Here is a 56,455-nt window from a genome sequence, read left to right on the forward strand (position 1 = left end):
CGCGTTCAGCTTCATGGTGCACGAACCGAGCGGGATCATGCCGCGGTCGAGCGCGTAATCGCGGTCGCCGAGGAGCTTCAGGTACCGCATCATCGCCGTCTCGGAGTGGTGCGTGTTGAACACCGGGTGCTCGAGGTAGGCGGTGGTGCGCTCGAGTGCAGCCGGGATCGCGGTGCCCTCCAGCGCGATCGAACCGCGCTCCTCGGGCCCGCCGAAGGCGCGCGTCACGAGGTGCAGCTCGTCGAACGTGGTGGTCTCGTCGACCGAGACCTGCACGGTCGCCTCGTCGGCGGCCCACAGGTGCACGCCCAGCTCGCGGGCGCGCTCGACCACTCGGTCGGCGGTGCCCGGCACGACCACGCGGATCGTGTCGAAGTAGGCGTCGTGCACGACCGTCTGGCCGAGGTCGGCGAGCAAGTCGGCGAGCAGGTGCCCCATTCCCGCGGTGCGGGCCGCGATCGCTCGCAGGCCGCGCGGGCCGTGGTACACCGCGTACATCGACGCCATCACGGCCAGCAGCACCTGCGCAGTGCAGATGTTCGACGTCGCCTTCTCGCGACGGATGTGCTGCTCGCGCGCCTGGAGGCTGAGCCGGTAGGCCGGATGCCCCGCGGCATCCTGCGACACCCCCACGAGTCGCCCGGGCAGCTGGCGCTCGAGCCCCTTCCGCACGGCCATGTAGCCCGCGTGCGGACCGCCGAAGCCCATCGGAACGCCGAAGCGCTGCGAGGTGCCGACCGCGACATCGGCGCCGAGCTCGCCGGGCGGGGTGACGAGCGTCATCGCGAGCAGGTCGGCTGCGGCGACGGCGATGCCGCCGCCCGCGTGCACGGCCTCGAACACGGCCGTCGGGTCCCAGATGCGGCCGGACGCACCGGGGTACTGCACGAACGCGCCGAAGCACTCCCCCAGCTCGGACGGGTCGGTGTCGGCAAGCGGCAGCTCGGCGAGCTCGATGCCCACGGCCTCGGCGCGCGAGCGCAGCAGCGCGAGCGTCTGCGGCAGCGCGTCGGCGTCGACCACGAAGCGGCTCGTCTTCGCCTTCGATGCGCGGCGGGCCAGCAGCATCCCCTCGACCACCGCCGTGCCCTCGTCGAGCATCGACGCGTTGGCCGTGTCGAGCCCGGTGAGGTCGGCGACCATGGTCTGGAAGTTCAGCATCGCCTCGAGGCGGCCCTGCGAGATCTCCGGCTGGTACGGCGTGTACGCGGTGTACCAGGACGGGTTCTCGAGCACGTTGCGCTGGATCACGGCCGGGGTGATCGTGCCGAAGTAGCCGAGGCCGATCATCGACGTGCGCACGGTGTTCTCGTCGGCGAGCGCCCGCAGCTCGGCGAGCGCCCGCAGCTCGGTCGCCGCCTCGGGGATCGACGAGGAGATGACCTCGCGCATCTGGATCGCACTCGGAACGGCCGCGTCGACGAGCGCGTCGAGCGAGTCGTAGCCGAGGGTCGCCAGCATGAGGCGCTGGTCGTCGCGGGTGGTGCCGATGTGCCGGCGCCCGAAGGCGTCGAGGTCGTACGTGTCGCTCACTCGCCCGTGACCTCGCGGTACTGCTCGAGGCTCAGCAGGTCGCCGGGGATCTCCGCGACCGTGACCTTGATCAGCCATCCGTCGCCGAACGGGTCGCTGTTGAGCAGCTCGGGCTCGGAGACCGCACGCTCGTTGACCTCGGTGACCGTGCCGTCGACCGGCGAGATCAGCTCGCCCACCGACTTGGTCGACTCGATCTCGCCCACGACCTCGCCCGCGGCGACGGCCGTGCCGACCTCGGGCAGCTCGAGGAAGACCACGTCGCCGAGCTTGTCGGCCGCGTAGGCGGTGATGCCCACCACCACACCGCCGGCGTCGACGCCCTCGGCGGGGTCCTCGTCGATCAGCACCCACTCGTGGTCGCTGGTGTACTTCAGGTCGTTCAGGTCGGTCATGGGGTTCCCCTCGGGTGATGGTTCGCGGTGCTCGTGCGGTGCGGTGCGGTGCGGTTCGTGGTGGCTGGCGATGGCGGATGCCGGTGGGCGACGCCTTACTTCTCGCGGCGGTAGAACGGCAGGTCGACGACGGATGCGGCGATGCGCGTGCCGCGCACGTCGACGTACAGGGTGGTGCCCGTCGCCGCGTGGCGCGGGGCCACGTAGGCCATGGCGATCGGGTGGCCGAGCGTGGGCGACAGCGCGCCGCTCGTGATCACGCCGACCTCGGAGGCATCCGCCCCATCGCCGTCGAAGAGCGCGTACCCCGCGCGGCCCGCGCGGCGGCCCTCGCTCGCGAGTCCGACCAGCACCGGGGCATCCGCCGCCGGCCCCTCCTCGCTCGCGGCGCGGCCGACGAAGTCGACCTCCTTGCCGAGCGCGACGACGCGGCCGAGCCCCGCCTGGGCCGGGAAGGTGTCGCGCGTGAGCTCGTGGCCGTACAGCGGCATGCCCGCCTCGAGGCGCAGCGTGTCGCGGCTCGCGAGGCCCGCGGGCACGAGGCCGTGCGGTTCGCCCGTCTCTGCGAGCGCCTCCCAGAGGGCGGGCGCCTGGTCGGGCGAGACGTAGAGCTCGAAGCCGTCCTCGCCCGTGTAGCCGGTGCGGGCGACGAGCACGGGCTGCTCGGCGTACTCGGCCGCGACCGCGCGGTAGTACTTCATGCCCGTGACGGCATGCACGAAGTCGTCGTGGTCGTTGCCGTCGCCCTGGATGCCGAAGCCGGGCGTGTTCGTGAGGATCTCGAGGGCCTTCGGCCCCTGCACGGCGATGAGCGCCATGTCGTCGGACTCGTCGAACACCTCGCAGTCGAACGGCGCGGTGCGGGCGCGCAGTTCGTCGGCGACGTGCTCGGCGTTGGCCGCATTGGCGACGACGAGGTAGCGGTCGGCACCCGTGCGGTAGACGACGAGGTCGTCGATCACGCCGCCGTGGCGGGCGAGCAGCAGGGTGTACTTCGCCTGGCCCTCGACGCTGGCCGAGAGCTTCCCGGCGAGCGCGTAGTCGAGCGCGCGGTCGGCCTCGGGGCCGACGACCACGATCTCGCCCATATGCGAGAGGTCGAACAGGCCGGCTGCGGTGCGCACCGCCCTGTGCTCGGCGAGGTCCGACGAGTAGCGCACGGGCATCTGCCAGCCCGCGAAGTCGGTGAAGGTCGCGCCGGCGGCGCGGTGGATCGCATCGAGGGGGCTCAGGCGTTCGGTCATGGAGTTCTCCTGTCGTCGCACGGCGCGCGCGGCATGCTGCCGCGGTCGAGAACTCCCCTCTGTCATGTGCCTGAGAGTTTCACGGCCCCGTGGGGTCGCTTTCACCGTGGGCGGGATGCTCATGGCATCCGCTTTTCAGAGCGGCCTGCTCGCTGCGGTCTGTGACCTGAGAGATTGGCGGGGAGGCTTGCTCCTTCGGTGCCGGCCCAGCCGGCTCTCCCGCAACGCGTCGATGGCCCGATATGCGATTGTGCGCACAGCCTACCAACCGAACCCGCGAATCCCCCGCACGCATCTCGCGTGGTCGCGGGCGCGGGCGGTTTGGTGTTCGGGTCAGGGTGACACTAAGATGGCTGGAGCTTCGAGTCAGAGTGACACTTAGGGGTGGGGCGGATGCCGCTGGAGCCTGCGCGCACGCACGACGCACGCCTCGCCGTGTCGACGGTGATCTTCGCGCTGCGCCGCGACGAGGCATCCGGCCTGCCCTCGCTCTGGATCCCCCTCGTGCGCCGCACGCGCGATCCGTACCTCGACGACTGGGCACTGCCCGGCGGCTGGCTGCCCGACGACGAGGAGCTGTCGGATGCCGCGGCCAGGACGCTCGGCGAGACCACCGGCCTCTCCCCCAAGTACCTCGAACAGCTCTACACGTTCGGCGCGCTCGGGCGCTCGCCCGGCGGCCGTGTCGTGTCGGTCGTGTACTGGGCGCTCGTGCAGTCGGACGAGGCCGAGCGCGCCACGACCGACGAGAACGTGCGCTGGTGCGCCGCCGACTCGCTCGGTCGCCTCGCCTTCGACCACAACCGCATCGTCGAGTACGCGCTCTGGCGCCTCCGCACGAAGATGGAGTACGCGCGCATCGCGCACGCGTTCCTCGGCGACACCTTCACCCTCGCGCAGCTGCGCGAGGTGCACGAGGCCGTGCTGCAGCGTCGGCTCGACCCCGCCAACTTCCGTCGCACGATGGAAGCGTCCGGCACGCTCGTCGACACCGGCGAGCGCCTGTCGGGCACCCCGCACCGGCCGCCGAAGCTCTACCGCTACGACGCCTCGATCGACCTGGCCGACGCCGGGCCGCTCGCCAGAACCCGCGCGCTCGGCAACGGCGCGCACCCCGATCGGGACGCAACCGACCCGATCCTGCCCCACCCGAGGATGAGAGCATGACCATCGCAACGCCCCCCGCCCGCGACGAGGCACAGGTCCGTCGCGCGGCATCCGTCGACCGCAGCATCCGGCTCATCCAGACCGGCGCGACGACCGGCGAGACCTGCACGCCCGAGCTCGCGAAGGGCCCCTGGGAGTTCGACCGCGGGCCGATCGGCTACGGCCCCGGGTCCTCGATGGGCGACGTGATCCCGACCGGCTCGCCCCGCCAGGGCGACCTGCCGGAGTCGTACCGCACCGCGTCGCAGGACGAGCTGCACGAGCGCATCGAAGCCGCGAAGGCCACGCTCGGCGACCGCGTCGTCGTGCTCGGCCACTTCTACCAGCGCGACGAGGTCGTGCGGCACGCCGACTTCGTGGGCGACTCGTTCCAGCTCGCGAACGCCGCCAAGGCGAAGCCCGAGGCCGAGGCGATCGTGTTCTGCGGCGTGCACTTCATGGCCGAGACCGCCGACATGCTCTCGGGCGCCCACCAGGACGTCATTCTGCCGAACCTCGCCGCCGGCTGCTCGATGGCCGACATGGCCGACCTCGACTCCGTCATGGAGTGCTGGGAGGAGCTCGAAGAGGTCTACGGCACCGAGCCCGACGCCGACGGCCGCGTGCCGGTCATCCCGGTCACGTACATGAACTCGTCGGCGGCGCTCAAGGGCTTCTGCGGCGAGCGCGGCGGCATCGTCTGCACCTCGTCGAACGCCGAGACGGTGCTCGAGTGGGCGTTCGAGCGCGGGCAGCGCGTGCTGTTCTTCCCCGACCAGCACCTCGGCCGCAACACGGCGAAGGCGATGGGCGTGCCGCTCGAGCAGATGCCGATGTGGAACCCGCGCAAGCCGCTCGGCGGCTCGACCGAGGACGAGCTGCAGGATGCCCGGGTCATCCTCTGGCACGGCTTCTGCTCGGTGCACAAGCGCTTCACCGTCGACCAGATCGAGACCGCGCGCGCGGAGCACCCGGGCGTGCAGGTGATCGTGCACCCCGAGTGCCCGATGCCGGTCGTCGACTCGGCCGACGGCTACGGCTCGACCGACTTCATCGTGAAGGCGATCCAGGCGGCGCCGGCCGGCTCGAGCTTCGCCATCGGCACCGAGATCAACCTCGTGCAGCGCCTCGCCGCCGAGCACCCCGAGCACGAGATCTTCTGCCTCGACCCCGTGGTGTGCCCGTGCTCGACGATGTACCGCATCCACCCGGGCTACCTGGCGTGGGTGCTCGAGGAGCTCGTCGAGGGGCGCACGGTGAACCCCATCACGGTGCCCGACGAGGTGGCGGGCCACGCGCGGGTGGCACTCGAGCGGATGCTGGCGGCCAAGCCGCCCGCCGGCGCCGTCGCGAAGGCGGGCACGCGCGTCTCCGACGCCATCGCGGCGCCCACCCCCGGCGCACGGGGCTGACATGGCCGCCGTCGTGGTCGTCGGCAGCGGGCTCGCGGGCCTGCTCGCGGCCGTGCGCGCCGCCGACGCGGGGCACCGCGTGACCGTGGTCACCAAGGGCCCGCTCGACGAGGGCAGCACGCGCTACGCGCAGGGCGGCATCGCCGCCGCGCTGTTCGCCGACGACTCGGTCGACGCGCACGTGCTCGACACGCTGCGCGCGGGCGCCGGGCACTGCGACCCCGCCGCCGTGCGCGTGCTGTGCGAGGAGGGGCCGGCGCGCGTGCGCGACCTGATCCGGTTCGGCGCCCGGTTCGACCGCGACGAGTCCGGGCTGGCACGCGGGCTCGAGGCGGCGCACTCGCGTGCGCGCGTGGTGCACGCGGGCGGCGACGCGACCGGCGCGGAGCTCATGCGGGCGCTCGTGGCGACCGTGCGATCGCGCGCCGTCGAGCTGGTCGAGCACGCGATGCTCGCCGACGTGCTCACCTGCCGGGGCCGCGCCTGCGGCGTACGCCTCCTGATCGACGGCCAGCTCGTCGACCGCCCGGCCGACGCCGTGGTGCTCGCCACGGGCGGCACCGGGCAGCTCTTCGGCCGCACCACGAACCCCGCGGTCGCGACCGGCGACGGCGTGGCCGCGGCGTGGCGGGCGGGCGCCCGGGTCGCCGACCTCGAGTTCACGCAGTTCCATCCGACCGCGCTCGCGACCCCTGGCGCCCCGCTGATCTCCGAGGCCGTGCGCGGCGAGGGGGCGGTGCTGCGGGATGCCTCCGGCGAGCGCTTCATGCCGTCGCGGCATCCGCTCGCCGAGCTCGCGCCGCGCGACGTCGTGGCCCGCGAGGTCGCCGCGGCCATGCGACGCCATGACGCCGCACCCGCGTACCTGGACGCGACCGCGCTCGGCGGCGCGTTCCTCGCCCGGCGCTTCCCCGGCATCTATGCGGCAACGCGCGCAGCCGGGTTCGACTGGTCGCGCGAGCCCGTGCCGGTCACGCCCGCCGCGCACTACGCGATGGGCGGCATCGCGACCGACCTCTGGGGGCGCACGAGCGTGCCCGGCCTCTTCGCGGTCGGCGAGTGCGCGCGCACCGGCGTGCACGGCGCCAACCGCCTCGCATCGAACTCGCTGCTCGAGGCGGCCGTGTTCGCCGATCGCGCCGCGCGGGTGCTCGACGCGCCGTTCCCGGCCGCGCACGGGGTCGTGCGCGCGCGGCAGGACGCCCCGGGCCCAGCCCTCGCCACCCGCGCTGCCGGCGAGCCGTTCTCTCGCGCTGCGCTCCAGGACCTGATGTGGACCCGTGCGGGCCTCGAGCGCTCGGGCGACGGCCTGGCCGAGGCATCCGCCCGGCTCGACGAGTGGACCGCCGACCCGGCGCCCACCGTCTCAGCCATCGAGGATGCGAACCTGCTGCTGCTCGCCCGCCTCACGGTCGACGCCGCGCTCGCCCGCCGCGAGTCGCGCGGCGCGCACCACCGACTCGACCACCCCGACCGCGATCCCGCGCTCGGCGCGCTCCCGGAGGCCGCATGACCGCCCTCACGCCCGCACAGCTCGACCGCATCGTGCAGGCCGCGCTCGACGAGGACGCCCCGTGGGGCGACCTCACCTCCGAGACGCTCATCCCCGCCACGGCGCAGGCGCGCGCCGACCTCGTCGCCCGCGAGCCCGGCGTGATGAGCGGCGCCGCGGTCTTCGCGGCCGCGTTCCGCCTCGTCGACCCGCGCATCGCGGTCGAGCAGGTCGTGCCCGACGGCGACCGCTTCGCCGCGGGCGACCGGCTCGCGAGCGTCGCCGGCCCGGCGCGGGCGGTGCTGCGCGCCGAGCGCATCGGCCTGAACTTCACCCAGCGCATGTCGGGCATCGCGACCCTCACCGCGAGCTACGTCGACGCCGTCGCCGGCACCCGGGCGCGCATCGTCGACACCCGCAAGACCACGCCGGGCCTGCGCGTGCTCGAGCGGCAGGCGGTGCGCGACGGCGGAGGCCGCAACCACCGGTTCTCGCTGTCGGACGCGGTCATGGCGAAGGACAACCACCTCGCCGTGCTCACGGCCGACGGCACGAGCGTGACCGATGCCCTGCTGGCGGTACGCGAGCGGATGCCCCACACGGCGCACCTCGAGGTCGAGGTCGACCGCCTCGACCAGGTCGAGGACGTGCTCGCGGCGGGCGTCGACACGATCATGCTCGACAACTTCTCGCTCGACGACCTGCGCGCGGGCGTCGCGCTCGTGGACGGGCGCGCGGTCGTCGAGGCGAGCGGCGGAGTGAACCTCGACACGGTGAGCGCGATCGCGGCGACGGGTGTCGACGTCATCTCGGTCGGCGCGCTCACGCACAGCGTGCGCTCGCTCGACCTCGGTCTCGACGTGGTGGTCGGCGGGCCGTGATCTACCTCGACCACGCCGCCACGACCCCGGTGCGCCGCGAGGCGCTCGAGGCGATGTGGCCGTACCTGACCGGCGAGTTCGGCAATCCATCGAGCCACCACCGCGTGGGCGAGGCCGCGGCGGCGGCCCTGGCCGACGCACGCGCCGCGGTCGCGCGGGTGCTCGGCTGCCGCCCCGGCGAGGTCACCTTCACGTCGGGCGGCACCGAGGCCGACAACCTCGCGGTCAAGGGCATCGCGCTCGGCGCTCCGCGCGGACGGCACGTGGTCACCACTCCCATCGAGCACGAGGCCGTGCTCGAGTCGGTCGACTTCCTCGCGCGCGTGCACGGCTTCGAGGTCACCATGCTGGCGGTCGACGCGGGCGGCCGGGTCTCCCCGACCAGCTCGCCGAGGTGCTGCGCGATGACACGACGCTCGTGAGCGTGCAGCTGGCGAACAACGAGATCGGCACGGTGCAGCCCGTCGCCGAACTCGCGGCCGTCGCGCACGCGCGCGGCGTGCCGATGCACACCGACGCCGTGCAGGCGGCCGGCTGGCTGCCGCTCGACCTCGGCGCGCTCGGCGTCGACGCGCTCTCGCTCTCGGGCCACAAGGTCGGCGCGCCGAAGGGCTCCGGCGTGCTCGCGGCGAGGGGGCGGATGCCACTGGAGCCCGTGCTCCACGGCGGCGGCCAGGAGCGGGGCCGGCGCTCGGGCACCGAGAACGTGGCCGGCGCCGTCGCGCTCGCGACCGCGTTGCGTCTCGCGGAGGACGAGCGGGAGGAGGCTGCGGCACGCGTCGCCGCCGCCCGCGACGCGCTCGTCGCGCGCGTGCTCGCTGACGTGCCGTCCGCACGCCTCACGGGCGACGCCGAGCACCGGCTGCCCGGCACGGCATCGTTCGTGTTCCCCGGAACGAGCGGCGAGGCGGTGCTGCTCGAGCTCGAGCAGCGCGGTGTCGTGGGCTCGAGCGGGTCGGCCTGCGCGGCCGGCAGCGACGAGCCGTCGCACGTGCTGACCGCGATCGGGCTGCCGGCCGAGATCGCGCAGACCGCCGTGCGGTTCACGCTCGGGCGGGACGCGGACGCCGAGGACGTTGCCGCTGCGGCGGCATCCGTCGCTTCGGCCGTGTCGGCGGTGGGCGGTATCGTGTCGGCATGAGCGATTCGACTCCGACCACCGGCGACGACCAGCGCGACGCCGAGGCCCGCGCCGCACACGAGCGCGAGGTCGAGGAGCGCCTCACCGACGAGCTCGCCCCCGAGGAGCAGCTCCTCAAGGGCTGGCTGCCCGAGGCGTCGCCGACCGACGGGCCCGCGCCGGCCCCGTAGCCCCTTCCCGCGGCCGCTCGGCCGTACGCACGCTGCGCGACGACGCGCGCCGTTCGTCCCATTCCGGGAATAGCCGTCCGCTCTCGACGGTTGCCCGGCTGTATTCGCTTCGCCGACCCCGGACCCGGCCGTGCCCGGTCCGCAGTGAGGAACCACCCCGTGACCGACCGCTCCACCCGACTCGACCCTGCCGCAGGGACCGGCTCCACGCCGACGGCGGACGCGGTTCGGGCCGCGCGCGACTCGCGCGTCATCTGGCTGCTGCTCGCGGCCTCGTTCGTCGTGATCCTCAACGAGACGATCATGGGCGTCGCGATCCCGCACCTGCAGACCGACCTCGGCATCACGGTGCAGGCGGCGCAGTGGCTGACCACGGCGTTCATGCTGACCATGGCCGTGGTGATCCCGATCACCGGGTTCCTGCTGCAGCGCTTCCACACCCGGCCGGTGTTCATCGCCGCGATGAGCCTGTTCTCGACCGGCACGCTGATCGCGGCCCTGGCCCCCGGCTACGAGGTGCTGCTCGGCGCCCGCGTGGTGCAGGCGACCGGCACCGCGATCATGATGCCGCTGCTCATGACCACGCTCATGACCCTCGTCGCTCCGAAGGACCGCGGTCGCATCATGGGCCGCGTCTCGACCGTCATCTCGGTCGCGCCGGCGATCGGCCCGACCATCTCGGGCCTCATCCTCAGCTACCTCTCGTGGCGGTGGATGTTCTGGATCGTGCTGCCGATCGCGGTGGCGATGCTGCTCATCGGCATCCGCCGGGTCGAGAACGTGACCGAGCCGCGCGTCGTGCCGATCGACGTGTTCTCGGTCGTGCTCTCGGCGTTCGGGTTCGGCGGCATCGTGTTCGGCCTCAGCCAGATCGGCGGCGCGGCCGAGTCCGGCGGCGAGGCCGGCGGCAACGCGACCACCATGTGGATCTCGCTCGCGGTCGGCGCGGTGGGCCTCGCGGCCTTCATCCTGCGCCAGGTGATCCTGCAGCGGAGCGACCGGGCCCTGCTCGACCTGCGCACGTTCCGCTCGCGCAACTTCTCGATCTCGATCGGCCTGATGGCGATCATGATGCTGACCCTGTTCGGCACGATCATCCTGCTCCCGATCTACATGCAGAGCGTGATCGGCTTCGATGCGCTGCTCGCCGGGCTCCTGCTGCTGCCGGGCGGGCTCGTCATGGGCCTCGCGGCGCCGACCGTCGGGCGCCTGTTCGACCGGTACGGCCCGACCGTGCTGCTCGTGCCGGGCAGCGTGATCGTGAGCGCCGTGCTCTGGTTCCTGGCGCTCTTCGCGACCGAGACGACCCCCGCCTGGGTGGTGCTCGCCGCGCACGTGACGCTGAGCCTCGGCCTCGCGTTCATGTTCACGCCGTTGTTCACTGCGGCGCTCGCGTCGGTCGAGCCGAAGCTCTACTCGCACGGCAGCGCGATCGTCGGCACGGTGCAGCAGGTCGCCGGGGCCGCCGGCACCGCCTTGTTCGTGACGGTGATGGCGGCGCAGAACGCTGCCCTGCAGGCGCCTGCGGTGACGGATGCCGCCGCGGCGGCCGGCGGCGTGCGCGCCGCGTTCCTCGTGGGCGCCGTGCTCTCGCTGTTCGCGATCGTCGGTTCAGCGCTGGTGCGTCGCCCGGCGGACATGCCGGCGGGCGTCGTCGGGCACTGAGCGGGCGCCCGACGCGGCCCGGCTCGCGGCTCAGCCGCAGTCGGGTCGGCAGGTGCGCTGCGAGAGCGCGGTGACGAGCACGTCGCCGAGGTCCTCGGGTTCGGTCGCCGAGTAGGCGGCACCGCCGGTGGCGTTGGCGATGCGGGTCATCGCCTCGAAGTCGGTGTCGGGTCCGAACCCGATCATGATCACCGGAACGGGCTGCAGCGGATCCTGCAGCTCCTCGAGCTCGGCGAGCAGCGTGTCGAGGTCGATGCCGTTCGCGTCCTCGTTGCGACCGTCGGTGATGAGCAGCACGGAGTTGACGCGTTCGGGGTCGTAGGTCTCGGTCACGCGCTGCACCGCGGCGAGCGTGGTGTCGTATAGGCCGGTCGCACCGCCCAGTCGCTCGGGCAGCGAGGCGATGATGCCCGCGATCTGCTGCAGGTGCGCGGCGTCGGCGAGCGGACCGATCGGGGCGAGCTCCTCGTAGTCGAGGTCGCCGTTGCGGGCGGTCGAGAACGCCCAGACGCCCATCTGCACCTCGCCCGAGAACTTCTGCATGGCGCCGAGTGCGGCCTGCTGGAAGATGTCGATGCGGCGCAGCCCGTTGCCGGCCGGGTCGAGCATCGACCCGGAGACGTCGATGACGGCGAGCATGCGGCCGCGGAGCGTCAGCACGCCCCACTGGCGCAGCAGCGCGACCTGGTCGGCGCCCGCGGGCGCCGCGAAGGTCGCCACCGGCTCGGCCACGACGCCCGGGGCGTCGAGCTCGCCGGAGCCGTCTGCCGTGCGGAACCCGTGCGCGGCGAGCACGTCGGCCGCGTCGGAGATGGCCCGTTCGAGGTCGGTCAGCAGTTCGGCGCGCGTCGGCGGGGTCCACGCGTCCGGATCCGCCTGATCGGCGTCGGCCGCCGCGTCCTCGGTCGTGTCGGCGGCATCCGACTCGGCATCGTCGGACCCGTCGGCCGCCGCGGGCAGCCGGACGAACGGATACGTCATCGCGGGCGTGCCCTCGGCCGGGTACACGGCGACGAGCTGCTCCATCGGCTCGTCGGCGTTGTAGTCGGCCACGGCCTGCTCGGTGACGATGGCCATGGTCGGCTCGGCGGCTGCGACCGTGGCTCCGAAGGCGGCATCCGTCGACGCCGGGATGGTCTTGCCGAGCTCGATCATCGCGCCGGCGAGCTGGGTCGGGTCGTCGGGGTCGGCGATGCCGGCCAGGGATGCGAGGGCCGCGAGGCTCGACGCCGAACCCTCGGGGTCGGGCAGCAGCATCCGCGTGCCGCCGGTGAACAGCGTGCCCCACCCCGGCGCCGCCTCGCCGAGCGACGCCGCCTGCTCGGCCGGCGTCGCGAAGACGACGGGGGTGGATGCCACGTCGAGGCCCACCGACACGGCCGGCGCGGGCCTGCCGAGCGAGGTCGCCGTCGCCGTCATGCGGTCGACCCACGCACCCGAGCTCGGGATCCACACGTCAGCGGGGTCTCCCGTGCCGGTGGCCACGACCGCCGCCGTGTCGGCCGACTCCTGAGCGCGCACGGTCGTAAGTGCACACCCATCGGATGCCTCGTCGAACGTCTCGGCGACAGCCGAGACGACCGGGGCGATGGTCGGGTCCGCGACGATGACGAGCTCGGTCGGCTCGTCGCATCCGTCGGGCTCGGCGGCGAACATCGAGCCGCTGAGCAGCGGGTCGAGCATGCCCGTCGCCCACGCGGCACCCGCCCCGCCGACGAAGAGGAGCGCGACGAGAGCTGCGGTGATCCCCACGAGCATCGGTCGGCGTGGTTGCTTCGCCGGCGCAACGCTGTGACGGCCCACGCTCACTCCAATGCCCACCGGGCACTGCGGCGGCACCGGTGACTCGTTCGCTTCGTTCGGGTCCGCGCCTGGGGGGCACGGATTCCAACAGTGTAGGCGACTCTCCGAGCGCCGGAACTGGAGCTCCCCTACAAGGGTGGAGAGATCCTCAGCGCCGCTCGCGCTCGGCGAGCCGGAGGCGCACGATCGGGATCTCGGGGTCGTCCTCCCCCGTGGCATCCCGCATCATCTGCTGCAGCGCCGCCCACGCCTTCGGATACCGCTCCGCATAGCGGGCCAGCACCTCGGCACCACCCTCCGCGTCGAGCAGGTCGGCCTCGGCGGGCCGGCGACGGATGCGACCGGTGCTGACGTGGCACGACGGGTCGGCGCGCAGGTTGCGGTACCACTGCGACCTCGGGCCGAAGCCCGACGCGACGAACACGGTGCGCTCGTCGGGCCGGTCGACCACCTCGAGCACGACGAACCGCGGTTCGCCCGAGGTGCGGCCGGTGTGCTCGAGCATCATGAAGCGGCGTCCGAGCAGCACCCCCAGCCCGGCCCGGTACAGCGGGATCGGCAGGCGGACCACCCAGCGGGTGCGGATCAGCTTCGCGGCGAGGCTCACCGTGCGCATGATGGCGCACGCAGGGCGTGCGCGCAAGGGCATTGCACCGCGCCTCCGCGGGGACTTGGCTGTGTGGTCGAACCTCACGAAGGAGGACCCACGTGGACACCACCACGCTCATCTGGATCATCGTCGGAGTCGTCGCCGTCATCGCGGTCGTCGTCGCCGTCGTGCTGCTCACCGCCGGCAAGCGCCGCCAGGCTCGCCTCGAGGCCGACCGGCGCAAGGCCGCCGAGCTCCGCGCCGAGGCCGACGAGGCCGACCGGCAGGCGCGGGAGCGCGAGGCGTCCGCGGCGCAGGCCCGTGCGGAGGCCGCGCGGTCGCAGGCCGAGGCGGAGGAGGCGCAGGCGCGCGCCCAGCAGGCTCGCCTCGACGCCGAGGAGCGCGCCCGTGAGAGCGAGGAGCGGCAGGCCGAGGCGGCCGAGGCGCGCTCCTCCACCGACGAGACGCGGCGGAAGGCCGATGAGATCGATCCGGACCGGCGCAGCGCCAAGGAGGCCGAGCAGGTCGACGAGCAGCGCACCGAGGAGACGAGCGCCGAGGAGCGCCGCGTCGAGGAGCCCCGGGCGAACGAGCCTCGCGCCGACGAGACCGGTGCCGAGGAGACGAGCGCCGAGGAGCACCACGAGGCCCACGCCGCCGGGCGTCACGCGGCGGATGACCCGTCGGCCGCGCCGAACGACGGCCGCACCGACGCCGACCGCGCCGCGCACGAGCGCGACGCGAGCTCGGAGCGGGCACGCCCCACGGCGTGACCGACGGCGGCGGATGCCGGACCACGCGAGTCACCGGCATCCGTCGCCCTACTTCAGCAGGCGCGACATGCGGCGGTCGGCGAGCAGCTTGCCGCCGGTCTGGCAGGTCGGGCAGTACTGCATCGAGCGGTCGGCGAAGTGCACGTCGCGCACGGTGTCGCCGCACACCGGGCACGTCTCGCCGCCGCGCGCGTGGACGCGCATGCCCTGGCGCTTCGCGTCCTTGAGCTCGGCGGCCGGTCGCCCCTCGGCCGCCTCGACCGCACCGCGGAGCGTGTCGCGAAGCGCGTCGTAGAGCCGAGCGACCTCCTCGTCGTCGAGCGATGCGGCGAGCGCGTACGGCGACATCTTCGCCACGTGCAGCACCTCATCGGAGTAGGCGTTGCCGACGCCCGCGATGAGCGACTGCTCGCGCAGCACGCCCTTGATCTGGGTGCGGCGGCCCGAGAGGATTCCGGCGAACACCTCGAGCGTGAAGTCGTCGCCCAGCGGCTCGGGCCCGAGGGAGGCGATGCCGGGCACCTCGGCCGCGTCGCGCACGACGTACACCGCGAGCGACTTCTTCGTGCCCGCCTCGGTGAGGTCGAACCCCGAGCCGTCGTCGAATCCGACGCGCATCGCGATGGGCGACTTGCCGGGCCGGATGCGGCTGGCGGGGAGCTGCTCGTACCAGCGCAGCCAGCCCGCGCGGGCGAGGTGCGCGACGAGGTGGACGCCGTCGACGTCGAGGTCGAGCCACTTCCCGTGCCGTGCCGCGCCCGTGACGGTGCGCCCGACGAGCTCGGTCAACGGCGGGTCGAAGGTCTTGAGCGCGGAGAACGAGGTCATGAGGGCCGAGCGGATGCTGCGCCCGACCGTCCGCCCGCGCAGGAACCCCACCAGCGCGTCGACCTCGGGCAGTTCCGGCATGCCGACAGTCAACCAGTCGCATTCGCGCGCATCCACCCTTGCGCGCGCATCACCACAGGTATATCGTGAGACGATATAGCGACCCACGAGTGATCTGCTCGCGAGCGACGGACGGAGACCATGACCGACACCCAGCCCCGCGACCTGCTCCCCCTGACGGAGCCGGTGTTCCACATCCTGCTCGCACTCGTGGACGACGAACGCCACGGCTACGCGATCATGCAGGAGGTGCGCACGCGCACCGATGGGGACGTGACGCTGGCGCCGGGCACGCTGTACGGCGCGATCAAGCGCCTGCGCGGCCTCGGGCTCATCGAGGAGTCCGACACGCGCGTGGATCCGGAGCTCGACGACGAACGCCGGCGGTACTACCGCATCACCGGCCTCGGCGAGCGGGTCGCCACAGCCGAGGCGGCGCGAATCGCCGCGCTCGCACGACAGGCGGCGGCGAAGCGCCTGCTGCCCGACTGGGGCGCGGCCTGATGTCCGCCCGCGTGGACGAGGGCCGGATGATCCGGGCGGCAGTGCGCGCCCTCCCGGCCGAGTTCCGCGCGGAGTACGGCGACGAGGTGCTGCTCGTCGCGCGCGACACGCTGCGCGACGCCCGCGCGTCGGGCCCGGCAGCGGTCTCCGGCGCACGCGGCCGCATCTTCGTCGACCTCGTGGCCACCGCGGCCACCGAGCACGCACGGAAGGGGTTCACCATGCGCACCACGGCACCCGGCATCGGGTACGGCATCGCGGCGGCCGTCGGCCTGCCGCTCTACCTCGCGAGCTTCGGCAGCATCGCGTTCTGGCAGCTCGTCGAGGGCGCCCACGAGGCGTTCGGCGTCCGATCGGCGGCCTGGTTCCATCCCGTCATCGCCGTCATCGGCGGGCTGCTCGCCACGATCGCGCTGCTCGGACTCGTCGGGCGCCTCGGCCTCGGCTCCCGCAGCGGTGCGATCGCCCGCACGGCCGCCATCGTCGTGGGCGCAGGGTTCACCCTGGCGCCGCCCAGCATGCTGGCCGACGGGGCGATCCTGCGGAACTCCGTGCGCGTCGCCGTCGACACCATGGCGACGATCGGCTGGGCGATCGGCATCGTCGGCGTCACGGCGCTCCTCGTCACCCTCGGCGTGATCACGCTGCGCCGGCGAGCGCTCGGCGCGTGGAGCATCGCACCGCTCGTGGCCGGCGTGATGCTCGTCGCGTGGATCGCGTACGGGGCCGTGTCGACCGCCCTGGGGGTGAGCTACCTCGTGTCGTCGGGCACGCTCGCGGCACAGCTGCTCACGTGGGCGCTGCTGCTCGCGTGCGCCGCCATGGGCGCCGGGCTCGCCATCGCCCCGCGCGACCACGCCGGCCACGCGAGCACGCCCCAGCGCCGCGTCGGCACCGCCGCGCCGGCCTGACGAACGTCAGTCCGTGCCTGCGGGATCCTCCCGGTCATCCTCGGAGCCGTCGTCGTCACCCAGGAACTCGGCCAGCTCGAGGTCGGCGTCGCCGAACGGCGGCGGCGCCGTGAGCGTCGGCTCGGCCTCGCGCGCCGCCGCGATGACACCCTCGAGCAGCTCGACGACCGACCCGGCGCGCAGGAGCCGCACCTGGTCGAGCGCGCCGACGGGCGTGATGCCGGCCAGCTGCCAGCTCGACACCAGGGGGTCGTCGTCGAGCTCGATGTCGGGCGACCACGGCAGCTCGACGAACTCGCCGGCCCGTGCGAGCACCCCGCGCACGGCGCGCTCTGCCTCCGCGCGGAGCGGCGCGTGGTCACTTGCCCACCCCAACTCGGGCAGGTCGCGCACCATCGCCATCGGGTACGGGTCGTCCTGCAGCCATTCCACGACCTCGACGCGACGCGTGCCGCGCGCCACGATCGCGACCAACCCGTCGCCGGAGCCGAGCTCGATGAGGCGGGCCATGGTGCCGATGCCGAACCGCTGGTCGCCGCCGCCGACCTCGGCCCCCCGCTCGATGAGCACGACCCCGAACTCGGGCGCCTCCCCCTCGAGCACCCGGCCCAGCATCGTCAGGTAGCGCTCCTCGAACACGCGGAGCGTGATCGGCATGTGCGGGAACAGCACCGAGCCGAGCGGGAACATCGCCGCCTGTCGCATGCACGACAGTCCAGCACCGAACGCTGTGAATGCCTGCAACGGCGGCCGGTGGCATCCGATCTGTGATTCACCGTTCACTTCCGGCGCGGGTAGCGCTAGCCTTCGGGCATGCGACGAGACCACTGGCGGCAGCGCAACGCGGCGCTCGATCCGACCCGCGACCACGTGGAGATCTACCGCAACGTGGTCATGTACGAGTTCCCGTGGGACATGAACCAGGCGCTGAGCTTCGCGCTGTTCCGCACCTACGCGGTGCCGGGCATCGGACGCCTGCTCGACGAGACCGGCGAGTTCACGGGGCGCACGCAGAAGCGGTACGACGACACGGCCCTGCTGCTCGAGGCGCCGAGCCGACTGGGCTTCGACCACCCCGAGGCGCGCGCGGCGATCCGCCGCATCAATGGCATGCACCGCGCCTACGACATCCCCGACCACGAGTTCCGCTACGTGCTCTCGACGTTCGTCGTGGTGCCGAAGCGGTGGCTCGACACGTACGGCAAGCGCCCGCTCGACGCGGGTGAGCTCGAGGCATCCGTGCACTACTACCGGGCGCTCGGGGCCCGCATGGGCATCCCCGACATCCCCGAGACCTACGACGGGTTCGCGACGCTCATGGACGACTACGAGGCCGAGCACTTCGCGTTCGAGCCGGGCGCCCGTCGCGTGGCCGACTCGACGCTCGCGCTGCTGCTCACGTTCCACCCGCGGCTGCCGAAGCGCATGGTGGAGGTGTTCAGCCGCGCGCTCATGGACGACGAACTGCTCGACGCGCTCGGCTACGACCACCCGCCCCGGGCCGTCACCGCCGCCTCGCGCGCCGCGCTGCGCCTGCGCGGCCGCATCGCGCGCCTGTTGCCGGCCAACCGCACGCCCACCGCGGTCGCCGACCTGCCGTGGGTGCGCAGCTACCCCGACGGGTACGACATCGAGCACCTCGGCACCTTCCCGAGCGGATGCCCCGTGCCGCACGAGGCACGCACCGACGCCGCCCGTCACGGCGAGCGCACGGAGCCGGGCGCCGCCTGAGCGTCGCTGCCGCCTACCGCGACGCCGGGCGTGCGAAAAGCACGCCGTGCACCGCGCACTGGCGCTCGATCGCGGCGACGATGCGCGTGAACTCGGTGTCCTCCACGCCGGCCGCGGACACGATCGCGAACTCGCGGCCCGTTACGGGGTCGCGGAAGAGCGGGGTCCACGAGCGGCTCCGGCGGAGGCGCTCCCGCACGCGGTCGTCCTTCAGCAGGAGCTCGACCTGCGGCGCGAGCGGCGCGCCCGTCGTCACCGACGTGCGGAGCCGGCGACCCTGCACGTCGAGCCCGTTGACCCGCGCCTCCGCGACCTCGTGCCAGAGCACCTCGAGCCCCGGCACCGCGACGCCGTCGGTGCGCACCTCGATCGGCTGCTGCACGCCCGTGCGGTCGCGCCTGCGCGCGAGGAATCGCCACCAGACGCCCGCCGTGTACGCCGCGAACACGACGACCAGCGGCGTCCAGATCGAGGGGAACAGGATGCCCGCCAGCACCGTGACGGCCGTGCCCGCGATCTGGAGCAGCACCGAGACGCCCGCGTCGCCGCCGACCTGCTGCGAGAAGCGCCCCAGCGTCGGGATCGCCCGATCGACCACGTCGCCGGTGAGGACCCGCTCGATGCGCTCCGATGCCATGGGGCGGACCCTAGCGGACGCAGGTGGCCGATCAGGTGGCCGGCTGGTGGGCCTGGGGATCGCCGGCGGACTCGGATCCGGCATCCGACCGCGACCGGCTCCACCGGCCGAGCAACCGGTCGACGCCGACGACGAGCGCGCCGATCACCGCGATGCCCACGCCGATCTGCAGCACGCCGACCAGCACGTCGCCGTAGCCGCGCCCCTCGGGGTCGAGGAACGGGTACGGGTAGCGGTCGGGCACCACGGGCAGCAGCACGGCGCGCGTGATCGACGCGGCCGCGTAGCCGAGCGGGAACAGCAGCCAGAGCGCGATGTCGACCCATCGGGTGCGGCCGTGCGGGCGGAACAGCACGAACTCGGCCAGCACCATGATCGGGGCGACGTAGTGCACGAGGAACGCCGACCAGTTCGACAGCAACTCTGAGGCATCCGCCGCAACGACCAGCCCGGGCAGCGGGTTCTCGCCGTGGTTGTTGATGAAGTGCGAGACGAGCATGGTCGTCAGCAGCCAGACCACGATGCCGCCGCGCAGCCGGGGCGCCGGGGCGTCCGTCGTGCGGCGCTGCACCATGAGCCCGACCGCGATCGCGTAGTAGGCGAGTGCGAAGACGCTCGCGTTGCTCGTGAAGAACTGCAGTTTGTGGCTGCCGCTCAGGATGCCGCAGAGGATGACGACGACGATCGCGGCCCGCCACCAGAACGACGGTGCGGCGAGCACGCGCCACGGCGAGGCGCTCATGCGCCGGGGAGGGTGCGGCCGAACATCTGCGCGGTCGCGCGGGCGCTCGGCGTGCCCGCGTCGGGGTCGGCGCCGGCGGCGACGAGCGCGGCGACCACGTCGTCCTCCCCTTGAACACCGCGCCCGCGAGCGGCGACTGGCCGCGCGCGTTCAGCCGGTTCACGTCGGCGCCGCGCTCGGCGAGCGCGCGCACGAGCCCCGCGTGACCGTGGTACGCGGCGAGCATGAGGAACGTGTTGCCCTGATCGTCGGCGAGGTCGGCGTCGACCCCGGCATCGACGAACTCGATGAGCAGGTCGGCGCCCGCGCGAGCCAGGTCGAAGAGCTGCTCGGGGTCGACAGATGGTGCGGACATCAGCTCATCCGAGTCTGCGGCGAACGGGTCTTCGCGGGGTCGCGCTCGGCCAGGTGTCCGATCGCGTCGTCGATCGCCGCCATCGTGTCGGCGTCGAGGGTGCGACCTGCGGCCTGCACGTTGTCGGCGACCTGCTCCGGTCGGGAGGCGCCGATGATCGCGGCCGACACGTTGGGGTTCTGGAGCACCCAGGCGACGGCGAGCTGGGGCATGGTCAGCCCAGCGGCATCCGCCACCGGCCGAAGTGCCTGCACCCCGCGAAGGATCTCGTCGTCGAGGAACCCCTGCACCATGTCGGCGCCGCCCTTCTCATCGGTCGCACGCGAGCCCGCGGGCGGCGCCTCGCCCGGCAGGTACTTGCCCGTGAGCACGCCCTGGGCGACCGGCGACCACACGATCTGCCCGATGCCGAGCTCCTCCGACGTCGGCACGACCTCCTCCTCGATCACGCGCCACAGCATCGAGTACTGCGGCTGGTTCGAGATGAGCGAGACGCCGAGCTCGCGCGCGAGCGCGTGGCCCGCGCGCAGCTGCTCGGCGTTCCACTCCGAGACGCCGATGTAGAGCGCCTTGCCCTGGCGCACGATGTCAGCGAACGCCTGCATCGTCTCCTCGAGCGGGGTCTCGTAGTCGTAGCGGTGCGCCTGGTAGAGGTCGACGTAGTCGGTGCCGAGACGCTGCAGCGAGCCGTCGATCGACTCCATGATGTGCTTGCGCGACAGCCCGGTGTCGTTGTGCCCCTTCGGCCCGGTCGGGAAGTAGACCTTCGTGAAGATCTCGAGCGACTGGCGGCGCTCGCCGCGCAGCGCCTCGCCGAGCACGGTCTCGGCCGCGGTGTTCGCGTAGACGTCCGCCGTGTCGAACGTCGTGATGCCGGCGTCGAGCGCGGCACGCACGCAGCGCAGCGCGGTGTCGTTCTCGACCTGCGAGCCGTGGGTGAGCCAGTTGCCGTACGTGATCTCCGAGATCTTGAGGCCGCTGTTGCCCAGGTACCTGAATTCCATGCACCCAGCCTAGAGAGCGAGCGGATGCCTCGGGGCCGCCACGCTCGACGGCCTCCGCGCTCCCTACAGGGCCAGCAGGCGCTCGGTGTCGCCGAACACCTCGAGCCCGGCGCAGTCGGCCACGCCCTCGAGCCGCACGCGGCCGTCGTGGTCGACGTGCCGGAACACGACCTGCGCGTCCATGGTCTCCTCGACGCGCTGGTGCATCGCCTCGCGCAGCGGCGCGTGCAGCAGTCCGCCGCGGACGCGCTCGGCCTCGAGGTGCAGCAGCCCGTCAGGCCCCGAGACGCTCCAGCGCACGTGCGTGTCGTCGATCGCGAGGGCGTGCTCGCGCGAACGGTTGTACGTGGTCCACTTGTGCAGGCGTCCGCCGTGGCGGAACCCGATGATCGAGCCGCGGAACGACCGGCCGACCCACGGGATGATCGCGACCGACGCGATGAGCGAGGCATCCGTGCCGTCACCGGTCGTGGCGTCGACGTGATTGCTCGCCATCCACACGTAGCCGGCCGGGAAGGCACGGCCCCAGTCCTTCTCGATGTAGCCGCGCCCGCCGTCGAACGAGACCGGGGAACCCTCGACCTCGAGCGTGCCGGCCAGGCCGTGCCCGAACGAGACGATGCCGTGGAAGCACTCCATGAACGGCACGAGCCCGTACCAGCCCATGATGCCGGGCTCGCGCAGCGTCACCGGCCACGGCGTGAACGGCTCGGGGAACCCGACGTGCCCGCGCAGCTGCGGCAGGTCGAGCGTCACACCCCGCGGCGAGAACCGGTTCGCGCCCACCCGCACCTCGAAGCCGTGGGCGGATGCCTCGAAGTCGTCGACGTCGAACCGGTGGTACCACGACCGCCCGGTCAGCCCGTCAAGCACCTGCACGAACGCCTCGTCGCGCTCGCCGCCGTCGCCCGCGAGCCCGCGGAAGACCCCGGGGATCACCGCCCAGCGCTGCGACCGGTCGGCGCTGACGAGCTTGACGTACCAGCCCTCGAAGAACCCCCGGCGCACGCCGTGGCCGTGGAACGCCTCGGGGCGTCGCACGCCGCGCATCCATGCCGCGGGAGTCCGCATGCGGCCATCGTAGGCGCGCGCAGCCGCCCGGAGGCGGCCTGTGGGGAACCCGCTCGACCCGGCGGGAGCGCACGACCCCCGGGGCATCCGACGCATTCAGGTTGCGGCACGCCCGGTCGCGTAGGGTTGCCGGGTGCTCCGACGACTCGTGTCCCGCCTGTACTGGGCCTGCAGCAGGTGGACCCTCGCGGGCGAAGCGGCGCCCGACCGCCCCTCCGTGCTGATCGGCGCGCCCCACACGTCGAACTGGGACTTCGTGCTCATGCTCGGCATCGCGTGGCGACACGGCATGGACATCCGCTGGCTCGGCAAGAAGAGCCTCTTCGCGGGGTGGCGCGGGCCGATCATGCGCGGCCTCGGCGGCATCCCGGTCGACCGCTCGAACCCGGCCGACGTGGTCGGCGAGGTGCTCGCGCGCATCGAGGCCGGCGAGGTGTTCGGCCTGGTCGTGACCCCCGACGGCACGCGCGGGTCGAACACGTACTGGAAGTCGGGCTTCTACCGCATCGCGCGCGAGGCGGGCATTCCGGTCACCCTCGGCTACGTCGACCGCACGACGATGACGACGGGCCTCGGACCGACGTTCGAGCTCACGGGCGACGTGCCGGCCGACATGGATCGCATCCGCGCGTTCTACGCCGACAAGGCGGGCGTGCGCCCCGAACTGCGCACCGAGCCGCGGCTGCGCAGCGAGGACGCGCCCGCCGTCTGAGCCGCGTACCCGGCGGCGCGGCAGCCGGGCATCCGCTCGCCCTCTTGACACGCGCGGCGTGAGGGAGCAACGTACGAGCCATCCTCACTGATGCGGACGGGGGCCCGTACATGGCGAGCGAGACCGACGAGCGGCAGGCTCCGCGACCGTTGATCCTGATCCGGGGATTCGGCGGCGTGGGCGTCGACGACGACCGGGCGAACCCGTACCAGGGGTTCAACGACGGCACCGTCTACCCGGGCAGGCGCGGCGAGAACTACATCTACGAGGGCTTCGTGCTGCGAGCGATGAAGTCCCCGGAGCATCCGTACCGCGACGCCACCAACGTGGCCGGCTTCTACTCGGCGCACCAGGACGCGCCGCCCGACGTCGGCAGCCTCGACGAGGACGACGTGACCGGCACGATCGTGCTCGACCCCGCCGTCGAGCAGAAAGTGCTCTCGCAGGGCACGGCTGGCACGATCTGGATCTTCCGCTACTACGACCTCAGCCCGCGCGCCCTCGCGATCTACGGCCGGGGGCTGGAGCGTCTCGTCACGCTCATCCGGCGCTCGGCCGAACGACACGGCGAGGAGTTCCGCGGCGTCGACATCGTCGCGCACAGCATGGGCGGCCTCGTCACGCGCGAGGGCCTCATCGCGATGCACGAGACCTCCGAGGCGTTCCGGGGGCAGACGGATGCCTCCGAGGCGGCCGCCGATGCCATCGCACCGCGCGCCCTGGTGCATCGCATCGTCACGCTCGGCACCCCGCACCGCGGCATCGCGTTCCAGCGGACGCCCGAGTGGCTGCTGCGCGCCCTGCCGAAGGTGGAGGATGCGGCCGACGAGCTGGCGTCGTTCGACCCCGAGTCGACGCGGTTCCGCGAGTGGGACGCGGTGTACGACCGGCGCAACGTGCTGACCGTGGTCGGCACCAACTACCGCTCGTACGACATCGGCATCGCGAGTGCGCTGAACCGCCTGTCGAGCCTGCTGAACGACGGGTCGATGGTCTACAACCGCAGCGACGGGCTCGTGAAGCAGGCATCCGCCCAGCTGCCCGGGGCGCCGCGCACGTTCGTGCACAAGTGCCACGGCGGCAACGACTCGCTCGTCACCTCGCGCGAGGCATACGAGATCGCGATGCGCTTCTTCCACGGCACGCACCGCATCGCGCTGTTCCTCGAGGAGGCGGAGGTGACCCGCGGCGGCGATTGGATCGGCCGCAGCGAATTCTACTTCGGTGTAACGATCAAGCCGCGGTTCGTCGACTTCGAACTGTTCCACCAGAGCGTCGAGGCGGAGAACTGCTACGGGCCGTTCCACGAGAAGGACCTGACCGACGACCTCGGCGACCTGGAGCAGGCGCTCCTGCGGCCACTGGCCGACTTCGGCGGCGCGACCGACTGGGCCGGGCCCGACCGACTCATCTGGGAGGGATGGATCAACGCGGCGCTGAAGCCCGGCGACGCGCACGGCCTGGTCTTCCGCGTCGACTTCTACGTCGGCGAGCGCGACACGTTCGGCATCGGCTTCTCCGACAACGTCGTGTACCGCAAGCAGTACTACGTGCAGGCGTTCCCGGCGACGCAGGCGGAGGTCGCCGGCGCGCGCACCGAGATCTACCTGCACACGGGCGAGCAGCACCTGGTCGGCGCGCAGGCGCTCGACCAGGCCGGGGTGCGCGCCCGGGCCGCCGACCACGCCGCACCCGACGTCGTCGCGGCCGCGCCGGTCGACGGGTCGCCCGGCGACTGGACGTTCGAGATCGACGGCACCGGGTTCAGCGGCACCTTCCGCATCCGCATCGAGGAGGACTGAACGATGACCGAGATCACCATCGCCGAGCGCGCCCCGCAGCCGACCGCAGGCATCCGCGAGACCGTGCCGATGGACCAGCTGCCCGAGTTCTTCGGGCGTGCGTTCCACGCCACGATGGAGGCGATGCGCGCGCAGGGCGTGGCGCCGGCGGGGCCGCCGTTCGGCAAGTACCACGGCGTGCCGGGAGCGACCGCCGACGTCGAGGCCGGCGTGCCGGTCGCCGGCGCGTTCGAGACCGCCGGCGACGTCGTCGCGCGCGAACTGCCCGGCGGCATGATCGCGTCGGCGCTGCACGTCGGGCCGTACGACACGCTCGGCGATACCTACGACGCGATCCGGCGCCACATCGTCGACGAGGGGCGCATGCCCGGCGGCATCATGTGGGAGTGCTACGTCAGCGACCCCGAGGAGGAGCCCGACCCGGCGACCTGGCGCACCGACGTCTGCTGGCTGGTCGTCTGACTCCCCGCCACATCCATTATCCCGCACCGAGGGGGCTTGCGGCAAGAGGGGGTGACGCGGGCAGAATCGCAGGTCGCAGCCCGATTCCGCGAATCTCGTCGGCGTCGGCGCCGCGCTGCCCACGACCCCGGAGCCGCCGCGTGACCAGCCTCTCGACCCACACCTTCGACCTCCCACCGACCAACGCCCACAAGGCGAACCCCGCGCGCATCGCCGCAGACGAGCGGCACTTCGCCCGCATCGCCGACCGCCTCGCCCGGCAGATCGCCGATCTCGACGACCGCCTCGACGCCGAGCGCCGCGCCCCGGGCGGGCGCGGCCATCAGGCGCTCGATCGCGACCTGCGCATCCACCACCTGACGGCGCGCCTGCGCGTGCTGCGCCGATTCGGCGCCGACGCGTGCCTCGGCCGCATCGTGCCCGCGGGCGAGGGCGACCCCGTCTACATCGGCCGCTTCGGCCTGGCGGACGACGATGGCCGACGACTGCTGCTCGACTGGCGCACGCCCGCCGCCGAGCCGTACTTCGCGGCCACGAGCGCCAACCCGCTGGGGCTCGCGAGCCGTCGACGATACCGCTGGGCCGGCGGTCGGGTGCGCGACTACTGGGACGAACTGCTCGATGCGGATGCCCCGAGCGACACCCTCGCGCTCGACGACGAGTCGGCGTTCATCGCGAGCCTCGGCACCGAGCGGTCGGGTCGCATGCGCGACGTGCTGGGCACCATCCAGGCCGACCAGGACGCGATCATCCGCGCCGACTCGCGCGGCGCGCTCGTCGTCGACGGCGGGCCGGGCACCGGCAAGACCGTCGTCGCGCTGCACCGCGCGGCCTACCTGCTGCACGCCGACCCCCGGCTCGGCGCGGGGCGCGGCGGAGTGCTGTTCGTGGGGCCGAACACGTCGTACCTGGCGTACGTCGCGGACGTGCTGCCCAACCTCGGCGAGGAGGGCGTGCAGACCTGCACTCTGCGCGAGCTCGTCGCCGAGGGCGCCGACGCGGTCGGCGAGCGCGATGCGGAGGCGGCCCGGCTCAAGGCATCCGCTCGCATGATCGAGGCGATCGAACCCGCCGTGGCCTTCTACGAGGAGCCGCCGACGCAGCCGCTCGAGGTCGAGACGCCCTGGGGCGACCTGTGGCTCGACCCCGCCGACTGGGCGGAGGCGTTCGCGGCGCCGGAGCCCGGCACGCCGCACAACGAGGCGCGCGACCAGGTCTGGGAGACGCTCGTGGAGATCCTCGCCGACCGGCTCGACGACGACGAGGTGTCGATCGACGAGCTGCGCCGCGCGCTGGCCCGCAACGCCTCGCTCGCGCGCACGTTCACGCGTGCGTGGCCGCTGGTCGAGGCATCCGTGCTCGTCGGCGACCTGTGGTCGGTGCCTGCCTACCTGCGTCGCTGCGCCCCTGGCTCGCGCCCGACGAGGTGACGGCACTGCAGCGATCGGATGCCTCGGGCTGGACGACCCACGACCTGCCGCTGCTCGATGCGGCCCGGCGCCGCCTCGGCGACCCGCGGTCCTCCCGTCGTCGGCGCGAGCGCGAGGCGACGCTCGCCGCCGAGCGCGAGGCGATGTCGCAGACGATCGAGCGTCTCGTCGCCGCGGGCGACGACCTCCTCAGCTGGATGGACGGCGACGACCTGCGCAACAGCCTCGTCGACGACGCCGTGCTGCCCGCCGACGACCCCGACCGGCTCGCGGGCCCGTTCGCGCACGTGATCGTCGACGAGGCGCAGGAGCTGACGGATGCCGAGTGGCGCATGCTCATCGCGCGCTGCCCGTCGCGCAGCATCACGGTGGTCGGCGACCGTGCGCAGGCGCGCCACGGCTTCGCCGAGTCGTGGGAGGACCGCCTGCGGCGCGTCGGCCTCGCGGATGCCTCGGTCGCGACGCTGCGCGTGAACTACCGCACGCCGGCGGAGGTCATGGCGGAGGCCGAGCCCGTGATCCGGCGCGTCATCGCGGACGCGAACGTGCCGACGTCGGTGCGCTCGACCGGGGTGCCGGTGCGACGCGTGGCGCACGCCGAACTCGGGTCGGTGCTCGAGGCGTGGCTCGCGGCGCACGAGGCGGGCGTCGCGTGCGTGATCGGCGACCCCTCGTTCTCGGCCGACTCGGTCGCGGGCGGCGCAGGGCGCGTGCGCTCCCTCTCCCCCATCGAGGCGAAGGGCCTCGAGTTCGATCTGGTCGCACTCGTCGAGCCCGACGCGCTCGGCGACGGCATCGAGGGCGCGGTCGACCGCTACGTGGCCATGACCCGAGCGACGCAGGAGCTGGTTATGGTCGACGCCTGACCGAGAGCGGCGCGGTGTCCGAGAGTCGCGCGCATGCTCGAGGTGCACGAGGACCGGCGCAACCGCTCCGACGGCCCGGTGTCGCTCGTCCTGTCGGGGCGCGGGTAGTCGAAGCTCGCAACCCACGCACCAGCCGGTATGAGTAGCCGAGTTGCTCATGATCCGAGCGCCGCAGATCACGAGTAATGCCTGATGCAGTGGCCACAGGGCCACACGAGCGACTATCGGCGGCGCGGCTCAGTGCCGCGCCATCCAGGCCTGCAGCACCCCGCGCGGCAGGCCGTGCTTCGCGTGGCCCAGCGATGCGCCGGACTCGACGACGATCTGCTCGGCGGAGCATCCGCTCGTGTCGTCGAACGAGTACGCGACCGCGCCCGTCTGGTCGACGAAGCCCTCGGGCGTCGACCAATAGTGGTTGCGCTTGAGGTCGGGCGGCGGTGCGGTGGCATCCGTGCCCGGGCAGGCGTCGGCTGCGGCGAGCACGCCGTCGGCGTCGAGGTCGGTGTCGATCACGAGGCGGAACGCGAGATCGGCGTGGCCCGGCGGGAGCACGATCTTCCCGAAGCCCCCGCCCTCGTCGAACCAGACGTCGCCGCCCGGGTACGGGTCGCCCGTGGTCGACCCGCCGAGCGTGATCGTGCCGCTCGGCGGCGGATCGCCGGCGCAGCGCAGCGTGAACCAGAACTCGTCGCCCGCGGTCACCGGCACCGGAGTGTCGAGCGTCACCGTCGCGGTCTCGCCGCCGGTCAGGTCGACCTGCTGCGCGGGCACGAGCGGGTCGTCCGGGTAGCCCTCGGGCTGCACGGGGAACACGGCCGTCGCGAAGAACGCGAGCGACACAGTGCCCGAGGTGGTCGGATGCAGGTCGAGCTCGGTCACCTCGCCGGTCGCGGTCGGCGTGAACGTCTGCGCGAGGTCGAGAGTCCCGCAGAACATCGCGAACCCGCCGTCGTCGGAGGGTTGGTCGATCACGACCTCGGCCGCCTGTGCGGCTGGGGCGAAGGCGATGACGGATGCGACGAGCGCAGCCGCGCCCGCTCCGGACAGTGCGTGCATGGCGCGTGACATTGCGACTCCCCCTCGTCGGCGAGGTTCCCGTCGCACGATACTCCCGGGCGTGCGCACCCGCCACCGTTCACGCGCGCGTCCCTGTGCACGTGCAGCACGAGCATGGTGTCGCAGCATGTATCGTCTGGGTGATACAAACGGAAGGAGAGCGCATGGTGCAGCTGTACCTGCTGGTGTACGGCTCGAGCGCAGCGGGCATCGCTGTGGCGCTGCTCCGGTGGGCGATCATGGGCCGCCGGCACGGCTTGCCTTGGGGCTCCGTGGCGGCGTGGACGGCGGCCGCCGGCCTGCTCGTGGTCGTGGGCGACCTCGCGCTGCGCACCATCGGCGCCGGAGGACTCATCCTCACATCCGTGGCGACGACCGCCTGGGGTTCGTGGTTCCCCGACGCACGCTACGCTGCTCCGCTCGCGCTCGGAGCCCTCGGCCTGGTGCTCCTCGCCTTCCCGGTGCGCACACGCGCGACGACCGGGGCCGCGGACCTCACGCCGCGCACGACGTTCAGCTTCACCCGTGCGGGCTCGTTCATCGCGCCGCTCGTCGCGCTCGCGATCGTGCTCATCGCAACGCTCCTCGCGGGCGCCGCCTCGCGGCCCGACCCGGAGACCGGGCACTACACGATGTTCTTCGTCGAGCTCGGCGGCGGCGGAGGTGTGGGCACCAGCATCTACGGCTGGTACTGGTCGCTGCCGGCGCTGACGCTCATCGCGGTGCTCCTCCTGCTCGCGCTCGCCGACCTCGCACTGATCGCCCGCCCGCCGCTCGGCCTGGACCGCGATCTCGACGCGTGCGTGCGACGGGCGCGGTCACGCAACGTGCTCGCGCTGGTCACGGCGACACTGCTGATTCACCTGGGCGACCTCCTCGGCTCGCTCGCGGGCACCGTGTCGTTGCGCGGGAGCTTCCCGACGTCGACCGGCGCGTTCACCTTCGAGCCGACCTACGCCGTGCTCGGCCCGGCGCTCACCGGCGGCGCCTGGATCGCGTCGGCGCTGGGCGTCGCCGTCGCGGCATCCGTTGCACTCACGGCCGTTCCCACCCGGTGGAGCGTGTCCGAGCGCATCGCCGCAGACCGGGTCGACGCGTGATCATCTCGCTGTCGGGGTCCGCACCACCGACCGACCAGATCCGCGACCAGATCCGCGGCCTGATCGCCTCGGGCCTGCTCGCCGCCGACGAGCGACTCCCCTCGGTGCGCCAGCTCGCACTCGACCTCGGCGTCGCGCCCGGGACGGTCGCGAAGGCGTATCGCGCCCTCGAGGCCGAGGGCCTCGTCAGCGCCCGCACCGGCGGCGGCACACGCGTGAGCCGCACCGCGACCACGACACCGAAGCCGGTGCTCGACGCCGCCCGCCGCCTCGCGGACGCGGGTACCCGCGCCGACGTCGACCTCGACGAGGCGATCCGCATCCTCCGCGCGGTCTGGCCCGCGTAGCTCAGGCGCGGGCGGCGAGCCAGGCCGCGCAGGCCGCGACGATCGCGCCGGCGGCAGCGATCGCTTCGCGCACGTCGGCGCGGGACGCGGTCGGCTGGTCGTCGCTCGGATACTCGGTGTTGTTGCGCACCTGGCGCATCCACTCGAACTCGGCCATCGCGTCGGGGGCGTCCTCGAGGTAGGCAGCCGCGGCGAGCCCGGTGTTGCGGTGCGCGCCGCCCATGGCTCGCACCCGTACGCCCTCGTGGGCGAGCACCGCGGTGAGCGCCTTGCGGGCGCCGTCGTAGGCCGCGGTGAACGCCATGGCCACGTCGTCGGTCTCGGCGAGCGCCCGCGCAGTCGACACGTGCCGCTGCGCCACCGCCAGCACGTCGCGGGCGTGCGCCGGGTTCTCGTCGACCCGCTCGAGGCGCTTGCTGCGCAGCATCCGCTCGATCAGTGCCGGCCGGTCAGCCATCGGCCGCCTCCGTCAGCACCTCGACCAGCGGGCGCGAGCGCACCGTCGCGATGAACGGCGACGGGCTCGCGGCATCCCACTCCTCCGCACTCACCCGGGTGATGTTCACGTCGAGGCCGACCTGCTCGCCCGCGCGCACCGCGAGGTCGGCGAGCTCGCGGCGCGACGGCTCCCCGACCACCAGCACGTCGACGTCGTTCGGGTACTCCCCCGGCTCGCCCTGGCGCCTGGCCGCCCACGACCCGTAGATGTAGGCCCGCTCGACCCCGTCGAGCCCGCCGAGCAGGTCGCGCAGCACCGGCACCGGTCCGTAGGTCGCCTGGATCAGCTCGCGCATGAGCGAGTAGAGCGGATGCCCCTGATTCGCACGCACCAGCCGGTTGCGCCCGCTCTGCCGGTCGACGAGCACGCCGTTATCGACGAGTCGACCGACCTCCTTGTGCACGACGCCGCCGCCCGCGCCGATGCGGCGCCCGAGCTCGGCGAGCGAGAACTCGTCGTCGGGCCGCCCGAGCGTCTCAGCGAGGAGCGCACCGGTGACGTCCGACCGTACGAACGGCGTCAGCTGGGCGGGCAGATTCTTCACAGAACGTGAGTATATCTTCACGATATGCGAACGCACAAGGCGTGTGCTTGCAAATTGCTCGGCCTCGCACCTCTCAGTTGTTGCAGAAACCGCAACAACTCCCACTACGCGCCCGACCGCTCCCGCAGCCAGCGCCCGGGCCCGCGCCGCTCGAGGTCGCGCGCGGCGATCGTCGCGAGCACCCGCAGCTCGAGCGCGTGCGCGCCCTGTGCGCGGGCGATGTCAAGGGCGCGCTCGAGCAGGTCGTCGGCCTCGCGGTCCAGTCGACCGCGCTGGCCGTTGCCCGACTCGCGGGCGGCGGCGAACGCGAGCCCCGCGCGCTTGCGGGTGAGCTCGGCGAGGTACCAGCGCTCACCGGATGCCTCGGCCAGCGCGATCGCCCGGTCGACGACCTCGGTCGCCTCGGCGATGCGTCCCGCCGCGGTCTCCGCCTCGGCGAGGAGCGACAGGTGGTACGGGCCCCAGACCCCGTCGGCCACCGACTCGACCTCGGCCAGGCCGGAGCGGATCCACTCCGCGGCATCCGCCGGCTCGTCCTCGATCATCGCCCAGCCGCCCATGACCTTGCCGGCCGACACCCAGAGCGAGAACTCGTTCGCCTCGGCGAGCGCGAGCAGCTCGTCGGCGAGCGCACGTACGGTCGAGGTGTCCCCGAGCAGCTGGTGGATCGCCGCGAGCGCACCGAGCGCCTGGCAGAGCCCGTCGAGCCGTGAGCCCGCACGGGCGAGCGCGAGCGCCTCCTCCGCGTGCCGGCGGGCGACATCGGCGTCGCCGAGCAGCCACTCGTCGAGCGCGACGAATGAACGCAGCAGCACACCCGAATCCTGGTACGCGCCCGCGAGCCGGCGGCGCACGGCCGGCGAGTCGTGGTCGCTCGCACGCGCGAGATGCTCCCGCGCACCCACCGGGTCACCGAGCGCGAGCGTGGTGATCGCCTGCGCGTTGCCGGCCTGCAACAGCAGCCCGTCGTCGCCGGATGCGTCGGCGGCCTCGACGAGCCGGCCGAGGCGTCGCTCGGCGCCGCGGATGTCGCCGCGCATGAGCGAGATGCTCCACGACACGTACCCGATGCGGCCGAGCGCGTCGGGCCGGGTGATGCGCGCGGCGGCGACCTCGAGCCGGGCGGCTTCGTCGGCCGCCCGCTCCGACCGTACGCCCCAGGCGACGATCGCGGCGGCGACGCGGGTCACGCACACGCGCCCCTCGAGCAGCGCCAGTGCCGGCGACGGTGCCTCGGCCTGCGTGGCCTCCCCTCGGGCAGCGTGCGCAACCCGTCGAGCAGTTCGAGCGCGCGATCGGTGTGCGCGAGCGCGACGAGCGGCACCTGGCGGCTCATGGCCGTCTCGGCGGCGTGGGTGAACCACACCGCGGCGCTCGCCGAGTCGCGTCCGTGCGCGAAGTGCTCGGCGATCTCGGTGGCCGCAGGGCCGGGGCGGTCCGCGAACGCGGCCGCGAGGCGCCCGCCGATGCTGCGGTGCGCGACGACGCGGCGGGCTCCCCGAGGCGCGCGTAGAGCACGTCGCGGTGCAGCGCGTGCCGGAACGCGAAGCGCGCGGTGACCGTGCCGTCGGGCCAGGTCGCGGGGTCGAGCTCGTGCAGCACGCCCTGCGAGCGCGCAAGTGCCGAGAGGTGATCCTCGATCGCGCGTTCGTCGGCCGTCGGCTCGATCGCCGGGGCGACCGCGGCGGCCGCGAACTCGGGTCCGGCGACCGCTGCGACCTCGAGCAGGCGGCGGTCGTCGTCGTCCAGTGCGGCGATGCGCCGCTCGACGACCCGGCGCAGGCCGTCGGGGATGCCGAGCCCCGGCACCGGCAGGCCGTCGACCGCGTCGCCTCGACCGGCGAGGTGACCGGCGAGGTGCTCGGCGAGCATCGCGACGTAGAGCGGGTTGCCCCCGGTGCGGCCCAGCACGTCGGCCACGCCCTCGTCGTCGACCGCCACGGCGCCGAGACGCTCCGCGAGGAGGCTCCGCACGCTGCGGGCATCCAGCGGGCCCAGCTCGACGACGCCGGTGTCGCCGTGGGCGTCGAGCAGTTCGACGACGGATGCCTCGGAGCCGACACCGGCCCGGGAGGCATCCGTTCGCGTGGTGGCGAGCAGGAACACCCCGGCAGGCGACCCGCGACGGGCGAGCGCGGCCACGAGTTCGAGGCTCGCGCGATCCGCCGCGTGCAGGTCCTCGATCACCAGCAGCACGGGCGCCTCGGCGCCCAGCTCGGCCACCGCGTCGACGAACTCGCGGAGCATGCGACCGGACTCGGGTCCGACCGAGCGCGCACGCATCTCGGCGGGACGGGTCGGCGGCACCGGGCCGGCGAGCTGCACCGCCCACGACGGCGCCCGAGCCGCCAGCACGTCGCGCACGCGCGCCCCGCGGGGGCCGGCGCACAGGCCGTTCAGGGCCTCGAGGAGCGGATGGTACGGGTCTCCCTCGCCCACCCGCTCGAGGCACTGCCCCTCGCCGGTCCAGGCGCCGCCCGCGCTGCGCACCTCGTCGACGAACGCGCGCAGGAGCGCGGACTTGCCGATGCCGAGCTCCCCCGCGACGACGCCGACGCGTCGACCCGGTTCGCTCGCTGCCGCCCACCACCCGCGGATCGTGTCGAGCTCGCGCTCGCGGCCGTGCAGCACGTGCGCCGAGGCTGCACCCCCGCCCCGAACGTCGGTGAGCGTGGCGACGAACCGATAGCCGCGCCGGTGCGCGGTGGCGATGAAGCGCGGATGCCTCGGATCGTCGCCCAGCGCCCGCCGGAGCTCGTTCACGCAGACCGCGAGCGCGTCGTCGCCCGAACCGCCCGGCCCCCAGACGGCGTCGATCAGCTCGCGCTTGGTCACCACCTCACCGGCGCGCACGAGGAGTTCGCGCAGCACGCCGGCCGTCTTGGGGCGCAGCGATACCTCGCCGTCGCCGTCGACGAGCAGCCCGTCGCGCGCGTCGAAGCGCCAGGAGTCGAAGTGGAAGGTCTCGGGTTCGGGATGGTGGGTCGGTGGCGCGGGCGGAACGATCTCGCTGACCAAGCCCGACCTCCGATCATGCGCCCGGCGACGCGATCTCGGCGCTGTCGACGACGCAGTCGAGCGGTCCGAGCTCCCGGCTGGGAATGTGATGTGAATACTAATGCAAGAACTTCGTAAGGACACGAGCCCTCCTCAGGTAGTGCACTGGGAAGCGGACGGTTCCCGCCGGGGCATCGTCGTGCCCGACCTCGGAGGTTCCCGATGCCCAAGCGCCTGCCGCTCACAGCGAAGGTGGTGGCGATCACCGCGGTGCTCGCCCTCGCGACGACCGGGGCGATCGCCGCCACGGGCGGCTTCGACGGAGGCGGGCTCGGCCCGGGCGAGCCACTCGCGCGCGAGTCGATCCTCACCCCCGATGAGCTCGGCGACGGCGCCTTCGACGGGCTGCAGTACGCGGATGCCACGGAGGGGCTCGTCGTCGTCGACGCCCCCGAGGCGTCGAGCGACGGCGGCGCGCACCTCAGCTATCCGATCGCGATCCCGGCGGGTCGCGGCGTCACCCCCGAGCTCTCGCTCGACTACGACTCCTCGGGCGGCAACGGCTGGCTCGGCGTCGGGTGGGACCTCGGCGTCGGCGAGGTCGCGGTCGACACGACGTTCGGCGCCCCCTACTTCGACACGACCCACGAGAGCGAGAGCTACACGCTCGACGGCGACGCGCTGGTGCCGAACGCGCTGGGCGACACGTGGGAGCCGCGCGTCTCGGGCGACCGCGAGGACTTCGTGCGGCAGGTCGAGACCGAGTACGAGCAGATCATCCGCCACGAGGTCGGCGACGGCGGCCCGGACGACTACTACTGGGAGGTGCGGCAGGCCGACGGCGGCGTCCGCTGGTACGGCGGGTTCCCCGACGCCGGCGGACCGTACGGCGATGACTCCAGCGAGGGCACGATCGACCGCGACGCGATCGTCACCGACGACGCCGGCAACCAGGTGCGCTGGCTCCTCTCCGCCGAGCGCGACATCGGCTACAGCATCATCCGATACCACTACGAGACGTACGACTACCAGCGCTCCGACACGGCCTGGGTGAGCGGATGCGACGACAGCACCCTCTGCGCGCGCCACACGTACCTCGATCGCATCGACTACACGATCGCCGCCGAGGCATCCGGCCAGCTCGCCGACCCCGCGTACCAGGTGCACTTCATCCTGGAATCCGAGCTCGACCCCGCCCCGAGCACGCGTGGCGACCCCGTGCTCGACGGCACCGGTCGCTACCTCGACCTCGTCGCCGACCGCCTCGGCCGCATCGAGGTGCGCCACGGCGACCTGACGATCAACCCCGACGGTTCGCGCGACCGCAGTTTCGTGAACGCCGCCGACTCCGACGACGTGGCCGCGCGCTACGACCTCGCCTACCAGTCGGCGAGCAAGACACCCTTCGGCAAGTCGCTGCTCGCCTCGATCACGCAGGGCGCGCACGACCCCGCGGTCGCTGCGACCCACGAGTTCACGTACTACGACGAACTGACGAATGGAGAAGGCGACTACACGGGCTTCGCCCCCGAGGCGACGTGGTCGACGGGCGAGGACATGGGCGACCGCTCGTTCCTCGACGAGAACGTCTCCGCCGGCGCACTCGGAGGCTCGGAGAACAACTCGGGCGAAGGCCACGCCTACATCGGGTTCAACCCGCTCATTCCGCAGAAGGTCGGCTCGTTCGGCGGATCGATCCAACTCGGCGGCGGCACCACCACCGGTGTCGAGGAGTGGATCGACCTGAACGGCGACGGGCTGCCCGACAAGGTGTACCGCTCGGGCGGCACGATCGCCGGCACCATCTCGTACCGACTCAACCAGGGCGGCCCCGACGGGTCGACCACGTTCTCCGACCCGGTCGCGCTGCCCACCCTGACCTCCCTCTCCATCGAGGACGAGTTCAACATGCAGTTCGCGGTCGAGGCGCACCTCGGCGTCACCGCCTCCTTCGGTCTCGGCACCTCCATCGCCTGGGGCGACACGTACTTCACGGACGTGAACGCCGACGGCCTGCCCGACCTCGTCACCGGTGGGAAGGTGCTGTTCAACCGGCTCATCGACGGCGTTCCCACGTTCGTCGAGCAGAGCACCGGCACCCCCGTGCCGATCGCAGACGGCGCCACACCCGATGTCGACAGCCCCCAGGTCGACGAACTGCGCGAACTCCTGGCCGACCAGTCGCCGCTCGTCGACACCGTGCGCCGCTGGATCCCGCCGTTCACCGGAACCGTCGAGGTCGACGCACCCGTCACGCTCGACCCGGCCGCCGACTCGCCCGACGGCGTGCGCGTCGCGATCGAGTACGACGGCACGGAACTCGACGCCGCGAACCTCCTCGCGACCGGCTCGGACGCCTTCACGACCCCGTTCGAGGTCGAGGTCGAGCAGGGGCATCCGCTCTACTTCCGCGTCGGCTCGGTCAACGACGGCGCCAACGACGAGGTGATCTGGTCGCCCGTCGTGACGTACGTCGAACTCGACGGCGACGAGGTCGTCGACGCCGGCCAGGCGCCTGGCGGATCGAGCGCGGTCGAGGTGCCGCTCGATGTCAACGGGCTCTCGCAGACCGTCTTCAACGCGAGCGCGGACTTCACGCTGTCGGGCCGCCCCGGCACGAGCGTCGTCATGCCGTACGACGGCACCGTGCGCTTCACGGGCGAGCTCGAGAAGCACTTCGCCACCTCCGACGACCTGCGGCTCGTGCTCGAGCACAACGGTGTCGCCGTCACCGGCTCCGACATCACGATCGACGCGGACTCCACCGGGATCGTGCCGATCTCGATCGAGTTCCCGGTCGCGCAGCCGGTCGCGCCGACCTCGGGCAACCCGAACGGCTCGACCGACACCGTGCGGGCCTACCTCGCGGTCGACTCCCCGATCGACCTGAACGCCATCACGTGGACGCCAGAGCTGTTCTACGTCGCCGCGACCGACAGCAACGGCGATGCGCTCGAGGTGACGGACTCGAACGGCGACTACTTCCGCAGCGTCGACCTCGCCCCCGAGATCGAGCAGTACCCGATCCACTCGTCCGCCGGGCCGGTCTCGCCGTGGAAGTCCGACACGGGCGACACGCTCGACGCGGTCGTCTCGTTCTCCGGCGCGGCCGTCCCGCGCGACGAGAACGACGATCGTCGCTACCCGACGGCCATCCTCACCGTGAAGACCGCCGACGGCGTGGTCGCCCAGGAATCGTTCACGCTGGCCGCGACCGACGAGTCCGGTGGCTACGAGAACACGGTCGACCTGAACCTCGACCTCGACGACGGCACCGACTACTGGTTCGAGGTGACGACGCGCGACGTGGAGTTCGCCCGCGACTTCGGCACGATGACGGTCGAGCTGACCGATACGGACGACACCGACGTGGATGCGACCTTCTACGGTGCGGACCTGCAGGGCATCTTCCCGCTGGCCTACCGCGGCTGGGGCCTCGCCGGGTACACCGCGAACGGTGAGCTCGCGACCCAGCCGATCGACGCCGAGGCGTTCGTCATCGACGCCGACGAGCTCGCGGCCCAGACGGAGCCGAGCGGGTTCGACGACGTACCCGAGGAGGGGCCCGACCCCGACCCGTCGTTCGCCTTCCTCGCGATCTCCGAGCCGCCGGCGCTCGACCCGGCGCTCGCATCGATCGCCGGCGCGCCGCTCGCCGGTAACCAGTGGCGCGGCAACCGCGACAACCTCGCCGGCGGGCCCGAACGGGTGCGCTCGTCGCGCCTCGCCTCCGACAACGTCGACCTCGGCGCCGAGGGCGGCTCGGGCCGCGGGGTCACGCGCCTCTCGACCGTCTGGCCGTCGCTGGCCGTCGGCTTCGGCTTCGGCCCGCTCGGCGGCTCGGTGGGCGTCGGCACCAGCCAGGGCGTCGTCGACTACGAGGACCTGAACGGCGACGGCTACCCCGACGTGCTCGTGCCCCAGGGCGTGCAGTACACGACGCAGCGCGGCGCGCTCCGCGCTATCGACGAGTTCGACCTCGGCTACATCAACCAGGACTTCACCGTCAACGCGCAGGGCGGCCTCGACGCCGGGCTCGTCAACGTCACGCCGAACAGCAAGGGCCGCACCAACGCCACGAGCGGCAACGCATCCGGCAAGGGCGGCACCGCCGCGGAGGACGCCGGGCTCGGCGCCGGCTTCGGCATCGCGATCGGCGGCGGCGTCGACGGCAGCTGGACGAACCCGAACGACTCCGGCCTCGGCGGCAGCTCGTACTCGAGTGCCGACCTCAGCGGAACCGTCGCCGACCAGGCCGACATCGCGGCCGGGGCAGGTGGCGGCGCCGCGGGCCAGCAGGAATACGCCGACGTCAACGGCGACGGCCTGCCCGACCGCGTCACCACCAACGACCAGGGCGTCTGGGTCCAGTACAACCTCGGCTACGGCTTCACCGAGCAGAAGACGCAGCTCGCGAGCGGCGGATTCGGCACGCAGGAGTCGATCGGCGGCAGCGCCTCGGCGGGCTTCGCCACTCCGTGGGGCGAGTTCAGCGGCGGGGCATCCTTCTCGTGGAACTACGACATGGTGCGATACGCCTGGATCGACGTGAACGGCGACGGCATCCTCGACCGGCTGCACAAGGCGTCGAACGCCGACGAGCCGACCGTGACGTTCGGCACCGGCTCAGGGCTCTACGGCGATGCCGTCACGTACGGCGAGTTCGCGAAGTCGGCCGGCGTGGGCGCCGCGAACGTCGATGCGAGCCCGCACATCGGCTACGACCGTGCGCAGGGCATCGGCGGTGGCTTCGACTTCACCGTTTACGCCGGGCCGCTCTGCCTCGTCGCCTGCTACCTGGTCATCAACCCGGGCGCGTCGTACCAGAACTCGGTGAGCTTCACCGAGGTCACGCTCGACGACATCAACGGCGACGGCTACATCGACTCGCTCAGCACCACCGACGACGACGAGGTGTCGGCGCGGCTCAACCTGCACGGCAAGACGAACCTGCTGCAGACCGTCGCGAATCCGCTGGGCGGCTCGATCGACCTCGACTACGAGCGCGACGGCAACACCTACGCGCACCCCGACTCGATCTGGACCATGTCGGAGGTGGCTGTGAACGACGGCCGCCCCGGCGACGGCGTCGACGTGCTGACCTCGACGTTCGAGTACGACGGGCTCGCCTTCGACCGGCTCTTCCGCCAGTCGCTCGGCTACTCCGGCGTCATCGAGCACGAGATGGATGCCGCGGGCACGACGGCGGTGCGCGACACCACGCGCACCTTCCTCAACGACAACATCTTCACGGCCGGCCTCGAGACCTCGACCGAGCTGTCGGATGCCTCGACGGGCGACGTGATCCGCGGCGCGTACCTCGACTGGGAGTTCCGCGAGATCGTCGGCTTCGACGAGACCGTCGACCCGCGCGAGGAGGTCGACACCTACGACACCACGCTGCTGCCGGATGTCACGCAGCCGGCCGCCCTCGGCACCGCGATCGCACCGCTCGCCGTGTCGACCACCGAGCGCTGGTACGACGGCTCCGGTGCTGCCGGACAGGAGACCAGGTCGGACTTCACCTACGACGGGCTCGGCAACATCCTCGTCGAGCTCGACCATGGCGAGATCGACGACACGAACGACGACCTGCAGACGACCATCGTCTACTCCGACTGCGAGATCTCGTCGGGCATGGATCCCCAGTGCCCGCCGGCCTTCGGCACGACCGGCGCCCCGGAGCATCCGTCGCCCTACTGGTCGGAGACCCGCTGCCCGACCTGGGTGAGCATGCCCGCCGTCGCCACCATCACGAACGGCAAGACCGGGTTCGCCGAGGAGGTCTACCGCCACAGCGACGGGCGCACCGCCCTCTGCGACAACGCCGGCGTGACGCACCTCGAAGAACTCGTCGACGGCGACACGATCGCCGTGACCGACCTCGCGTACGACGAGTGGGGCAGCTACAACCGGATCGTGTACCCCGAGGGCGAGGACGGCGTGCGCTACGCGGTCGAGTACGTCTACGACGCCGACCGCCACTCCGACATCGCGCAGGTCACCGAGTACGACCTCGACGAGACGGCGGCCACGCTCGGCGCCGGCTGCTCGGACGCGGTGACCTCGATCGAGGCATTCCTCGACTACGAGGACTGCACCGTGCCCGAGCCCGTGCGCACGGGCCTCACCTCTACGGCGACGTTCGACGGCGACTCCGGCCGCATCGCGAGCCGCACCGACGCGAACGGCAACACCACGTCGTACGAGTACGACGAGCTCGCCCGCATCCAGACGATCAGCAACGAACTGCAGGCCGACGTGGTGACCTTCGAGTACCGGCCGTCCGCGGACGACTACGGCTACGCGATCGCGAAGCACGCCGACCAGTTCAACGCCGACCCGATCGAGACGATCTCGTTCGTCGACGGGCTCGGGCGCGTGACCGAGGAGAAGCGCGAAGCGCGCGTGGTCGACGCGAACGGCGTTGCGGTCGACGGCCGCATCGTCACCGGCGCGACGAACTTCGACGAGCTGGGCCGCGCGATCGAGCAGTACCGGCCGGTGTTCGACTCGGTGGCGCAGACCGCGTACGAGTACACGACCTCGGCACCCGACACGGTGACGACAACCGAGTACACGCTCACCGACCTCGAGACGAAGGTCACCGAGCCCGGCGGGCGCGTGACGACGACGGCGTACGACTTCGCCGACGTCGGCGGCGTGCAGGTGTTCAGCGCCGCGACGACCGACCCGCGCGACCGCGTGCGCACGACGTTCAGCGACGTTCGCGGCAACGTGCGCCAGTACGACGACGAGCCGGCTGGAGTGTCGGGCCAGCGCTCGGTCTACGAGTACGACGGCATCGGCCAACTGCTGCGCTGGGTGGACCCGGCCGGCGAGGAGACGGTGCACGAGTACGACCAGCTCGGCAACCGGCTCTCGACCGAGACGCCCGACGGCGGCCTCGTCGAGTTCTGGTACGACGCCGAGGGCAAGCTCGTGCGCGACCAGTCGGCGACGCTCCGCGAGGAGGGGTACTTCACCGACTACACGTACGAGCTGCGACGACTGGTCGAGGTCGACTACCCGGAGGACACCCCCGACGTGGCCTACACGTACGGCGGCTCCGGCGCTCCGGGCAACGGCGCGGGCCGGGTCGTGCAGGTCGAGGACGGCTCGCAGATCACGTCGTTCGAGTACGACGCGCTCGGCGCGGTGATCCGCGAGTCGGCCGAGGTGAAGCTGCACAACTGGGAGCCCGACCTCGACGACCCGAGCAAGTTCACCTGGGTCACCGAGTGGACGTACGACGGCCTGGGTCGCCTCGCCTCGATGGTGTACCCCGACGGCGAGCGCCTGACGTACGACTACGACGCGGGCGGCCTGGTGCAGTCGATCGCCGGCGAGGAGGACGGCCAGAAGCGCGTGCCGCTCATCGACGCGGCCGGCAACGTGGTGATCGACGAGTACGGCAACGTGGTCTACACCGACGTGCCGCACACGTGGGAGTACCCGTACGTCGACGACCGTCGCTACGACGAGTTCCTGCGGCCCGCCGCGGTGGACCTCGGCAACGGCGTCACCACCGAGTGGACGTACGACCACGAGACGCTCTGGCTCACGGGCATCCGCTCGGACTCGCCGAACCGCGACCTCAAGGGCAACCCGGCCGCGTACTCGGAGATCCAGGACCTCCGGTACACGTACGACCTCGTCGGCAACCCGAAGACGTACCGGAACGACCTGCCGAAGGCCGTGTCGAACCTGTTCGGCGGCGTGGTGATCGCGGCGTACGACTACGACGAGTTCGACCGGCTGGTCGGGGCCTCGGCGAAGTACGAGACGCTGCCGAAGGACCGCACGTTCCAGTTCTCGCTGAGCTACGACGACCAGGGCAACGTGCTGAGCAAGTCGCAGGTCGACAAGGTCGGCAACAAGGTGCAGTCGAAGACGAGCTACTCGTTCGACCGCTCGTACGCGACCGACGACCCGCACCAGGCGACGACGGCCGGAGAGGAGATGTACCACTACGACGCCGACGGCGAGCTCACCCACATCACCACCGAGACGAAGAAGGGCAAGATCGAACTCGTCCGCGAGATGGAGTGGGACTGGGCGGGCCACATGGTGCACCTCGACGAGGGGTCGGCCGACACCGACTACACCTACGACGACGACGGCAAGCTCGCGATCGAGCGCGGTCCGTCGGGCGAGACGGCGTTCATCAACCCGTGGGTGACGGTGCGCAACGGCACCGATCTCTACAAGCACATCTGGCTGGACGACGAGCGCATCGGCACGCAGCGCGACAACGAGGGCAGTGCGAACAACGACCTGGCTGCGACCGGCGGGTACGAGGAGACCCAGCGGTACTTCCTGCACGCCGACCTGCAGGGCAGCACCAACGTGGTCACCGGCCACACGGGCGACACGTTCCAGCACCAGGAGTACTTCCCGACCGGCGAGGTCTGGGTGGCCGAGCACAGCACCCAGTTCCGCACGCCGTACCAGTACGCGGGCGGGTACACCGATGAGCAGCGCAACATCATCCTGCTCGGCGATCGCTGGTACGACACGAAGCGGGAGATGTTCACGACGGTCGACCCGGTGCTCGTCGACGACCCCATGGTCGTGGTCGGCTCGCCGGAGCTGCGCGCGACCTACGCGTACGCCGGGTCGAACCCGATCGCCAACGTCGACCCGAGCGGCAACCTGTTTACGATCGCGAGTGCGAACGACGTGGTCGCGAAGGCGAAGGCTGCCAAGGCGAGCACGTCGACCACGCCGTCGAACACGACCGGTGCGAACCAGACGGCGAGCACCGGCGGCAACCAGGCTGCCACCGCGACGGCGAAGAAGAGCCGGGCCGAGAAGCTGCAGGCGTTCGCCGAGAAGTGGGACGCCAAGCCGCTGTTCGACATCGATCTGGGCGACGGCAGCGTGAAGTTCGCTCCCCTGCTCACCGGGCCGCGCATCAAGCTCAAGGAGGGCAAGCAGGCGCCACCGTCGGCACAGCAGACGGCGAGCACGAACACGAACTCGAGCCCGGCGTCGGGTGCGGGGTCGGGGTCGGATGCGACGAGCTCGACCGGCGGCCCATCCGCGACGAACGACTCGACGACGTCGACCGGCTCGACCAGCGCCACGGCACCCGGGAAGCCGGGCTCGGGCGGCGGCACGCCGGCGTCGACGGGCGGTGCTTCCGACGGCGGCGGCGCGGGCACGACGAACTCGCTGAAGTCGTCGTCGAGCTCGAACGCACTCGGCGGCACGGGCTCGAGCGGGTCCTCGCGCACGGGCGGCGACGGGTAGGCACCGACGCGACGGCACCCCGGTCATGCTGCCGGGGCGCCGTCGCCGTCGAACTCAGACGGCGGCGAGGAACGCGCGCACGCGCTCGAGCAGCAGTGCGGACGCCTCCGCGTCGTACGCGTCGAGCGACGAGTCGGCGAAGAGGTGCTGGTCTCCGGGGTAGACGAACAGCTCAGCGGCATCCGTCGACTCGGCCAGCTCGCGCGCGGCCGGCAGGTCCTCGTCGAAGAACTCGTCGCCCTCCTTGCCGTGGATCTGCACCGGCACGCCCTCGGGCCACGCCTCGCCGAACTCCGACACCGGCACGCACGAGAACAGCAACAGCGCGCCGCGCGCGTTCGGCATCGTCTGCGCGAGCCGCTGGGCGCTCACCACGCCGAGCGACATGCCCGCGTAGACGAGACCCGTGCCGTGGCCCTTGGCTGCGGCGGCGCCTCGTGCGTGGATCACGTCGAAGCCCGTCGCCGAGGCGAATGCGAAGCCCTCCTCGATGGAGTCGAACGTGCGCCCCTCGAACAGGTCGGGCGTGTGCACGACGTGCCCGTCGGCCCGCAGTTCGTGGGCGAACGCCCGCACGCCGTCGGTGAGTCCCTGGATGTGGTGGTACAGCAGCACCTCTGCCATGTCGTTCGTTCTCCCTACTGCTCGGTGGTTCGCGGTTCTCCGTTTTCTCCGCCCTGAGGCGACGGAATCGTCGGGTCCGGCTCGTCGTAGATGATGTTGCCGCCGCTGCGCTCGAGCTCGGCGAGCCCCTCGCGCATGCCCTGGATCTGCTCGGCCGAGTGGCCGGTCCAGTCGTGCAGCTCGCCGATCACGCGAACGGGCTCGCGTGTGCGATACGAGCGCGTCGGGTTTCCGGGGAACCGCTTGTCGGTCACGTTCGGGTCGTCCTCGAGCTCCCCGTCGGCTCGACGAGGTAGATGCGGCTCCGACCGTCACAGGTCGCGAGCTCGGCGCCCCAGGCCGCGGCGTCGAGCGTCTCGGTGACGTACACGTGGTTCGCGGTACGGCCGCCACCGAAGTTCGAACGACGGCCGGGCTCGATGAGGTCGCCGACCTCGAACTGCGCCTTGGTTCCGTGCAGCAGCGCACCGGACTCGTGCGGCTGGAACGGGGTCGGTGCGGTCATCTGCGGACGCCTCCGGTTCTGGGATTCCTTGGTCGTGCAGGGTGCTCGATCGCGATCATCGCTCGTCGAACTCGCGCCGCAGGTACTTCGGGGCCTGGACGCGCCACGCCTCGGTGACCAGTTCGCCGAGGTGGGCCAGGTCGATTCGGGCCATGCGGAACGCGACCTTCGGCTCGCCCCACCTCGTCGTCGTGCGCAGGAACACGTCGGGCGCCATCTCGACGAGCGCGAGTGCCTCGATGCGCTCGGCCAGCTTCACGCCCACCACGAGCTCGGCGGCGACGACGGCACGGATGTCGTCGGGGATGCTCGGCCACGGATGCACCTCCCACGCGTACAGTTTGCGGCGTACGAACCACGCGGCACCGCCCGTCGTCGCGCGCTCCTCGCTGCCCGGCAGCGCGAGCGCGAGGTCTCGGACATCGTCGAGGGTGGCCACGAGTGCGAGCCTAGGCCCCGCCCACGACACCGCGATTGTGGGGCGTATTCGGCGGGACTAGCCTGTGAGCACCGCCACCATCCCGGATCAGTCCGGCCGCGCCGGTCGTCCGAGTTGCCACGCGCGGTGTGAATGGAGCAGGCTCCATGCGAGGACGTCCCGGGGTGGCATCCGCACTGCTCTGCGCACTGCTGGTCACCGGATGCTCGGTGCAGGGGTCGCCGTCGCAAGCCGAGAACGGGAGCGCCCAGCCCTCCCCCGAACCGGTCGTGCTCGAGGCCGGCGAGCGAGGCCTCGACCCCGGCACGTACCGGATGCAGCCCTCCGACGTGCTGGGCGGCGCACCCTACCCGGACCTCCTCGTGACGGTGCCCGACGGGTGGACGTCGGTCGACGGTTGGGTACTGGAGCGCGGGCTCGTCGCGATCCTGCTCTGGAACGTGCACGAGGTGTATGGTCACCCCTGCCGATGGGCGGGCACCGAACTGCCGTCGGGCGAAACGGTCGACGACCTGGTGACGACGCTCGTCGCGGTGCCGCTGCGGAACCCTTCGACCCCAGAGCCGGTCGAGGTCGACGGGCGCACCGGCCTGTACTTCGAGTGGAGCGTGCCGACCGATATCCCCCATGACGGCGAGGGGTTCCCCGACTGCGACGCCAAGCCCGGGGAGCCTCACGACTTCGTCAGCTGGACGGGGGTCGGGCTGCCGTCGGTGCGCTACCACCAGGCACCGGGCCAGGTCGACCGAATCTGGGTGCTCGACGCCGACGGCGAGCGGCTGGTCATCGACGCCTTCTCGATGCCCGAGGCGACCGACGCCGAGATCGCGGAGATCCACGAGATCGTCGACTCGATCCGCTTCGTCGAGGAGTAGGCAGATGCGGCGCTGCCGCGCGCCGGGCATCGGGATCGGCGATGCGCGACGGGCCGACCCCGCGACATCTCACCCCACGGGCTGTCCTGCGGCGAAGACGTCAGCCGGGTCCCACTGCCCCTTCAGCTGCTGCAGGCGCTCCCGGGACGCACCGAACCCGAGCGCACGGTCGACGCCGCCGTCGATGAACGTCAGCGCGAGGGCTGGAGCATGCCACGGTGCCATCGCCGCGACCGCGGCGTGCGCGGCGGCGAGCGCCGGCTCGGCGAGCTCGGGTGCGGGTACCATCGCGATGCCGGCGAGCAGGTACTCGCCGTCGACCGAGCCGATCGCGCCGGCGCCCTCGGGGCGACGGGCCGCGGCACCGCCGGCGTGACGCACCTCGGCGATGAAGAGCACCGGCGTCGACGTCGCGGCGACCACCCAGGCGTCGACGGCCTCGGGTGGGAACGACGCGAGCATCGCACCCGCCGAGAACGCCGGGGCCGGCTCGGGCGGATCCATGTGCACCTGCACGAGCGCCGACGCCGGCATGCGGGCGAACGTGTCGAGCTCGGGCTCGAGCGCACGCAGTGGTGCGAGCAGCGCGGATGCAGCGGCATCCGTCTCGAGGATGGCCCCGTCGATCACGACGACCGACCGGCCCGACAGGAACGGCGGCAGCTCGGGCATGGGCGGGAAGTGCATCACGCGCAGCGAGGTCGACGCCGACTCCGGGGCATCCGTCGTCCATGCCGCCCAGGCGTGCGCGACCTCGGAGGCGCGCGACGCGTCCCACAGCAGCATGCCGGCGAACACGTCCGCGATGGCGAGCAGGTCGAGCTCGAGCGACACCACGATGCCGAACGCGCCCGATCCTCCGCGCACGGCCCAGAACAGGTCGGGCTCGTCGTGCGGGGTTGCACGGACGATGCGGCCGTCGGCCGTGACGATCTGCGCGGCACGCACGGAGTTGACGGCGAGCCCGCGGGCGCGGGCGTAGAACGACAGCCCGCCGCTCAGGGCGTACCCGACCACCCCGACGTCCCCGGCGCTGCCGTGCAACGCCGTCATGCCGTAGGGCGCGGCGGCCTCGACGACGTCGTTCCACACCGAACCGCCGAGCACCGTCGCGTGCTGCGCCTCGGGGTGCACGGTGACGCCGCGCAGCTTCGACAGCGACACGAGCACGACGTCGGAGAGGTCGGTGTCGGCGAGCGCGGCGGCGCCGTGGCCGGTCGACTGCGGTGCGACGCGAAGGCCGGATGCCGCGGCGGCGCGCACGACGTCGACGACGTCCTCCGCGCTCTCGGGCTGGGCGACGGCGAACGGCCGCTGGTCGATCGCGAGGTTCCACGGCAGGCGCGCGGTGGAGTACTCGGTGTCGCCGGGAAGGATGATGCGATCGCCCAGGGCGTCGCGAAGCTGCTGTGCGCTCATGGCGCCAGCGTAGGACGGGACCCGTGGCTCGGGCCATCCCAGATCAGCGGGGAAATCGGCTCCCCCAGAACTCTGGGATGGCGCCCGCGGGGCATCCGGGAGCACTATTGACCCATGCCGTCGGAACTGGCCTGGGGGCGCGCGCGCAGCGACGTCGACGTGCTGTCGCGCGCGGGGCTGCCGCTGCACCAGTTCATGGACGAGGCGTCCGAGGCGGTGCGCCGTGCGATCCCGTTCGTCGGCGGGTGCCTCGTCACCCTCGACCCCGCCACGGCGATGGTCTCGAGCACGCGGAAGGTCGGCGACCTCGAGGGTCGCAACGACGGCGACGTCGAGTGGGCCGGCATCGAGTACTGCGAGGAGGACCCGACCTCGCTGGCGCGCATGGTGCACGCGGGTGCCGTGGCCGTCGGGGTGAACGAGGCGCTCGGAGGCGAGCTCGACCGGTCGGTGCGCATGGCCGACTTCATGGTGCCGCGCTTCGACTACGTCGACGAGGCGCGCGCGATCTTCGCCGACAAGGCCGGGCCGTGGGGCGCCATCTCGATGTTCCGCGGCACCGACGACGCCCCGTTCTCCGGCGATGAGATGGTGTTGCTCGCCGAGCTGGCGCCGGCGTTCACCCGAGGCATCCGTGCCGGCCTGCTGGCTCGCATGGGGCGCACGGACGCGGGCGAGGACCCCGGCCCTGCGGTCATGGTCATCGACGCGGTGGGCACCCTCGTGCAGTCGAGCCCCGGAGCGACCGCGCAGCTCGCCCGCATGTCCGAGGTGCCGAACACGGGCGACCCGCTCACGATCGTGCACGCGCTGGTGCACGGGGCGCGCGCATTCGCCAGGGGTGAGAGCGATCGGATGCCCCGCATCCGCGTCCGCACGGCCGACGGCGTCTGGCTCGTGCTGCACGCGACCCCGCTGGGCGGCGCGGCCGACCGCGCCGGCGACGTCGTGGTGACGATCGCCGAGGCGCGCCCGCAGGAGATCATCGGCCTGGTCGCCGACGCGTTCGGGCTCACGGCGCGCGAGCGCGAGGTGGTCGGCATGGTGCTGCGCGGCGCCGACACGAAGGAGATCGCCGCGGCGATCCACGTCTCGCCGTACACCGTCCAGGACCACCTGAAGTCGATCTTCGAGAAGGCCGGCGTCACGAGCCGTCGCGAGCTCGTCGCCCGCGTCTACTTCGACCAGTACATCCCCCGCATGGGCGCGGAGATCAGCCCGACCGGGTGGTTCGCGGGCTGATCTGCGGCCGGTTCGCGGGGTTCGAGGAGTTCCGCTTGACCTTGTCACTGTGTCAAGGTCGAACGTGGTCTCCACCATGTACACCATCGGAGAGTTCGCGGCCTTCGGGCACGTGAGCGCGCGGATGCTTCGGCACTACGACGCGATCGGGCTCCTTGCGCCCGCGCACGTCGACGAGTTCTCGGGATACCGGCGCTACGCCCTCGACCAGCTCGCCGACCTGCTGCGGATCACGGAGCTCCGCGGCTACGGCTGCTCGCTCGACGAGACGGCGGCGGTGCTCGCGGCCGATGATCCGGATGCCGCGCTGCGCGCAGCGTTGGATCGTCGGCGCGCCGAGCTCGTCGCATCGCTCGCACGAGACGCGTCGCAGCTCACGCGGATCGACGCGCGACTCTCAGCATTGAAGGGAGAGGCCACCATGGCCGACATCGAGTACCGCAGTATCGCCCCCGTCACCGTCTACGCGGCGAGCGCCGTCGCCCCGGGGAGCGGGCCGGAGCACGTCTCACCCGTGATCGATCAGGTGCTGCCTCCGCTGCAGGCGGCCCTGCAGGCATCCGGTATCGAGTATCGGGAACCGGGCATCTTCTGGTACCAGCCCGTCGCCGGCACCGACGACCTGCGCGTGTGGGTGTCGTGGCAGGCGGGCGAGGTCGTCACCGACGGCGACGGCTGGGAAGTCATCGAACTTCCGGCGGTCGAGAAGGCCGCGACGCGCACGTACCGAGGCGAGATGACCGGCATCGGCGAAGCTTGGCAGGCCCTGATGCAGGACGCCGTCGCCGACGGCGCCGAGTTCTCGGGGCCCTGCCGTGAGGTCTACGTGTACGCCGAGGGCCCGCAGTCGGAATGGATCACCGAGTTGCAGCAGCCCGTGCGCTGAGCCAACGGCCCGCGCGGCCTCGACCCACGGAGCCGTCGCCCGCCCTGTGTCGAGGCCGCTGCCGGTTGCCCCCACTCACTAGGCTGAGCGAGCGAAACGTGAGACGTGCAACCAGGAGGCGACGATGCCCGAGACCCCCGCAGAGACGACCGACGGAGCGACTGCGGGTGGTGCACAGAAGGCGACGGCCGACGCTCGGGGTCCGGTCACCCCCGCCTGGGAAGCGCCCGCGGGCGCGAGCACCCGCATGACGTGGGCGCCCGAGGGCCACGAGCCCATCTCGCTCACCGCGACGGCGGACTGGACGGTGCTGCGCCGGAAGGAGTCGCCGGCCGCCGAGGTCTTCGCGGTCTCCTATCTCGCCGACGACGCGCCCGCCGAGCGCCCCGTGACGTTCGTGTTCAACGGCGGCCCGGGGGCATCCTCCGCGTACCTGCACGTCGGGTCCATCGGCCCCCGCCGTGTCGTCCTGCCCGACGACGGATCGACGGCGCGGATGCCGGTGCGCCTGGTCGACAACGATGCGTCGTGGATCCCCGACACCGACCTGGTGTTCATCGACCCGGTCGGCACCGGGTTCTCGCGAGCCATCCCGCCGGAGTCGGACGCCGGCGCGGACGCGCCGACCTACTGGAGCTACGATCGCGACCTCTCGGCGATGCGGGAGTTCATCAGCCGCTGGCTGTCGCGCCATCGCCGGTGGTCGGCGCCGGTGTTCCTCGCCGGCGAGAGCTACGGCGGCTACCGGGTCGGGCGCCTCGCGTGGTCGCTGCCGACGGACGAGGGCGTGGGGCTCGCGGGCGCCGTCCTCATCTCGCCGGCGCTCGAGATCACCCCGCTCACGTTCACCGACTACGCCACCGACCCGTACGTCGACACGGTTCCGACCATGGCGGCGGGCGCGTTCCACCACGGGCGCTGCCGTGCGCCGGAGGCGGCGGACGGCGCCGAGGCAGTCGCGGCCGCTGCGATGGCGTTCGCGACGACCGACTACGCGATGTTCCTGGTGCGCGGCGCGGCGGTGCCGGCCGAGGAGCGAGCCGTCGTGCTGTCGCGCCTGGCCGATCTGGTCGGACTCGCTCCAGCAGTGGTGGAGCAGCTGCACGGCCGTATCGGCATCGACCGCTGGACCCGCGAGATCCTCCGCGACCGCGGCGAGGTCGCTGGACTCTACGACGTCACCCAGACCGTCGTCGACCCGTTCCCGGACCGCGTGTCGTTCGAGGGCGGCGAGCACACCCTGGCGGGTTCGACGGCGGCGTTCACCATGGCGGTCAACCACCTGCTGCGCGCCGAGATCGGGGTGGAGACCGACCGGCAGTACGCGGTGCTCAGCGAGGAGGTCAACACGAAGTGGACCACGGACGACGGCCACCATGCGCTGCAGGCCCCTCCCGGATCGGTCGACGACCTGCGCAGGGGCCTCACGCTCAACCCGCACCTGCAGGCGCTCATCGTGCATGGTCGCCACGACCTGGTGACGCCGCTCGACAGCTCCCGCCGGATCGTCGACCTCATGCGCCTGGCGCCGGCCACGGGCGATCGCGTGCACGTGCGTGCCTACGACGGCGGGCACATGTTCTACACGCTCAGCGACAGCCGGGCGGCCTTCACCGCCGACGTGCGCGAGTTCTTCGCCGCGTGCCTGCCCGATCGCGCCTGATCGCCGGGATCGAACTGCGCTGACGACGGATGCCCCGGAGCGGAGCGCCTCGAGACCGACCATTGACATCTCGATCGGTGCGGCCTATCGTACAACCAAATGGTTGTACGAAATGAACTGACGGAGGCCGAGACCGACCGTGTCTTCCACGCGCTCGCCGCGGCCACGCGGCGCGACATCCTTCGCCGCACCGCGGTGGAGGAGCAGTCGGTGTCGCAGCTCGCGGGCGACTACGACATGTCGTTCGCTGCCGTGCAGAAGCACGTGGCCGTGCTCGAGGAGGCACGCCTCGTCATCAAGCGTGCGGAAGGACGGGAGCGGCTCGTGCGTGCCGACCCGACCGTGATCGCGCGCGTCCGCGCACTGCTGGCGCAGTACGAGGACCTCTGGCGCGGCCGCATCGACCGGCTCGACGCGCTGCTGGCGGAGCATCCGTCATCTGATTCCACCGAAAGGGACTGACATGCCCACCATCGACATCACCTCCGACCCCGAGGCGCTCACCATGACCGTCGTCGCCGAGTTCGACGCGCCGGTCGAGCGGCTCTGGGCGATCTATACCGACCCGCGCCAGCTCGAGCGCTTCTGGGGCCCGCCCGGGTGGCCGGCGACGTTCTCGGAGTACGACCTGTCCGTCGGTGGCCACGCCCACTACGCCATGAACGGTCCCCGCGGTGAGCTGTCGCGCGGCACGTGGGAGTTCCTCGCCATCGAGGAGCCGCACCGCCTCGAGGTGCTCGACGCGTTCGCCGACGAGAGTGGTGCCCCGATCGAGGGCATGCCCGCGATGCGCATGGTCTTCACGTTCGAGGAGTCCGGCACCGGAACGCAAATGCGCACCGTCAGCCACTTCACCTCGGTCGAGGCGCTCGAACAGGTCATCGAGATGGGCGTGGTCGAGGGCACGCGCCTGGCCATGGGCCAGATCGAGCGCGTGCTGCACGACCTGCGCGAGTACGCGCAGGGCAGGGGCACGCAGACCGAGGTGCTCACCGACCAGCACGTGCGCATCACGCGCCTCGTCGACGGGCCGCGCGACCTCGTCTGGCGCGCGCACACCGAGCCCAAGCTGATGAAGCAGTGGCTGCTCGGTCCGGACGGCTGGGTCATGACCGAGTGCGAGATGCCCGCGTCGGCGCCCGGTCCGTACCGCTACGCGTGGGCGCCTGTCGACGGCGGCGAGGGCGAGCCGTTCGGGTTCGATGGCGAGGTGACGCTCATGCAGGCGCCGCACCGCATGGTCTCGACCGAGCACATGTCGGGCACCGAGTACCCGCCGACGCTCAACGACCTGCAGCTCTACGAGGAGGACGGCGCGACACTCATCACGTTCCTGATCGAGTACCCCGACGCCGCGACCCGCGACATGGTGCTCGCGACCGGCATGGCCGACGGCATGGAGACCAGCTACGCCCGACTCGAGCGCGAGCTGCTCGCGGTGTAAGCGAGCGGATGCCCCTGAGCCGTCGCGCGTGACGGCGGAGCGAAGTACGGTGGGCCACGTGGCCGGCGACGTGCCGGCTGCGTGGCCCTCACCCTGTGCTGGAGGAGCCCATGGGCGAACCGAGTGACGAGCCGCAGACGGTGTCGGCCGCCGAGTTCCGGCGGTCCCCGGGCGCCGAGCACTGGCGCGTGACCGGGTCGGGCGGGCCGCAGGCGGTGTTCACCGCGTCGTCGCTCGCCGAGGCGGTGCGCCTCGTCGAACCCGTCGTCGCCGCGGCCGAGCGTCACGGCATCCAGCCCGACATCGATGTGCGACCCGAGGGCGTCGTCGTGAGCATCCCGGACCGCGACTTCGCGGGCATCCCGGCGTCGGCGGCATCGTTCGCGGCCGAGGTCTCCAGGGCGGCAGCCGAGCTGGGGCTCACCGCGGATCCCTCGCTCGTGCAGTCGGTCGGCATCTACGTTGCCCAGCACTCCGAGGCCGACGCGCGCCCGTTCTTCCTGGCCGCGCTCGGCTACGAACCGTTGGGCGACACCGACGCCGTCGACCCGCTGCGCCGCGGCCCGCAACTCGCGTTCAACCCCATCACCGGCGACGCCGCGTCGCGCGGCCGCACGCACTTCGACGTCTACGTGCCGGGCGACCAGGCGCAGGCGCGAGTCGATGCCGCCCTCGCCGCCGGGGGCCGGCTCGCCGACGGCTCCAACCCGCCGTTCTGGTGGTCGCTCGCCTCCCCCGACAACCACGGGGTGGATATCGCTCCGTGGGCGGATGCCACGGACTGAGCTCGTACCCGGATTGATAGCGTCGCCGTATGGGGCGCCACCTCGTTCTTGCTCCGGCCATCGGACTGTCGCTGCTGCTCGCGTCGTGTGCCGGCGGCCAGCAGGTCGCAGAGAGCGCGGCACCGGCGGACTCGGCGACCGCCGAGTCGGCGTGCGGCCCCGTCGACGACTCCCAGCAGTTCCCCGACGTCATCGCCGCCGAACTCGGACGGAGCGGCGACGACTTCTCGATCTCGGTCACGATCTGCTCGCCGTACGACACCCCTGAGCGCTACGCCGACGGTTGGCGCGTGCTCTCGCCCAGCGGTGAGGTGCTCGCCGAGCACGAACTCACCCATGATCACGCGAACGAGCAGCCCTTCACCCGCACCCGCGGGCCGTTCCCGATCCCCGACCACGTCGACGGAGTCGTCGTCGAGGGCCGCGACCAGGCGAACGGCTACGGCGGCGAGACCGTCACGATCGACGTGCCGCGCTGACCAACGCGCCGCAGCACGACTGACCTACGCAGACCAAGGGTCGAGAAGCTCCACGCCTGTCGATTCGAAGTCCTTCGTGTTCCGGGTCGCACACGTCGCGTTGCGGGCACGACAGATCGCAGCGATCTGGGCATCGGCTGTACTGATGGGCCTTCCGAGGAGGTCGCGAGCGACCACGATCTCGGCATACTGGTCCGCGGCATGCGCATCGAACGCAAGCACGGCCGCGGTCGCCCGATACGGCTCGACCGCCGCATGCACGCTCGCGGTGAGCAGGTCCCTGCGCCGACCGTCCGGGAGCCGCAGGAGTCCGGCCATCAGCTCGGCGAGCGTGACGGCGGTGATTGCAGCATCCTCGGCCAGCCCCTCGAGCCATGCGACGACATTCGGATCCGGGCGCGGTCGGACCAACTCCGAGATGACGTTCGTGTCGAGAACGATCACCCGAAGTCCACCGCACGTGCAACGTCAGAGCGCTCGGGAACCGGCAGTTCATCGACCCCACCCGCGGCCTGCGCGGCCCGCAGGATTGCGAGTCCGATGTTCGGTCGGTTCGCGGCCTTGGTGAGGATCTCGCGTACTTCGGCCTCCATCGAGCGACCGTGCTCCTTCGCCTGCGCGGCAAGCTGTTCTTTCACGGACTCATCGAGTCCACGAACGACGATCGATGCCATCGCGATCCCCTCCTACTGATATCAGAGATGATATCAAGGGTGAGGCTTCTCGCACTGTCGCGCTCTGGGCCCGATCCAGGATCGAGTGGTGAACGGCGTCCATCGCCGACCCGGTGTGGCAATGTGAGCCGAGTGAAGCATGGGATGGACCGCACGCGAACTGCCTGGGCGATCCTGGCAGGCGCCGCAACGATCTCGGCCCTCTCGGCGTGCGCACCTGCCGAGCCGACCGAAGCGCGGGGACCGCAGGCGATCGTCGGATGGTCGAACGGTGGCGACGAGTTGATCATCCTCATCGGCACCTGTCACGGTGATCCCGAGGCGACGGTCGTCGAGGACGACGAAACGGTGACCGTCACCATCGAGTCGACCCTGCATGATCCGGGCGATGCCTGCCAGGACAGCCTTCGCGTCGCACTCGACACGCAACTGGGCGACCGCGCGGTAATCGACGGCGTGACCGGAAAGACGCCCCCGGGTATCGAGGGCTAGCGCCTCAGCCGACCGCCTACACGTTGAAGCGGAACTCCACCACGTCGCCGTCGGCCATCACGTAGTCCTTGCCCTCCATGCGGGCCTTGCCGCGCGAGCGGGCCTCGGCGACCGAGCCGGCGTCGACCAGGTCGTCGAACGAGATGACCTCGGCCTTGATGAAGCCCTTCTCGAAGTCGGTGTGGATCACGCCGGCCGCCTGCGGCGCCTTCGCGCCCTTCGGGACCGTCCAGGCGCGCGACTCCTTCGGCCCCGCGGTGAGGTAGGTCTGCAGGCCGAGCGTGTCGAAGCCGATGCGCGCGAGCTGGTCGAGGCCCGACTCGTCCTGGCCGGTCGACGCGAGCAGCTCCGCGGCGTCCTCGGGGTCGAGGTCGATCAGCTCCGACTCGATCTTCGCGTCGAGGAAGACCGCCTCGGCCGGGGCCACGAGCGCGGCGAGCTCGGCCGTGCGCGCAGCATCCGTCAGCACCGCCTCGTCGACGTTGAAGACGTAGATGAACGGCTTCGCGGTGAGCAGGCCCAGCTCGCGGATCGGGGTCAGGTCGACGGATGCCGCCGACAGCGGCGTGCCCCGCTGCAGCACGTCGAGCGCCTCCTGCGCCGCGGCGAGCACCGACGGATCGAGCTTGCGACCCTTGACCTCCTTCTCGTAGCGCGTGATGGCGCGCTCGAGGGTCTCGAGGTCGGCGAGGATCAGCTCGGCGTTGATCGTCTCCATGTCGTTCTTCGGGTCGACGGCGCCGTCGACGTGCACGACGTCGGCATCCTCGAAGCCGCGCACGACCTGCGCGATGGCGTCGGCCTCGCGGATGTTCGCGAGGAACTTGTTGCCGAGCCCCTCGCCCTCGCTCGCGCCGCGCACGATGCCGGCGATGTCGACGAACGACACGGTCGCGGGCAGGATGCGCTCCGAGCCGAAGATGCCCGCGAGCACCGTCAGGCGCGGGTCGGGCAGGTTGACGACGCCGATGTTCGGCTCGATCGTCGCGAACGGGTAGTTCGCCGCGAGCACGCCGTTCTTGGTGAGCGCGTTGAAGAGGGTCGACTTGCCGACGTTCGGGAGCCCGACGATTCCGATGGTGAGTGCCACGGGCGACCAGTCTACGTGGGCGCGGGCGCGCGGTCCTGCGCGAGAGGGCGGGCGGATGCTCCGGGGCATCCGCCCGCCCCGTTCACACCGCGTCGACGCGCCAGCGCATCAGCACGTTGCCCGACTCGGGCCACGCCCGGGTCTCGAGCAGCTTCAGGGCGACCGGTGGGCGCGAATCGAACAGCGGCACGCCCGATCCGGCGATCAGCGGGAACGTCACGAGGTGCAGCTCGTCGACGAGCCCCTCCTCCATGAGGTGGTTCCAGAGCACGCGGCCGAGCAGCACGAGGATGCCTCGCCCATCGCCGGCCTTGAGCCCGCGCACCTCATCGGCGGCGTCGGCGACCGGCACGATCCGCGTGTTCCGGTAGGGCGCCAGGTCCTCCTCGGTGATCGTGTCGGAGACGACGACCTTCTCGACCTCGGCGAACCGCGCGGCGAACTCGCGCCGGATGTCGGTGGCATCCGGGGCATCCGCCACCCTCGCCCAGTAGGAGAGGTTGCCGAGCGCCGAGCGCCGCCCGCTGAGCAGCAGGGTGTCGGACTCGCGCAGCAGCGACGTCGTGTAGTGGTCGAACGAGTCGGCACCGCGGTAGTCGGGGTGCTGGTGCGCGAAGAACGACGCGATGTCGTGGTCGTCGTCCTCGTAGCGACCGTCGACGGTGGTGAAGTTGCACACGG

50 protein-coding genes, 3 pseudogenes and 2 riboswitches (2 of these 55 running past the window's edge) are annotated in these 56,455 nt (G+C 72.0%); of the genes and pseudogenes, 28 read left to right on the forward strand and 25 right to left on the reverse strand.

Annotated features, from left to right (window positions below; genetic code table 11):
* From gcvP to gcvT, 3 genes are all read right to left on the reverse strand, one after another.
* Window positions 1-1,461, reverse strand: the 5' portion of a protein-coding gene (gcvP, locus tag QUE38_RS01875) for an aminomethyl-transferring glycine dehydrogenase (protein ID WP_433996964.1). Its footprint begins 1,338 nt before the window's first position; the window shows 1,461 of its 2,799 coding nt (coding positions 1-1,461); its start codon is at window positions 1,459-1,461; its stop codon lies off the left edge, out of view.
* A 68-nt stretch (window positions 1,462-1,529) separates the two neighbouring features.
* Window positions 1,530-1,928, reverse strand: a complete 399-nt coding sequence (gene gcvH / locus QUE38_RS01880) for a glycine cleavage system protein GcvH (RefSeq protein ID WP_286309885.1) — start codon at window positions 1,926-1,928, stop codon at window positions 1,530-1,532.
* Between the two features lie 95 nt (window positions 1,929-2,023).
* On the reverse strand, window positions 2,024-3,172 hold the full coding sequence (gene gcvT / locus QUE38_RS01885; protein WP_286309886.1) for a glycine cleavage system aminomethyltransferase GcvT: 1,149 nt from the start codon (window positions 3,170-3,172) through the stop codon (window positions 2,024-2,026).
* 52 nt (window positions 3,173-3,224) lie between these two features.
* A riboswitch (glycine riboswitch) is annotated at window positions 3,225-3,316 on the reverse strand.
* 1 nt (window position 3,317) lies between these two features.
* Window positions 3,318-3,404, reverse strand: a riboswitch (glycine riboswitch).
* A gap of 161 nt (window positions 3,405-3,565) precedes the next feature.
* Here gcvT and QUE38_RS01890 point away from each other — a divergent pair.
* The 7 genes and pseudogenes from QUE38_RS01890 to QUE38_RS01920 all read left to right on the forward strand — a co-directional run bounded on the left by QUE38_RS01890 (window position 3,566) and on the right by QUE38_RS01920 (window position 11,079).
* The gene (locus QUE38_RS01890) at window positions 3,566-4,339 is read left to right on the forward strand and encodes an NUDIX hydrolase (RefSeq protein WP_286309888.1); all 774 of its coding nucleotides are present in this window, start codon (window positions 3,566-3,568) and stop codon (window positions 4,337-4,339) included.
* Entirely contained in the window at window positions 4,336-5,730 is a 1,395-nt protein-coding gene (gene nadA / locus QUE38_RS01895) for a quinolinate synthase NadA (protein ID WP_286309889.1), read from the forward strand. The genes QUE38_RS01890 and nadA overlap by 4 nt, the downstream gene beginning before the upstream one ends.
* A gap of 1 nt (window position 5,731) precedes the next feature.
* Window positions 5,732-7,243, forward strand: a complete 1,512-nt coding sequence (nadB, locus tag QUE38_RS01900) for an L-aspartate oxidase (protein ID WP_286309890.1) — start codon at window positions 5,732-5,734, stop codon at window positions 7,241-7,243.
* Window positions 7,240-8,103 carry a carboxylating nicotinate-nucleotide diphosphorylase gene (gene nadC, locus QUE38_RS01905; RefSeq protein ID WP_286309891.1) on the forward strand — a complete coding sequence of 288 codons (864 nt, stop codon included), beginning with the start codon at window positions 7,240-7,242 and terminating at the stop codon, window positions 8,101-8,103. The genes nadB and nadC overlap by 4 nt, the downstream gene beginning before the upstream one ends.
* Window positions 8,100-9,244, forward strand: a pseudogene (locus QUE38_RS01910) (cysteine desulfurase family protein). Before nadC ends, QUE38_RS01910 begins: the two are co-directional and overlap by 4 nt.
* Window positions 9,241-9,414: a hypothetical protein gene (locus tag QUE38_RS01915; protein WP_286309892.1), complete on the forward strand. Its 174-nt coding sequence runs from the start codon at window positions 9,241-9,243 to the stop codon at window positions 9,412-9,414. The pseudogene QUE38_RS01910 and the gene QUE38_RS01915 overlap by 4 nt, the downstream one beginning before the upstream one ends.
* 159 nt (window positions 9,415-9,573) lie before the next feature.
* The gene (locus tag QUE38_RS01920; RefSeq protein WP_286309893.1) at window positions 9,574-11,079 is read left to right on the forward strand and encodes a DHA2 family efflux MFS transporter permease subunit; all 1,506 of its coding nucleotides are present in this window, start codon (window positions 9,574-9,576) and stop codon (window positions 11,077-11,079) included.
* Between the two features lie 30 nt (window positions 11,080-11,109).
* On the opposite strand, the gene QUE38_RS01925 is transcribed toward QUE38_RS01920, so the two are convergent.
* Window positions 11,110-12,837 (reverse strand): substrate-binding domain-containing protein, encoded by a 1,728-nt coding sequence (locus QUE38_RS01925; RefSeq protein ID WP_286309894.1) that lies wholly within the window; start codon window positions 12,835-12,837, stop codon window positions 11,110-11,112.
* 193 nt (window positions 12,838-13,030) lie between these two features.
* Window positions 13,031-13,489 carry a nitroreductase family deazaflavin-dependent oxidoreductase gene (locus QUE38_RS01930; RefSeq protein WP_286309895.1) on the reverse strand — a complete coding sequence of 153 codons (459 nt, stop codon included), beginning with the start codon at window positions 13,487-13,489 and terminating at the stop codon, window positions 13,031-13,033.
* A gap of 101 nt (window positions 13,490-13,590) precedes the next feature.
* Between QUE38_RS01930 and QUE38_RS01935 the strand changes: the two genes are divergently transcribed.
* On the forward strand, window positions 13,591-14,244 hold the full coding sequence (locus QUE38_RS01935; protein WP_286309896.1) for a hypothetical protein: 654 nt from the start codon (window positions 13,591-13,593) through the stop codon (window positions 14,242-14,244).
* Window positions 14,245-14,292: 48 nt separating this feature from the next.
* Here the strand turns inward: QUE38_RS01935 and QUE38_RS01940 are convergent, their stop codons facing one another.
* The gene (locus QUE38_RS01940; protein WP_286309897.1) at window positions 14,293-15,153 is read right to left on the reverse strand and encodes an Fpg/Nei family DNA glycosylase; all 861 of its coding nucleotides are present in this window, start codon (window positions 15,151-15,153) and stop codon (window positions 14,293-14,295) included.
* 120 nt (window positions 15,154-15,273) lie between these two features.
* Here QUE38_RS01940 and QUE38_RS01945 point away from each other — a divergent pair, with 120 nt between their 5' ends.
* Both QUE38_RS01945 and QUE38_RS01950 read left to right on the forward strand, forming a co-directional pair.
* Window positions 15,274-15,636 carry a PadR family transcriptional regulator gene (locus tag QUE38_RS01945; RefSeq protein WP_286309898.1) on the forward strand — a complete coding sequence of 121 codons (363 nt, stop codon included), beginning with the start codon at window positions 15,274-15,276 and terminating at the stop codon, window positions 15,634-15,636.
* 26 nt (window positions 15,637-15,662) lie between these two features.
* Window positions 15,663-16,547, forward strand: a complete 885-nt coding sequence (locus tag QUE38_RS01950) for a hypothetical protein (protein ID WP_286309899.1) — start codon at window positions 15,663-15,665, stop codon at window positions 16,545-16,547.
* 6 nt (window positions 16,548-16,553) lie between these two features.
* Here the strand turns inward: QUE38_RS01950 and QUE38_RS01955 are convergent, their stop codons facing one another.
* Window positions 16,554-17,252 (reverse strand): LON peptidase substrate-binding domain-containing protein, encoded by a 699-nt coding sequence (locus tag QUE38_RS01955; RefSeq protein WP_286309900.1) that lies wholly within the window; start codon window positions 17,250-17,252, stop codon window positions 16,554-16,556.
* A gap of 108 nt (window positions 17,253-17,360) precedes the next feature.
* Here QUE38_RS01955 and QUE38_RS01960 point away from each other — a divergent pair, with 108 nt between their 5' ends.
* On the forward strand, window positions 17,361-18,278 hold the full coding sequence (locus QUE38_RS01960) for an oxygenase MpaB family protein (RefSeq protein WP_286309901.1): 918 nt from the start codon (window positions 17,361-17,363) through the stop codon (window positions 18,276-18,278).
* 13 nt (window positions 18,279-18,291) lie between these two features.
* Here the strand turns inward: QUE38_RS01960 and QUE38_RS01965 are convergent, their stop codons facing one another.
* The 5 genes and pseudogenes from QUE38_RS01965 to QUE38_RS01985 form a co-directional block, all read right to left on the reverse strand.
* Entirely contained in the window at window positions 18,292-18,915 is a 624-nt protein-coding gene (locus tag QUE38_RS01965; RefSeq protein ID WP_286309902.1) for a hypothetical protein, read from the reverse strand.
* Window positions 18,916-18,946: 31 nt separating this feature from the next.
* Window positions 18,947-19,657 carry a Pr6Pr family membrane protein gene (locus tag QUE38_RS01970; RefSeq protein WP_286309903.1) on the reverse strand — a complete coding sequence of 237 codons (711 nt, stop codon included), beginning with the start codon at window positions 19,655-19,657 and terminating at the stop codon, window positions 18,947-18,949.
* Window positions 19,654-20,012 (reverse strand): annotated as a pseudogene (locus tag QUE38_RS01975) (ankyrin repeat domain-containing protein). Before QUE38_RS01975 ends, QUE38_RS01970 begins: the two are co-directional and overlap by 4 nt.
* Window positions 20,012-21,016: an aldo/keto reductase family protein gene (locus QUE38_RS01980; protein WP_286309904.1), complete on the reverse strand. Its 1,005-nt coding sequence runs from the start codon at window positions 21,014-21,016 to the stop codon at window positions 20,012-20,014. The pseudogene QUE38_RS01975 and the gene QUE38_RS01980 overlap by 1 nt, the downstream one beginning before the upstream one ends.
* A gap of 63 nt (window positions 21,017-21,079) precedes the next feature.
* A complete protein-coding gene (locus QUE38_RS01985) occupies window positions 21,080-22,087 on the reverse strand; it encodes a tocopherol cyclase family protein (RefSeq protein WP_286309905.1) in 1,008 nt (335 codons plus the stop codon).
* A gap of 133 nt (window positions 22,088-22,220) precedes the next feature.
* Here QUE38_RS01985 and QUE38_RS01990 point away from each other — a divergent pair, with 133 nt between their 5' ends.
* The 5 genes from QUE38_RS01990 to QUE38_RS17805 all read left to right on the forward strand — a co-directional run bounded on the left by QUE38_RS01990 (window position 22,221) and on the right by QUE38_RS17805 (window position 27,359).
* A complete protein-coding gene (locus QUE38_RS01990; RefSeq protein ID WP_286309906.1) occupies window positions 22,221-22,799 on the forward strand; it encodes a 1-acyl-sn-glycerol-3-phosphate acyltransferase in 579 nt (192 codons plus the stop codon).
* A gap of 110 nt (window positions 22,800-22,909) precedes the next feature.
* Window positions 22,910-24,601: an esterase/lipase family protein gene (locus QUE38_RS01995; protein ID WP_286309907.1), complete on the forward strand. Its 1,692-nt coding sequence runs from the start codon at window positions 22,910-22,912 to the stop codon at window positions 24,599-24,601.
* Between the two features lie 3 nt (window positions 24,602-24,604).
* Window positions 24,605-25,063: a GyrI-like domain-containing protein gene (locus QUE38_RS02000; protein WP_286309908.1), complete on the forward strand. Its 459-nt coding sequence runs from the start codon at window positions 24,605-24,607 to the stop codon at window positions 25,061-25,063.
* A gap of 140 nt (window positions 25,064-25,203) precedes the next feature.
* Window positions 25,204-26,493 carry a HelD family protein gene (locus QUE38_RS17800; RefSeq protein WP_433996933.1) on the forward strand — a complete coding sequence of 430 codons (1,290 nt, stop codon included), beginning with the start codon at window positions 25,204-25,206 and terminating at the stop codon, window positions 26,491-26,493.
* Window positions 26,490-27,359, forward strand: a complete 870-nt coding sequence (locus tag QUE38_RS17805) for a helicase domain-containing protein (RefSeq protein ID WP_433996934.1) — start codon at window positions 26,490-26,492, stop codon at window positions 27,357-27,359. Before QUE38_RS17800 ends, QUE38_RS17805 begins: the two co-directional genes overlap by 4 nt.
* Window positions 27,360-27,596: 237 nt before the next feature.
* Here QUE38_RS17805 and QUE38_RS02010 read toward each other — a convergent pair whose 3' ends face one another.
* Complete coding sequence (locus tag QUE38_RS02010) at window positions 27,597-28,427, reverse strand: hypothetical protein (protein WP_286309909.1); 831 nt, start codon at window positions 28,425-28,427, stop codon at window positions 27,597-27,599.
* Window positions 28,428-28,579: 152 nt separating this feature from the next.
* Between QUE38_RS02010 and QUE38_RS02015 the strand changes: the two genes are divergently transcribed.
* Both QUE38_RS02015 and QUE38_RS02020 read left to right on the forward strand, forming a co-directional pair.
* Window positions 28,580-29,515: a hypothetical protein gene (locus tag QUE38_RS02015; protein WP_286309910.1), complete on the forward strand. Its 936-nt coding sequence runs from the start codon at window positions 28,580-28,582 to the stop codon at window positions 29,513-29,515.
* Window positions 29,512-29,862, forward strand: a complete 351-nt coding sequence (locus QUE38_RS02020) for a GntR family transcriptional regulator (RefSeq protein WP_286309911.1) — start codon at window positions 29,512-29,514, stop codon at window positions 29,860-29,862. Before QUE38_RS02015 ends, QUE38_RS02020 begins: the two co-directional genes overlap by 4 nt.
* A 1-nt stretch (window position 29,863) precedes the next feature.
* On the opposite strand, the gene QUE38_RS02025 is transcribed toward QUE38_RS02020, so the two are convergent.
* From QUE38_RS02025 to QUE38_RS02040, 4 genes are all read right to left on the reverse strand, one after another.
* On the reverse strand, window positions 29,864-30,319 hold the full coding sequence (locus tag QUE38_RS02025) for a HEPN domain-containing protein (RefSeq protein WP_286309912.1): 456 nt from the start codon (window positions 30,317-30,319) through the stop codon (window positions 29,864-29,866).
* The gene (locus QUE38_RS02030; RefSeq protein WP_286309913.1) at window positions 30,312-30,905 is read right to left on the reverse strand and encodes a nucleotidyltransferase domain-containing protein; all 594 of its coding nucleotides are present in this window, start codon (window positions 30,903-30,905) and stop codon (window positions 30,312-30,314) included. Before QUE38_RS02030 ends, QUE38_RS02025 begins: the two co-directional genes overlap by 8 nt.
* Window positions 30,906-31,009: 104 nt before the next feature.
* Window positions 31,010-32,095 (reverse strand): hypothetical protein, encoded by a 1,086-nt coding sequence (locus QUE38_RS02035; protein ID WP_286309914.1) that lies wholly within the window; start codon window positions 32,093-32,095, stop codon window positions 31,010-31,012.
* A 142-nt stretch (window positions 32,096-32,237) separates the two neighbouring features.
* Window positions 32,238-33,923 (reverse strand): ATP-binding protein, encoded by a 1,686-nt coding sequence (locus QUE38_RS02040; RefSeq protein WP_286309915.1) that lies wholly within the window; start codon window positions 33,921-33,923, stop codon window positions 32,238-32,240.
* A 201-nt stretch (window positions 33,924-34,124) separates the two neighbouring features.
* On the opposite strand from QUE38_RS02040, the gene QUE38_RS02045 reads away from it, so the two are divergent.
* The gene (locus QUE38_RS02045) at window positions 34,125-43,157 is read left to right on the forward strand and encodes a SpvB/TcaC N-terminal domain-containing protein (protein WP_286309917.1); all 9,033 of its coding nucleotides are present in this window, start codon (window positions 34,125-34,127) and stop codon (window positions 43,155-43,157) included.
* A 54-nt stretch (window positions 43,158-43,211) separates the two neighbouring features.
* On the opposite strand, the gene QUE38_RS02050 is transcribed toward QUE38_RS02045, so the two are convergent.
* The 3 genes and pseudogenes from QUE38_RS02050 to QUE38_RS02060 all read right to left on the reverse strand — a co-directional run bounded on the left by QUE38_RS02050 (window position 43,212) and on the right by QUE38_RS02060 (window position 44,725).
* On the reverse strand, window positions 43,212-43,781 hold the full coding sequence (locus QUE38_RS02050; RefSeq protein ID WP_286309918.1) for a dienelactone hydrolase family protein: 570 nt from the start codon (window positions 43,779-43,781) through the stop codon (window positions 43,212-43,214).
* 89 nt (window positions 43,782-43,870) lie between these two features.
* A pseudogene (gene arr, locus QUE38_RS02055) lies at window positions 43,871-44,286 on the reverse strand (NAD(+)--rifampin ADP-ribosyltransferase); the annotation flags it as partial.
* Window positions 44,287-44,341: 55 nt separating this feature from the next.
* Complete coding sequence (locus QUE38_RS02060) at window positions 44,342-44,725, reverse strand: MmcQ/YjbR family DNA-binding protein (RefSeq protein WP_286309919.1); 384 nt, start codon at window positions 44,723-44,725, stop codon at window positions 44,342-44,344.
* A 146-nt stretch (window positions 44,726-44,871) separates the two neighbouring features.
* Between QUE38_RS02060 and QUE38_RS02065 the strand changes: the two genes are divergently transcribed.
* Complete coding sequence (locus QUE38_RS02065; protein ID WP_286309920.1) at window positions 44,872-45,600, forward strand: hypothetical protein; 729 nt, start codon at window positions 44,872-44,874, stop codon at window positions 45,598-45,600.
* Window positions 45,601-45,669: 69 nt separating this feature from the next.
* On the opposite strand, the gene QUE38_RS02070 is transcribed toward QUE38_RS02065, so the two are convergent.
* Window positions 45,670-47,019, reverse strand: a complete 1,350-nt coding sequence (locus tag QUE38_RS02070; RefSeq protein ID WP_286309921.1) for an FAD-dependent oxidoreductase — start codon at window positions 47,017-47,019, stop codon at window positions 45,670-45,672.
* A 114-nt stretch (window positions 47,020-47,133) separates the two neighbouring features.
* Here QUE38_RS02070 and QUE38_RS02075 point away from each other — a divergent pair, with 114 nt between their 5' ends.
* The 7 genes from QUE38_RS02075 (at window position 47,134) to QUE38_RS02105 (ending at window position 53,518) form a co-directional block, all read left to right on the forward strand.
* Entirely contained in the window at window positions 47,134-48,261 is a 1,128-nt protein-coding gene (locus QUE38_RS02075; RefSeq protein ID WP_286309922.1) for a helix-turn-helix transcriptional regulator, read from the forward strand.
* A 76-nt stretch (window positions 48,262-48,337) separates the two neighbouring features.
* A complete protein-coding gene (locus QUE38_RS02080) occupies window positions 48,338-49,147 on the forward strand; it encodes a MerR family transcriptional regulator (RefSeq protein WP_286309924.1) in 810 nt (269 codons plus the stop codon).
* A gap of 124 nt (window positions 49,148-49,271) precedes the next feature.
* A complete protein-coding gene (locus QUE38_RS02085) occupies window positions 49,272-50,810 on the forward strand; it encodes a S10 family peptidase (protein WP_286309925.1) in 1,539 nt (512 codons plus the stop codon).
* A gap of 99 nt (window positions 50,811-50,909) precedes the next feature.
* On the forward strand, window positions 50,910-51,272 hold the full coding sequence (locus QUE38_RS02090; RefSeq protein WP_286309926.1) for an ArsR/SmtB family transcription factor: 363 nt from the start codon (window positions 50,910-50,912) through the stop codon (window positions 51,270-51,272).
* Window position 51,273: 1 nt separating this feature from the next.
* Window positions 51,274-52,254 (forward strand): SRPBCC family protein, encoded by a 981-nt coding sequence (locus QUE38_RS02095; RefSeq protein WP_286309927.1) that lies wholly within the window; start codon window positions 51,274-51,276, stop codon window positions 52,252-52,254.
* A 110-nt stretch (window positions 52,255-52,364) separates the two neighbouring features.
* Window positions 52,365-53,039 carry a VOC family protein gene (locus QUE38_RS02100; RefSeq protein ID WP_286309928.1) on the forward strand — a complete coding sequence of 225 codons (675 nt, stop codon included), beginning with the start codon at window positions 52,365-52,367 and terminating at the stop codon, window positions 53,037-53,039.
* Between the two features lie 29 nt (window positions 53,040-53,068).
* The gene (locus QUE38_RS02105) at window positions 53,069-53,518 is read left to right on the forward strand and encodes a hypothetical protein (protein ID WP_286309929.1); all 450 of its coding nucleotides are present in this window, start codon (window positions 53,069-53,071) and stop codon (window positions 53,516-53,518) included.
* 24 nt (window positions 53,519-53,542) lie between these two features.
* On the opposite strand, the gene QUE38_RS02110 is transcribed toward QUE38_RS02105, so the two are convergent.
* Both QUE38_RS02110 and QUE38_RS02115 read right to left on the reverse strand, forming a co-directional pair.
* Complete coding sequence (locus QUE38_RS02110) at window positions 53,543-53,962, reverse strand: type II toxin-antitoxin system VapC family toxin (protein ID WP_286309930.1); 420 nt, start codon at window positions 53,960-53,962, stop codon at window positions 53,543-53,545.
* On the reverse strand, window positions 53,959-54,192 hold the full coding sequence (locus QUE38_RS02115; protein WP_286309931.1) for a FitA-like ribbon-helix-helix domain-containing protein: 234 nt from the start codon (window positions 54,190-54,192) through the stop codon (window positions 53,959-53,961). The genes QUE38_RS02110 and QUE38_RS02115 overlap by 4 nt, the downstream gene beginning before the upstream one ends.
* Before the next feature lie 144 nt (window positions 54,193-54,336).
* Here QUE38_RS02115 and QUE38_RS02120 point away from each other — a divergent pair, with 144 nt between their 5' ends.
* Window positions 54,337-54,684, forward strand: a complete 348-nt coding sequence (locus QUE38_RS02120; protein WP_286309932.1) for a hypothetical protein — start codon at window positions 54,337-54,339, stop codon at window positions 54,682-54,684.
* A 16-nt stretch (window positions 54,685-54,700) separates the two neighbouring features.
* Here QUE38_RS02120 and ychF read toward each other — a convergent pair whose 3' ends face one another.
* Both ychF and QUE38_RS02130 read right to left on the reverse strand, forming a co-directional pair.
* A complete protein-coding gene (gene ychF, locus QUE38_RS02125) occupies window positions 54,701-55,774 on the reverse strand; it encodes a redox-regulated ATPase YchF (RefSeq protein WP_286309935.1) in 1,074 nt (357 codons plus the stop codon).
* 82 nt (window positions 55,775-55,856) lie between these two features.
* A protein-coding gene (locus tag QUE38_RS02130) for a dihydrofolate reductase family protein (protein WP_286309936.1) crosses the window boundary here: on the reverse strand, window positions 55,857-56,455 show its 3' portion. The gene runs 13 nt beyond the window's last position; 599 of the gene's 612 nt are visible here — the last part of the coding sequence; its start codon lies off the right edge, out of view; its stop codon occupies window positions 55,857-55,859.

Origin of the sequence: Agromyces mangrovi (assembly GCF_030296695.1) — a bacterium.
GTDB lineage: Bacteria > Actinomycetota > Actinomycetes > Actinomycetales > Microbacteriaceae > Agromyces > Agromyces mangrovi.

What these genes read in the sequence shown, in the direction of transcription:
- gcvH (WP_286309885.1), bottom strand. Translation starts at nt 1,928, where the DNA reads ATGACCGACCTGAACGACCTGAAGTACACCAGCGACCACGAGTGGGTG.
- gcvT (WP_286309886.1), bottom strand. Translation starts at nt 3,172, where the DNA reads ATGACCGAACGCCTGAGCCCCCTCGATGCGATCCACCGCGCCGCCGGC.
- QUE38_RS01890 (WP_286309888.1), top strand. Translation starts at nt 3,566, where the DNA reads ATGCCGCTGGAGCCTGCGCGCACGCACGACGCACGCCTCGCCGTGTCG.
- nadA (WP_286309889.1), top strand. Translation starts at nt 4,336, where the DNA reads ATGACCATCGCAACGCCCCCCGCCCGCGACGAGGCACAGGTCCGTCGC.
- nadB (WP_286309890.1), top strand. Translation starts at nt 5,732, where the DNA reads ATGGCCGCCGTCGTGGTCGTCGGCAGCGGGCTCGCGGGCCTGCTCGCG.
- nadC (WP_286309891.1), top strand. Translation starts at nt 7,240, where the DNA reads ATGACCGCCCTCACGCCCGCACAGCTCGACCGCATCGTGCAGGCCGCG.
- QUE38_RS01915 (WP_286309892.1), top strand. Translation starts at nt 9,241, where the DNA reads ATGAGCGATTCGACTCCGACCACCGGCGACGACCAGCGCGACGCCGAG.
- QUE38_RS01925 (WP_286309894.1), bottom strand. Translation starts at nt 12,837, where the DNA reads ATGCTCGTGGGGATCACCGCAGCTCTCGTCGCGCTCCTCTTCGTCGGC.
- QUE38_RS01940 (WP_286309897.1), bottom strand. Translation starts at nt 15,153, where the DNA reads ATGCCGGAACTGCCCGAGGTCGACGCGCTGGTGGGGTTCCTGCGCGGG.
- QUE38_RS01945 (WP_286309898.1), top strand. Translation starts at nt 15,274, where the DNA reads ATGACCGACACCCAGCCCCGCGACCTGCTCCCCCTGACGGAGCCGGTG.
- QUE38_RS01950 (WP_286309899.1), top strand. Translation starts at nt 15,663, where the DNA reads ATGATCCGGGCGGCAGTGCGCGCCCTCCCGGCCGAGTTCCGCGCGGAG.
- QUE38_RS01955 (WP_286309900.1), bottom strand. Translation starts at nt 17,252, where the DNA reads ATGCGACAGGCGGCGATGTTCCCGCTCGGCTCGGTGCTGTTCCCGCAC.
- QUE38_RS01960 (WP_286309901.1), top strand. Translation starts at nt 17,361, where the DNA reads ATGCGACGAGACCACTGGCGGCAGCGCAACGCGGCGCTCGATCCGACC.
- QUE38_RS01965 (WP_286309902.1), bottom strand. Translation starts at nt 18,915, where the DNA reads ATGGCATCGGAGCGCATCGAGCGGGTCCTCACCGGCGACGTGGTCGAT.
- QUE38_RS01970 (WP_286309903.1), bottom strand. Translation starts at nt 19,657, where the DNA reads ATGAGCGCCTCGCCGTGGCGCGTGCTCGCCGCACCGTCGTTCTGGTGG.
- QUE38_RS01980 (WP_286309904.1), bottom strand. Translation starts at nt 21,016, where the DNA reads ATGGAATTCAGGTACCTGGGCAACAGCGGCCTCAAGATCTCGGAGATC.
- QUE38_RS01985 (WP_286309905.1), bottom strand. Translation starts at nt 22,087, where the DNA reads ATGCGGACTCCCGCGGCATGGATGCGCGGCGTGCGACGCCCCGAGGCG.
- QUE38_RS01995 (WP_286309907.1), top strand. Translation starts at nt 22,910, where the DNA reads ATGGCGAGCGAGACCGACGAGCGGCAGGCTCCGCGACCGTTGATCCTG.
- QUE38_RS02000 (WP_286309908.1), top strand. Translation starts at nt 24,605, where the DNA reads ATGACCGAGATCACCATCGCCGAGCGCGCCCCGCAGCCGACCGCAGGC.
- QUE38_RS02010 (WP_286309909.1), bottom strand. Translation starts at nt 28,427, where the DNA reads ATGTCACGCGCCATGCACGCACTGTCCGGAGCGGGCGCGGCTGCGCTC.
- QUE38_RS02015 (WP_286309910.1), top strand. Translation starts at nt 28,580, where the DNA reads ATGGTGCAGCTGTACCTGCTGGTGTACGGCTCGAGCGCAGCGGGCATC.
- QUE38_RS02025 (WP_286309912.1), bottom strand. Translation starts at nt 30,319, where the DNA reads ATGGCTGACCGGCCGGCACTGATCGAGCGGATGCTGCGCAGCAAGCGC.
- QUE38_RS02045 (WP_286309917.1), top strand. Translation starts at nt 34,125, where the DNA reads ATGCCCAAGCGCCTGCCGCTCACAGCGAAGGTGGTGGCGATCACCGCG.
- QUE38_RS02050 (WP_286309918.1), bottom strand. Translation starts at nt 43,781, where the DNA reads ATGGCAGAGGTGCTGCTGTACCACCACATCCAGGGACTCACCGACGGC.
- QUE38_RS02065 (WP_286309920.1), top strand. Translation starts at nt 44,872, where the DNA reads ATGCGAGGACGTCCCGGGGTGGCATCCGCACTGCTCTGCGCACTGCTG.
- QUE38_RS02070 (WP_286309921.1), bottom strand. Translation starts at nt 47,019, where the DNA reads ATGAGCGCACAGCAGCTTCGCGACGCCCTGGGCGATCGCATCATCCTT.
- QUE38_RS02075 (WP_286309922.1), top strand. Translation starts at nt 47,134, where the DNA reads ATGCCGTCGGAACTGGCCTGGGGGCGCGCGCGCAGCGACGTCGACGTG.
- QUE38_RS02080 (WP_286309924.1), top strand. Translation starts at nt 48,338, where the DNA reads ATGTACACCATCGGAGAGTTCGCGGCCTTCGGGCACGTGAGCGCGCGG.
- QUE38_RS02085 (WP_286309925.1), top strand. Translation starts at nt 49,272, where the DNA reads ATGCCCGAGACCCCCGCAGAGACGACCGACGGAGCGACTGCGGGTGGT.
- QUE38_RS02090 (WP_286309926.1), top strand. Translation starts at nt 50,910, where the DNA reads ATGGTTGTACGAAATGAACTGACGGAGGCCGAGACCGACCGTGTCTTC.
- QUE38_RS02095 (WP_286309927.1), top strand. Translation starts at nt 51,274, where the DNA reads ATGCCCACCATCGACATCACCTCCGACCCCGAGGCGCTCACCATGACC.
- QUE38_RS02100 (WP_286309928.1), top strand. Translation starts at nt 52,365, where the DNA reads ATGGGCGAACCGAGTGACGAGCCGCAGACGGTGTCGGCCGCCGAGTTC.
- QUE38_RS02105 (WP_286309929.1), top strand. Translation starts at nt 53,069, where the DNA reads ATGGGGCGCCACCTCGTTCTTGCTCCGGCCATCGGACTGTCGCTGCTG.
- QUE38_RS02115 (WP_286309931.1), bottom strand. Translation starts at nt 54,192, where the DNA reads ATGGCATCGATCGTCGTTCGTGGACTCGATGAGTCCGTGAAAGAACAG.
- QUE38_RS02120 (WP_286309932.1), top strand. Translation starts at nt 54,337, where the DNA reads ATGGACCGCACGCGAACTGCCTGGGCGATCCTGGCAGGCGCCGCAACG.